At 71.8% G+C, this 54,180-nt stretch carries 65 protein-coding genes and 1 tRNA gene (1 of these 66 only partly in view); 37 read left to right on the top strand and 29 right to left on the bottom strand.

Going from position 1 to position 54,180, the window contains the following annotated elements:
- The 11 genes from era to QQ657_RS10985 form a co-directional block, all read left to right on the top strand.
- A protein-coding gene (era, locus tag QQ657_RS11035) for a GTPase Era (RefSeq protein ID WP_284741974.1) crosses the window boundary here: on the top strand, positions 1-524 show its 3' portion. It extends 373 nt beyond the left edge of the window; the window shows 524 of its 897 coding nt (coding positions 374-897); its start codon lies off the left edge, out of view; its stop codon occupies positions 522-524.
- A gap of 1 nt (position 525) precedes the next feature.
- Positions 526-831 (top strand): CD225/dispanin family protein, encoded by a 306-nt coding sequence (locus QQ657_RS11030; protein ID WP_284741973.1) that lies wholly within the window; start codon positions 526-528, stop codon positions 829-831.
- A gap of 28 nt (positions 832-859) precedes the next feature.
- Entirely contained in the window at positions 860-1,186 is a 327-nt protein-coding gene (locus tag QQ657_RS11025; protein ID WP_284741972.1) for a CD225/dispanin family protein, read from the top strand.
- Positions 1,183-1,632 carry a DUF2752 domain-containing protein gene (locus QQ657_RS11020; protein ID WP_284741971.1) on the top strand — a complete coding sequence of 150 codons (450 nt, stop codon included), beginning with the start codon at positions 1,183-1,185 and terminating at the stop codon, positions 1,630-1,632. Before QQ657_RS11025 ends, QQ657_RS11020 begins: the two co-directional genes overlap by 4 nt.
- 186 nt (positions 1,633-1,818) lie before the next feature.
- Positions 1,819-2,844: an RDD family protein gene (locus QQ657_RS11015; RefSeq protein WP_284741970.1), complete on the top strand. Its 1,026-nt coding sequence runs from the start codon at positions 1,819-1,821 to the stop codon at positions 2,842-2,844.
- A 70-nt stretch (positions 2,845-2,914) separates the two neighbouring features.
- Positions 2,915-3,379 carry a CD225/dispanin family protein gene (locus tag QQ657_RS11010; protein ID WP_284741969.1) on the top strand — a complete coding sequence of 155 codons (465 nt, stop codon included), beginning with the start codon at positions 2,915-2,917 and terminating at the stop codon, positions 3,377-3,379.
- Between the two features lie 59 nt (positions 3,380-3,438).
- Complete coding sequence (gene recO, locus QQ657_RS11005) at positions 3,439-4,200, top strand: DNA repair protein RecO (RefSeq protein WP_284741968.1); 762 nt, start codon at positions 3,439-3,441, stop codon at positions 4,198-4,200.
- Between the two features lie 41 nt (positions 4,201-4,241).
- Positions 4,242-5,057, top strand: coding sequence for an isoprenyl transferase (locus QQ657_RS11000; RefSeq protein ID WP_284741967.1), 816 nt, complete (start codon positions 4,242-4,244; stop codon positions 5,055-5,057).
- Positions 5,054-5,479, top strand: a complete 426-nt coding sequence (locus QQ657_RS10995) for a YbjN domain-containing protein (RefSeq protein WP_284741966.1) — start codon at positions 5,054-5,056, stop codon at positions 5,477-5,479. The genes QQ657_RS11000 and QQ657_RS10995 overlap by 4 nt, the downstream gene beginning before the upstream one ends.
- A gap of 119 nt (positions 5,480-5,598) precedes the next feature.
- Positions 5,599-6,600: a permease gene (locus QQ657_RS10990; RefSeq protein WP_284741965.1), complete on the top strand. Its 1,002-nt coding sequence runs from the start codon at positions 5,599-5,601 to the stop codon at positions 6,598-6,600.
- A 190-nt stretch (positions 6,601-6,790) separates the two neighbouring features.
- Positions 6,791-7,519: a TIGR03943 family putative permease subunit gene (locus QQ657_RS10985; protein WP_284741964.1), complete on the top strand. Its 729-nt coding sequence runs from the start codon at positions 6,791-6,793 to the stop codon at positions 7,517-7,519.
- 302 nt (positions 7,520-7,821) lie between these two features.
- On the opposite strand, the gene QQ657_RS10980 is transcribed toward QQ657_RS10985, so the two are convergent.
- Positions 7,822-8,235 (bottom strand): Fur family transcriptional regulator, encoded by a 414-nt coding sequence (locus tag QQ657_RS10980; protein WP_284741963.1) that lies wholly within the window; start codon positions 8,233-8,235, stop codon positions 7,822-7,824.
- The gene (locus QQ657_RS10975; RefSeq protein WP_284741962.1) at positions 8,235-8,600 is read right to left on the bottom strand and encodes an ArsR/SmtB family transcription factor; all 366 of its coding nucleotides are present in this window, start codon (positions 8,598-8,600) and stop codon (positions 8,235-8,237) included. Before QQ657_RS10975 ends, QQ657_RS10980 begins: the two co-directional genes overlap by 1 nt.
- A gap of 277 nt (positions 8,601-8,877) precedes the next feature.
- On the opposite strand from QQ657_RS10975, the gene QQ657_RS10970 reads away from it, so the two are divergent.
- The 12 genes from QQ657_RS10970 (at position 8,878) to QQ657_RS10915 (ending at position 21,725) form a co-directional block, all read left to right on the top strand.
- Positions 8,878-9,963: an LPXTG cell wall anchor domain-containing protein gene (locus tag QQ657_RS10970; RefSeq protein WP_284741961.1), complete on the top strand. Its 1,086-nt coding sequence runs from the start codon at positions 8,878-8,880 to the stop codon at positions 9,961-9,963.
- Positions 9,964-10,602, top strand: coding sequence for a class F sortase (locus QQ657_RS10965; protein WP_284741960.1), 639 nt, complete (start codon positions 9,964-9,966; stop codon positions 10,600-10,602).
- A 79-nt stretch (positions 10,603-10,681) separates the two neighbouring features.
- Entirely contained in the window at positions 10,682-11,323 is a 642-nt protein-coding gene (locus QQ657_RS10960; protein ID WP_284741959.1) for a class F sortase, read from the top strand.
- Between the two features lie 83 nt (positions 11,324-11,406).
- A complete protein-coding gene (locus tag QQ657_RS10955; protein WP_284741958.1) occupies positions 11,407-12,795 on the top strand; it encodes a glycine--tRNA ligase in 1,389 nt (462 codons plus the stop codon).
- A gap of 151 nt (positions 12,796-12,946) precedes the next feature.
- Positions 12,947-13,879 carry an ABC transporter ATP-binding protein gene (locus QQ657_RS10950; protein ID WP_284741957.1) on the top strand — a complete coding sequence of 311 codons (933 nt, stop codon included), beginning with the start codon at positions 12,947-12,949 and terminating at the stop codon, positions 13,877-13,879.
- On the top strand, positions 13,876-14,616 hold the full coding sequence (locus tag QQ657_RS10945) for an ABC transporter permease (RefSeq protein WP_284741956.1): 741 nt from the start codon (positions 13,876-13,878) through the stop codon (positions 14,614-14,616). The genes QQ657_RS10950 and QQ657_RS10945 overlap by 4 nt, the downstream gene beginning before the upstream one ends.
- Before the next feature lie 28 nt (positions 14,617-14,644).
- A complete protein-coding gene (locus QQ657_RS10940) occupies positions 14,645-15,847 on the top strand; it encodes a sensor histidine kinase (protein ID WP_284741955.1) in 1,203 nt (400 codons plus the stop codon).
- A complete protein-coding gene (locus QQ657_RS10935; protein WP_284741954.1) occupies positions 15,844-16,449 on the top strand; it encodes a response regulator transcription factor in 606 nt (201 codons plus the stop codon). The genes QQ657_RS10940 and QQ657_RS10935 overlap by 4 nt, the downstream gene beginning before the upstream one ends.
- Before the next feature lie 32 nt (positions 16,450-16,481).
- The gene (locus tag QQ657_RS10930; RefSeq protein WP_284741953.1) at positions 16,482-17,135 is read left to right on the top strand and encodes a YdcF family protein; all 654 of its coding nucleotides are present in this window, start codon (positions 16,482-16,484) and stop codon (positions 17,133-17,135) included.
- 32 nt (positions 17,136-17,167) lie between these two features.
- Positions 17,168-18,442, top strand: a complete 1,275-nt coding sequence (locus QQ657_RS10925; RefSeq protein ID WP_284741952.1) for a deoxyguanosinetriphosphate triphosphohydrolase — start codon at positions 17,168-17,170, stop codon at positions 18,440-18,442.
- Between the two features lie 383 nt (positions 18,443-18,825).
- A complete protein-coding gene (locus tag QQ657_RS10920) occupies positions 18,826-19,917 on the top strand; it encodes a serpin family protein (RefSeq protein WP_284741951.1) in 1,092 nt (363 codons plus the stop codon).
- Positions 19,914-21,725, top strand: a complete 1,812-nt coding sequence (locus QQ657_RS10915; RefSeq protein ID WP_284741950.1) for a glycosyl transferase — start codon at positions 19,914-19,916, stop codon at positions 21,723-21,725. Before QQ657_RS10920 ends, QQ657_RS10915 begins: the two co-directional genes overlap by 4 nt.
- Before the next feature lie 10 nt (positions 21,726-21,735).
- Here QQ657_RS10915 and QQ657_RS10910 read toward each other — a convergent pair whose 3' ends face one another.
- Positions 21,736-22,422 carry an alpha/beta fold hydrolase gene (locus QQ657_RS10910; RefSeq protein WP_284741949.1) on the bottom strand — a complete coding sequence of 229 codons (687 nt, stop codon included), beginning with the start codon at positions 22,420-22,422 and terminating at the stop codon, positions 21,736-21,738.
- Positions 22,423-22,471: 49 nt separating this feature from the next.
- Between QQ657_RS10910 and QQ657_RS10905 the strand changes: the two genes are divergently transcribed.
- Together QQ657_RS10905 and QQ657_RS10900 are read left to right on the top strand one after the other, a co-directional pair.
- Entirely contained in the window at positions 22,472-23,011 is a 540-nt protein-coding gene (locus QQ657_RS10905) for a DinB family protein (protein WP_284741948.1), read from the top strand.
- Positions 23,008-23,601: a DUF6193 family natural product biosynthesis protein gene (locus QQ657_RS10900; RefSeq protein WP_284741947.1), complete on the top strand. Its 594-nt coding sequence runs from the start codon at positions 23,008-23,010 to the stop codon at positions 23,599-23,601. The genes QQ657_RS10905 and QQ657_RS10900 overlap by 4 nt, the downstream gene beginning before the upstream one ends.
- Before the next feature lie 6 nt (positions 23,602-23,607).
- Here the strand turns inward: QQ657_RS10900 and QQ657_RS10895 are convergent, their stop codons facing one another.
- Together QQ657_RS10895 and QQ657_RS10890 are read right to left on the bottom strand one after the other, a co-directional pair.
- On the bottom strand, positions 23,608-23,952 hold the full coding sequence (locus QQ657_RS10895) for a VOC family protein (RefSeq protein WP_284741946.1): 345 nt from the start codon (positions 23,950-23,952) through the stop codon (positions 23,608-23,610).
- 38 nt (positions 23,953-23,990) lie between these two features.
- Positions 23,991-24,590, bottom strand: coding sequence for a TetR/AcrR family transcriptional regulator (locus tag QQ657_RS10890; protein ID WP_284741945.1), 600 nt, complete (start codon positions 24,588-24,590; stop codon positions 23,991-23,993).
- Positions 24,591-24,693: 103 nt separating this feature from the next.
- On the opposite strand from QQ657_RS10890, the gene QQ657_RS10885 reads away from it, so the two are divergent.
- Positions 24,694-25,398 (top strand): carboxymuconolactone decarboxylase family protein, encoded by a 705-nt coding sequence (locus QQ657_RS10885; protein ID WP_284741944.1) that lies wholly within the window; start codon positions 24,694-24,696, stop codon positions 25,396-25,398.
- Here QQ657_RS10885 and QQ657_RS10880 read toward each other — a convergent pair.
- The gene (locus QQ657_RS10880; protein ID WP_284741943.1) at positions 25,395-25,847 is read right to left on the bottom strand and encodes a MarR family winged helix-turn-helix transcriptional regulator; all 453 of its coding nucleotides are present in this window, start codon (positions 25,845-25,847) and stop codon (positions 25,395-25,397) included. The two genes, QQ657_RS10885 and QQ657_RS10880, sit on opposite strands and share 4 nt — an antisense overlap.
- 24 nt (positions 25,848-25,871) lie before the next feature.
- On the opposite strand from QQ657_RS10880, the gene QQ657_RS10875 reads away from it, so the two are divergent.
- The 3 genes from QQ657_RS10875 (at position 25,872) to QQ657_RS10865 (ending at position 28,656) form a co-directional block, all read left to right on the top strand.
- Positions 25,872-27,230: an MFS transporter gene (locus QQ657_RS10875; protein ID WP_284741942.1), complete on the top strand. Its 1,359-nt coding sequence runs from the start codon at positions 25,872-25,874 to the stop codon at positions 27,228-27,230.
- Between the two features lie 22 nt (positions 27,231-27,252).
- Positions 27,253-27,819: a carboxymuconolactone decarboxylase family protein gene (locus tag QQ657_RS10870; protein WP_284741941.1), complete on the top strand. Its 567-nt coding sequence runs from the start codon at positions 27,253-27,255 to the stop codon at positions 27,817-27,819.
- A gap of 66 nt (positions 27,820-27,885) precedes the next feature.
- Entirely contained in the window at positions 27,886-28,656 is a 771-nt protein-coding gene (locus tag QQ657_RS10865; protein WP_284741940.1) for a hypothetical protein, read from the top strand.
- Here the strand turns inward: QQ657_RS10865 and QQ657_RS10860 are convergent.
- Positions 28,628-29,581, bottom strand: a complete 954-nt coding sequence (locus QQ657_RS10860) for a sigma-70 family RNA polymerase sigma factor (RefSeq protein ID WP_284741939.1) — start codon at positions 29,579-29,581, stop codon at positions 28,628-28,630. The two genes, QQ657_RS10865 and QQ657_RS10860, sit on opposite strands and share 29 nt — an antisense overlap.
- Before the next feature lie 32 nt (positions 29,582-29,613).
- Between QQ657_RS10860 and dnaG the strand changes: the two genes are divergently transcribed.
- The 3 genes from dnaG to QQ657_RS10845 are packed head-to-tail and all read left to right on the top strand — an operon-like array spanning position 29,614 to position 32,859.
- The gene (gene dnaG / locus QQ657_RS10855; RefSeq protein WP_284741938.1) at positions 29,614-31,530 is read left to right on the top strand and encodes a DNA primase; all 1,917 of its coding nucleotides are present in this window, start codon (positions 29,614-29,616) and stop codon (positions 31,528-31,530) included.
- A 1-nt stretch (position 31,531) separates the two neighbouring features.
- Positions 31,532-32,053 carry a hypothetical protein gene (locus QQ657_RS10850; RefSeq protein WP_284741937.1) on the top strand — a complete coding sequence of 174 codons (522 nt, stop codon included), beginning with the start codon at positions 31,532-31,534 and terminating at the stop codon, positions 32,051-32,053.
- A 44-nt stretch (positions 32,054-32,097) separates the two neighbouring features.
- Positions 32,098-32,859 (top strand): trans-aconitate 2-methyltransferase, encoded by a 762-nt coding sequence (locus QQ657_RS10845; RefSeq protein WP_284741936.1) that lies wholly within the window; start codon positions 32,098-32,100, stop codon positions 32,857-32,859.
- Here QQ657_RS10845 and QQ657_RS10840 read toward each other — a convergent pair.
- Entirely contained in the window at positions 32,856-33,068 is a 213-nt protein-coding gene (locus QQ657_RS10840; RefSeq protein WP_284741935.1) for a hypothetical protein, read from the bottom strand. The two genes, QQ657_RS10845 and QQ657_RS10840, sit on opposite strands and share 4 nt — an antisense overlap.
- Before the next feature lie 124 nt (positions 33,069-33,192).
- Between QQ657_RS10840 and QQ657_RS10835 the strand changes: the two genes are divergently transcribed.
- Positions 33,193-33,265 (top strand) — tRNA-Asn (locus QQ657_RS10835).
- Positions 33,266-33,456: 191 nt separating this feature from the next.
- Here the strand turns inward: QQ657_RS10835 and QQ657_RS10830 are convergent.
- From QQ657_RS10830 to QQ657_RS10735, 20 genes are all read right to left on the bottom strand, one after another.
- Positions 33,457-34,440: a Gfo/Idh/MocA family protein gene (locus QQ657_RS10830; protein WP_284741934.1), complete on the bottom strand. Its 984-nt coding sequence runs from the start codon at positions 34,438-34,440 to the stop codon at positions 33,457-33,459.
- 80 nt (positions 34,441-34,520) lie between these two features.
- Entirely contained in the window at positions 34,521-34,937 is a 417-nt protein-coding gene (locus QQ657_RS10825; RefSeq protein ID WP_284741933.1) for an enediyne antibiotic chromoprotein, read from the bottom strand.
- A 208-nt stretch (positions 34,938-35,145) separates the two neighbouring features.
- Positions 35,146-36,033 carry an NmrA/HSCARG family protein gene (locus tag QQ657_RS10820; RefSeq protein ID WP_284741932.1) on the bottom strand — a complete coding sequence of 296 codons (888 nt, stop codon included), beginning with the start codon at positions 36,031-36,033 and terminating at the stop codon, positions 35,146-35,148.
- The gene (locus QQ657_RS10815) at positions 36,030-37,196 is read right to left on the bottom strand and encodes an LLM class flavin-dependent oxidoreductase (RefSeq protein ID WP_284741931.1); all 1,167 of its coding nucleotides are present in this window, start codon (positions 37,194-37,196) and stop codon (positions 36,030-36,032) included. Before QQ657_RS10815 ends, QQ657_RS10820 begins: the two co-directional genes overlap by 4 nt.
- A complete protein-coding gene (locus QQ657_RS10810; RefSeq protein WP_284741930.1) occupies positions 37,193-38,257 on the bottom strand; it encodes a methyltransferase in 1,065 nt (354 codons plus the stop codon). The genes QQ657_RS10815 and QQ657_RS10810 overlap by 4 nt, the downstream gene beginning before the upstream one ends.
- 33 nt (positions 38,258-38,290) lie before the next feature.
- Positions 38,291-39,565, bottom strand: coding sequence for a beta-ketoacyl-[acyl-carrier-protein] synthase family protein (locus tag QQ657_RS10805; protein WP_284741929.1), 1,275 nt, complete (start codon positions 39,563-39,565; stop codon positions 38,291-38,293).
- Between the two features lie 26 nt (positions 39,566-39,591).
- On the bottom strand, positions 39,592-39,915 hold the full coding sequence (locus tag QQ657_RS10800; protein ID WP_284741928.1) for an antibiotic biosynthesis monooxygenase family protein: 324 nt from the start codon (positions 39,913-39,915) through the stop codon (positions 39,592-39,594).
- Entirely contained in the window at positions 39,912-40,241 is a 330-nt protein-coding gene (locus QQ657_RS10795; protein ID WP_284741927.1) for an antibiotic biosynthesis monooxygenase family protein, read from the bottom strand. The genes QQ657_RS10800 and QQ657_RS10795 overlap by 4 nt, the downstream gene beginning before the upstream one ends.
- Positions 40,241-40,999: an SDR family NAD(P)-dependent oxidoreductase gene (locus QQ657_RS10790; protein ID WP_284741926.1), complete on the bottom strand. Its 759-nt coding sequence runs from the start codon at positions 40,997-40,999 to the stop codon at positions 40,241-40,243. The genes QQ657_RS10795 and QQ657_RS10790 overlap by 1 nt, the downstream gene beginning before the upstream one ends.
- Positions 41,000-41,028: 29 nt before the next feature.
- Positions 41,029-41,478 (bottom strand): SRPBCC family protein, encoded by a 450-nt coding sequence (locus tag QQ657_RS10785; protein ID WP_284741925.1) that lies wholly within the window; start codon positions 41,476-41,478, stop codon positions 41,029-41,031.
- 2 nt (positions 41,479-41,480) lie between these two features.
- Complete coding sequence (locus tag QQ657_RS10780) at positions 41,481-41,702, bottom strand: acyl carrier protein (protein WP_284741924.1); 222 nt, start codon at positions 41,700-41,702, stop codon at positions 41,481-41,483.
- Between the two features lie 49 nt (positions 41,703-41,751).
- Positions 41,752-42,975 carry a ketosynthase chain-length factor gene (locus QQ657_RS10775; protein WP_284741923.1) on the bottom strand — a complete coding sequence of 408 codons (1,224 nt, stop codon included), beginning with the start codon at positions 42,973-42,975 and terminating at the stop codon, positions 41,752-41,754.
- Entirely contained in the window at positions 42,972-43,412 is a 441-nt protein-coding gene (locus tag QQ657_RS10770; RefSeq protein ID WP_284741922.1) for a cupin domain-containing protein, read from the bottom strand. Before QQ657_RS10770 ends, QQ657_RS10775 begins: the two co-directional genes overlap by 4 nt.
- Positions 43,409-43,729: a TcmI family type II polyketide cyclase gene (locus QQ657_RS10765; protein ID WP_284741921.1), complete on the bottom strand. Its 321-nt coding sequence runs from the start codon at positions 43,727-43,729 to the stop codon at positions 43,409-43,411. Before QQ657_RS10765 ends, QQ657_RS10770 begins: the two co-directional genes overlap by 4 nt.
- A 39-nt stretch (positions 43,730-43,768) precedes the next feature.
- The gene (locus QQ657_RS10760) at positions 43,769-44,524 is read right to left on the bottom strand and encodes a SchA/CurD-like domain-containing protein (RefSeq protein ID WP_284741920.1); all 756 of its coding nucleotides are present in this window, start codon (positions 44,522-44,524) and stop codon (positions 43,769-43,771) included.
- Positions 44,525-44,554: 30 nt separating this feature from the next.
- Positions 44,555-44,785, bottom strand: a complete 231-nt coding sequence (locus tag QQ657_RS10755; protein WP_284741919.1) for a hypothetical protein — start codon at positions 44,783-44,785, stop codon at positions 44,555-44,557.
- A 102-nt stretch (positions 44,786-44,887) separates the two neighbouring features.
- Positions 44,888-45,763, bottom strand: coding sequence for an NAD(P)-dependent oxidoreductase (locus QQ657_RS10750; protein WP_284741918.1), 876 nt, complete (start codon positions 45,761-45,763; stop codon positions 44,888-44,890).
- Positions 45,760-46,623, bottom strand: coding sequence for a diaminopimelate epimerase (locus QQ657_RS10745; protein ID WP_284741917.1), 864 nt, complete (start codon positions 46,621-46,623; stop codon positions 45,760-45,762). Before QQ657_RS10745 ends, QQ657_RS10750 begins: the two co-directional genes overlap by 4 nt.
- A complete protein-coding gene (locus QQ657_RS10740; protein ID WP_284741916.1) occupies positions 46,604-47,662 on the bottom strand; it encodes an amidohydrolase family protein in 1,059 nt (352 codons plus the stop codon). Before QQ657_RS10740 ends, QQ657_RS10745 begins: the two co-directional genes overlap by 20 nt.
- On the bottom strand, positions 47,659-48,051 hold the full coding sequence (locus QQ657_RS10735; RefSeq protein WP_284741915.1) for a SchA/CurD-like domain-containing protein: 393 nt from the start codon (positions 48,049-48,051) through the stop codon (positions 47,659-47,661). Before QQ657_RS10735 ends, QQ657_RS10740 begins: the two co-directional genes overlap by 4 nt.
- A gap of 254 nt (positions 48,052-48,305) precedes the next feature.
- On the opposite strand from QQ657_RS10735, the gene QQ657_RS10730 reads away from it, so the two are divergent.
- The 3 genes from QQ657_RS10730 to QQ657_RS10720 all read left to right on the top strand — a co-directional run bounded on the left by QQ657_RS10730 (position 48,306) and on the right by QQ657_RS10720 (position 52,124).
- Complete coding sequence (locus tag QQ657_RS10730; protein WP_284741914.1) at positions 48,306-50,066, top strand: non-ribosomal peptide synthetase; 1,761 nt, start codon at positions 48,306-48,308, stop codon at positions 50,064-50,066.
- Positions 50,063-51,286, top strand: a complete 1,224-nt coding sequence (locus QQ657_RS10725; protein ID WP_284741913.1) for a cytochrome P450 — start codon at positions 50,063-50,065, stop codon at positions 51,284-51,286. Before QQ657_RS10730 ends, QQ657_RS10725 begins: the two co-directional genes overlap by 4 nt.
- 73 nt (positions 51,287-51,359) lie before the next feature.
- Positions 51,360-52,124: an SDR family oxidoreductase gene (locus tag QQ657_RS10720; RefSeq protein ID WP_284741912.1), complete on the top strand. Its 765-nt coding sequence runs from the start codon at positions 51,360-51,362 to the stop codon at positions 52,122-52,124.
- Here the strand turns inward: QQ657_RS10720 and QQ657_RS10715 are convergent.
- Positions 52,100-52,606, bottom strand: coding sequence for a MarR family winged helix-turn-helix transcriptional regulator (locus QQ657_RS10715; RefSeq protein ID WP_284741911.1), 507 nt, complete (start codon positions 52,604-52,606; stop codon positions 52,100-52,102). The genes QQ657_RS10720 and QQ657_RS10715 overlap by 25 nt on opposite strands.
- A gap of 75 nt (positions 52,607-52,681) precedes the next feature.
- On the opposite strand from QQ657_RS10715, the gene QQ657_RS10710 reads away from it, so the two are divergent.
- A complete protein-coding gene (locus tag QQ657_RS10710; protein WP_284741910.1) occupies positions 52,682-54,064 on the top strand; it encodes an MFS transporter in 1,383 nt (460 codons plus the stop codon).
- Positions 54,065-54,180 lie beyond the last annotated feature (116 nt).

Genomic DNA, 54,180 nt, shown 5'->3' with positions numbered 1-54,180 from the left:
AGACCGACCTGGTCCAGCCCCAGCAGGTCGCCGAGCAGCTGCTCGCGCTGCAGGACGTCATGGACTTCGCCGAGCTGATCCCGGTGTCCGCCGTGGACGGCTTCCAGGTCGGTGCTCTCGCGGACCTGCTCGTCAAGAAGCTCCCCGAGGGCCCGCAGCTCTACCCGGGCGGCGAGCTCACCGACGAACCCGAGCAGACACTGGTCGCCGAGCTCATCCGCGAGGCGGCGCTGGAAGGCGTCCGCGACGAGCTGCCGCACTCGATCGCCGTCACCGTCGAAGAGATGCTGCCCCGCGAAGGCCGTGACGACCTCATCGACGTGCACGCGTTCCTCTACGTCGAGCGCCCCAGCCAGAAGGGCATCATCCTGGGGCACAAGGGCGAGCGGCTGCGCGAGGTCGGCGCCACCGCCCGCAAGAACATCGAGGCGCTGCTCGGCTCGAAGGTCTACCTCGACCTGCACATCAAGGTGGCCAAAGAGTGGCAGCGCGACCCCCGGCAGCTGCGCCGGCTCGGGTTCTGACGTGACCGAGCGCCCGCGCCCGCCCGCCGACTACAACCCCGGGCCGCCACCCGCGAGCAACCTGGTCTGGGGGATCGTCAGCGCGATCCTGTGCTGCCTCCCGTTCGGCGCCCTGTCGATCTACCAGGCCGCCAAGGTCGAAAAGCTCTGGGCCCAGGGCGATCAGGACGCCGCCCTCGCGTCGGCCCGCGACGCCCGGCGGTGGGCGGTCGTCGCCGCCGTCGCCGGCGCCGTGCTGTGGGTCGCGGCGATCGTGACGATCGTCCTGCTCTTCGGAACGCTCACCGACGACGCCGCGTCGAACTGACGACGACGGCAGCAGGAGGCGATCCCCGGTGACCCAGCCCTACCCGCAGTACCCGCCACCCCACGGCTGGGTGCCGAACTACGGGCCGCCGCCGGACAACAACCTGGTCTGGGCGATCCTGTCGACGGTGATGTGCTGCCTGCCGTTGGGTATCGTCGCCATCGTGAAGGCGAGCCAGGTCAACTCACTGTGGTTCCAGGGCTTCCACGCCGAAGCGCACCGGGCCGCCGACGAAGCCCGCAAGTGGGCGATGTGGTCGGCGATTTCCTCCGGCATCCTGGTCGCGCTCTACCTGGTGTTCATCCTGGTCATGTTCGCCTTCGTCGGCGTCTCGTTCTGGTCGTTGATGCCATGACGACCGTCTACACGGGATACCCCGCCCGCGGCGCCAAGGCCACCCTGCGCGCGCTCGGCGCCCCGATGGCCATCGTCGGCGGGCTCGGCGTGTGCTGCGCGGCGGTCCTGATCGGCGACCCCACCACCCCCGGCGGCTGGCTCCCGGTCTGCCCGACCAAGGCGCTGCTCGGCATCGACTGCCCCGGCTGCGGCGGCATGCGGATGGCGTACAGCCTGATGCACGGCGACCTTCCCGCGGCCCTGCACTACAACGCCGTGTCGCTCGTGTTCATCCTGCTCTTCGTCTGGAGCACGGTCGCCTGGACGGTCGGGCGGCTGCGTGGCCGCTGGGTGAACAGCTGGCTGCACTGGCGCTGGACCCCGCTGACCGTCGGCGTCGTGTTCGTCGTCTGGTTCGTCATTCGCAACCTCCCGTTCGCCCCGTTCACCGGCCTGCGCGTCTGAATTCGACGCACGGGAACCGCTTCGCCACGCACCGCGTCGGAGGCTCGTCCGGTTCACCCGGACAGTGGATGCCTGGGCAGCGCGGCCGCAGGTGAACCGAGTACGCTCCCGCGGACCGGTGCCGTACATTCGCACCGGATTCCGCGCGAAGCGTGCGGTGGAGTGATCAGCGAGGGGGATACCCAGATGACCGATCCCTACGGTCAGCAGCCGTTCGGGCAGCCGCCCGGCGGCCAGCAGCCGTTCGGACAGCCGCCGCCCGGTCAGGCGCCGCCGCCGTACGGGCAGCCCGCGCCCTTCGGGCAGCCGGCGCCGTTCGGCCAGCCGGGAAATCCCTTCGGTGCACCGCAGAACTACGCGAACTGGGGCCAGCGCGCGCTGGGCTGGCTCATCGACATGGGGCCGCTGGCCCTGCTGTACCTGATCTTCATCATCGTGGCGGTGATGGGGAAGATCGGCATCCTGCAGATCGTCGCCATCCTCGGCACGCTCGCCTGGATCGGCTGGGCGGTCTTCAACCGCTGGATCCAGCAGGGCAACACCGGCCAGTCACTCGGCAAGCGCGTCGCGAAGATCAAGCTCGTCAGCGAGGCCACCGGGCAGCCGATCGGCGCCGGCACGGCGTTCCTCCGCGACCTCTGCCACGCCGCCGACAGCGTGGCTTGCTCCATCGGCTACCTGTGGCCGCTCTGGGACGACAAGGGCCAGACCTTCGCGGACAAGATCGTCGGCTCCGTCGTGGTGCAGGCCGACGCCACGCCCGGCCAGGCCCCGTTCGCTCAGCAGCAGCCTTTTGCCGGTGGCTACCCGCCGCCGGGGCAGCAGCCCGGCCAGTTCGGCCAGCAGCCCGGCGGGTTCCCGCAGCAGCCCCCGTCCGGCGGCTTCGACCAGCCTCAGCCGGGTGGGTTCCCGCAGCAGCCCGCGCCGGGTGGCTTCGGGCAGCAGCCGCAGCCGGGCGGGTTCGACCAGCCGCAGTCCGGTGGCTTCGGGCAGCCGCTGGCGCCGCCGCCCGGCCGGCAGCAGCCGTCGTCCGCGTTCGACGAGCAGGCCGAACGGACCCAGATGCTCCGCCCCGGTGGCGCGTCTCCGTTCGACGAGCAGGCCGAGCGCACCCAGATGCTTCGCCCCGAAGGCCAGGGCGAACCCGAAGCGACCCAGAAGCTCCAACCGGGTCAGTTCGGCCAGCCGCCGAACGACCAGCCGCACCACTGAGGCAAGCCGTTTTCCGCACCACCGCCGGAGTGACCCGGCGGACGTTCACGAGTAATTGGGGTAGACGTTCATGACCAATCCCTACGGCCAGCAGCAGCCGCCCTACGGTCAGCAGCCGCAGTCCGGCGGTTTCCAGCAGCCGCAACAGCCCGGCTACGGGCCGCCGTCGGGCGGGATGCCCGCCTACGGCCAGCCCGCGCCGTACGGCCAGCCCCCGTCCGGTGGCTTCGGCACGCCCGGCTACGGCATGCCCGGCGGTGGCGACATCAACGCCATCAAGGACTACAAGGGCTGGGCGATCGCTTCGCTCTTCCTGGGCGGCCTCATCCTCGGCATCTTCGCGATCATGAAGTCAAACGAGGTCGGCACGTACAAGATGCAGGGCAACTACGCGATGGCGGAGCAGGCGTCGCGCACCACCAAGACGCTCTGCCTGATCTCCACCATCCTGGGCAGCATCGGCTGTGTCGTGGCGATCATCGTGATCATCGCCTCGGCGGTGGCCGTCAGCACCTGCTACGGCTACTACTGCTGATCCTGTGATTCCGCGGGGCGCACCACCCCGGCATCGCCTGCGAGTGGGACGATGTCGGGGTGGTGAACCTCTACCGCGACACCGGGGTGGTGTTGCGCACGCACAAGCTGGGTGAGGCCGACCGGATCGTCACCCTGCTCACGCGCCGGCACGGCAAGGTCCGCGCCGTCGCGAAGGGCGTGCGGCGGACGTCTTCGCGGTTCGGGGCCCGGCTGGAGCCGTTCGGCCACGTCGACGTGCAGTTCTACACCGGCCGCACGCTCGACGTCATCACCCAGGTCGAGACCGTGGACGCGTTCGCGCTGCCGCTGGTCGCCGACTACCAGCGCTACACCGCGGCCAGCGCGATCGCCGAAACCGCGGACCGGCTCTCGGCCGAAGAGGGCGAACCGGTGCTCAAGCTCTACCTCCTCGTCTGCGGCGCACTGCGGTCCCTCGCCGCCGGGGAGCGTGACGCGTCCCTCGTGCTCGACGCGTTCTTCCTCCGCGCGATGTCCTACGCCGGCTGGGCGCCCGCGCTCACCGAATGCGCTCGCTGCGGCCTGCCCGGGCCGCACGTCGCGTTCAGCGTCACGGCCGGCGGCTCGATGTGCCAGGACTGCCGCGTACCCGGCTGCGTGCACCCCGCGCCCGAGGTCCTGGACCTGCTCACGGCCCTGCTCCACGGCGAGTGGCCGATGGCCGAGTCGACGTTGCCGGGCACCCGCCGCGACGCGAGTGGCCTGGTCGCGGCCCACCTGCAATGGCATCTGGAGCGTCAGCTCCGGTCCCTTCCCCTGGTCGAGCGACGTGCCCGGGAGCCCGTGGTGCGCGGGCAGTAGGGTCGGCCCTGATCGGTTTCACCCATCCAGGGAGGCTCGCAGTGCTGCGCAGGGGACGCGAGAACAAGGCGTCGCGGTACGAGCTGCGGGCCCCGGATCCGCACTCGTCCGGCGCGAAGCCGCCGGAAATCCCGCGCGAGCTGGTCCCGAAGCACGTCGCGCTGGTCATGGACGGCAACGGCCGCTGGGCCAACCAGCGCGGCCTGCCGCGGATCGAAGGCCACAAGCGCGGCGAAGCGGTGATGATCGACGTCGCCGCCGGTGCCGTCGAGATCGGCGTCAAGTGGCTCTCGGTGTACGCGTTCTCGACGGAGAACTGGAAGCGCAGCCCCGAAGAGGTGCGGTTCCTGATGGGCTTCAACCGCGACACGATCCGCCGCCAGGTCGACTACCTGGGCTCGATCGGCGTGCGCATCCGCTGGGCCGGGCGGCGGCCGAAGCTGTGGGCGTCGGTGATCAAGGAGCTGCAGGCGGCCGAGGAGAAGACCAAGCACAACACGGCGCTGAACATGACGATGTGCGTCAACTACGGCGGCCGCGCCGAGCTGGGCGACGCGATGCAGCGGATCGCCCGCGACGTCGCCGACGGCAAGCTGAGCCCGGACAAGGTCAACGAGAAGACCATCGGCAAGTACCTGTACCAGCCGGACATGCCGGACGTGGACCTGTTCCTGCGGCCCTCGGGTGAGCAGCGGACGTCTAACTTCCTGCTGTGGCAGTCGGCCTACGCCGAGATGGTCTACCAGGACACGCTGTTCCCGGACTTCGACCGGACGCACCTGTGGCGCGCGTGCCTGGAGTTCGCGAAGCGGGATCGCCGCTTCGGTGCCGCTGTCGACCAGGCGTCGTCGTCATGAGCGCGACCGAAGCGGCCGAGACCGCGGAGCTGCTGACGCAGGCGAAGGAGTCCCTCGAGCGCTACCTCGAGGTGCACGTCGACGACGACGGCGCGCTGACGTTCTCCCACGGCGACGTCCCGTGCGTGATCCAGGCGACCCGGCTCGGCGAGGGGCTCACCGTGCTGACGCTGACCTGCGTGGTCGGCTGGGACCTCGCGGACGGGCCGGAGCTGTCGATCGCCGTCGCCGAGCGGGCGGGGCAGGGGCTGTTCGGGACGCTGGGTGTCGGGCACTCGGACAACGGCGTGGACGTGACCCTGCGGTACGCGTTCCCGGCGGCGGGCCTGGACGCGGCGGCGCTCGGGACGTTGCTGATGCTGGTCGTGTCGACGGCGTCGCAGCTGCGGACCGATTTGCCGGGAATCGTGCCCGGCGAGTAACCCACTCGGGGCGGTGTTTTCGCCGCGAACGGCGAATTCCGGCCGGAATCCGGCACTTCTCGACCGTTCGCGGCTGTGCGGCGCTCTCGCTGTCGGACCGTGCTGGCATCATCGCCGTCGTGAACATCGTTTCCGACTCGGCCCGGCGCACCCGCCGGTTCCGCATCAGCTCCGTCGAGGTGCTGTGCGCGATCCTGCTGGTCGCGATCCTGGCCCAGGGCTGGCTGCAGCGGGCGTTCGACGTGCCCGCGCTGCGCACCGGCTCGACCGTGTTCGTCGCGGTCTGCGTGCAGGCCCTGCCGTTCCTCGTGCTGGGCGTGCTGATCAGCGGGGCGATCGCGGCGTTCGTGCCGGCCCGGGTCCTGGAGAAGGTGCTGCCCCGTCGAGCCGGCGCGGCGGTCGGGGTCGCGGGGCTGGCCGGGGTCGCGCTGCCGGGCTGCGAGTGCGCTTCGGTGCCGGTGGCGCGCCGGCTGATGGGGCAGGGCGTGGCACCGGCGGCGGCGCTGACGTTCCTGCTGGCGGCGCCGGCGGTGAACCCGGTGGTGCTGGTGGCGACGGCCGTGGCGTTCCCGGGCCGGCCGGAGATGGTGCTGGCGCGCTTCGCGGGTTCACTGGCGACGGCGATGGTGATGGGCTGGCTGTGGGCCCGCTGGGGCAAGCTGGAGTGGATCACCGCCCGGGCGTTGCGGCGCTTGCCGGACGTGGCGGGTGGGCAGCGGTGGCGGGTGTTCGCCGAGACGGCCCGCACGGACCTGGTCGAGGCGGGCGGTTTCCTGGTGCTGGGAGCGCTGATCTCGTCGGCGCTGAACGTGCTCGTGCCGGCGCGCTGGTTCGGGGTGCTGGGCGAGCAGCTGGTGCTGGGCATCGTGGTGATGGCGGTGCTGGCGGTGGTACTGGCGCTGTGCAGCGAGGCGGACGCGTTCGTGGCGGCTTCGCTGACGGCGTTGCCGATGCTGCCGAAGCTGGTGTTCCTGGTGGTGGGGCCGGCGGTGGACGTGAAGCTGTTCGCCCTGCAGGCAGGCACGTTCGGCAAGTCATTCGCGGCGCGCTTCGCCCCGGCGACGTTCGTGGTGGCGGTGGTGTGCGCCGTGGTGGCGGGCTTGGTGGTGGGGGTGGCATGACGATGCCGGCTGATTCGATGGATGGTTCGCGAGCGCCGGCGCGCCGCTCTCGAGGTGCGGGCGTGGGCCGGAAGTCCTTGGCAGACAACGAGTCGCCGCCTGCTGCGCGGGTTGGCGGCCGGGCGCCGTTCACCTCGCGGATCGCCGGGTTCGGTCCCTCGCGCCATCACTCGTCGACCCTGGAGGCCGCGTGAAACGCGAAACCCAGAACATCCTGCTGATCCTGCTCGGCGGCGCGCTGGTCAAGATCGCGGTCAACGGCGACTACCTGCGGTACGTCAAGCCGGCGCAGCAGCCGTGGATCATCGCCGGCGGGGCGGTCATGGTGCTGCTCGGGGCCGTCGCCATCGTGCGCGATCTCCTGGCCGCGCGAGCCAAAGCCGCCGAGCCGGATCACGACGACCACGACCACTCCCACTCGGCGCGGCCCGCGTGGCTGCTGCTGGTGCCGGTACTGGCCGTCTTCCTCGTCGCACCGCCCGCACTGGGCGCGGACTCCGTGCTCCGCACCGAGGCGCGGGTCCCGGCGAGCGCGGCCGCCGCCAACGCCGCCGCCTTCCCGCCGTTGCCCACCGGGAACGTCGTGCCGCTGACGGTGAACGAGTTCGTCAGCCGGGCGGGCTGGGACGCGGCCGGCACCCTCGACAACCGCACCGTCTCCCTGACCGGATTCATCGTGCACACCGGCGGCCGCACACTGCTGGCCCGCCTGGTGATCAGCTGCTGCGCGGCGGACGCGTTCCCGGTGACGGTCCACCTCCGCGGCGGCGAAGCCGACCACCTGGCGAGCGACGCGTGGATCCAGGTGACGGGCCAGGTCGTCCCCGGCACGGCCACGAAGGACAACAGCTACACGCCCGACTTCACGTTGGCCTCGATGGCGACGGTCCCGGCCCCGAAGGACCCGTACGAGTACTGAGCCCGGCCCCGGGCGCCGATCGATGCGGCAGGCGCGCCCGGCTCGAACGAGTCGTTCATGACGTTAGGCCGGCCGGCGACCGGCGGCGACCCAGCCCACCGCAATCGCGGGCGGCGACCCGGCGTCGGCGAAGTCGCGTGGCCAGGGGCGGCGTGCCGGTCTGGCCCCGGAGGCCCGGGCTTGGCGCCCATCGGCAGCCGTGCTGCGTGGCGGCGGTGTCTTGAATGAGTCATTCAGGGCGTGGGAGGTCCTGAATGACTCATTCAAGACCTTTCCCCAGGGCGCGAGCGCCGGAAGCCGGCTCAGTGCTCCGCGCAGGTCCCGGTGATCTCCACCGTGTGCGAGATCTCCGAAAAGCCGTGCTCGGCCGCGATCTTCTCCGCCCAGCGCTCCACCGCCGGCCCCTCGACCTCCACCGTCCGCCCGCACAGGCGGCACACCAGGTGATGGTGGTGGTGCGCCGAGCAGCGCCGGTAGATCGCCTCGCCCGAATCCGTGCGGAGCACGTCGATCTCGCCGGCCTCCGACAGGGACTGTAGCGTGCGGTACACCGTCGTCAGGCCGATGCCGTCGCCGCGTTTGCGCAGCTCGTCGTGCAGTTCCTGGGCCGACCGGAAGTCGTCGACGGTGCTCAGCAGCTCGACGACCGCGGCCCGCTGGCGGGTCGATCGGCGCCCGGGCACCGGGGCTTGGCCGCGCGGGGCGACGGTGTTCATCACTTTCCTTCCTGCACGTGGGCGACGGCGTCGACGACGATGTGCGCCAGGTGATCGTCGGCGAGCCGGTAGACGACCTCGCGGCCGCGGCGCTCGCCCTGGACCACCCCGGCGGTCTTCAGCACCCGCAGGTGCTGGCTGATCAGCGGCTGGGCGACGTCGAGGGCGTCCACCAGCTCGTGCACGCACCGGTCAGCCGCGCGCAGCTGCAGCACGATCGCGATCCGGACCGGTGCCGCCAGCGCACGCAGCAGGTCGCCCGCGTCGGTCAGGACCGACGACGGCGGGTGTGCCGGTGCCTCGGCCGCCGCGGGTGCGCACTCCGCGAGGCCCGGCTGGGCGCCACCTCCGGTGACTGTCGCCATTCCCGCCTCCCCGCTGCTCGTCATCGCCGCCGGCGACCATGAATTCCGTAGTCATTGCCGATAACGGCACGGCCCATCCTAGTGTTCCCCGCGGTAGCACCCACTCCGTCATCTCGCCTTGCGAACTACGGCCGGTCGTATTGCTCCATTCGGGTGAGTTCGTGGGATAATTCCTCTTCGGCTTCGCATGTCGTGGCCGACGGTGCAAGGTTGTCGCGGAGCGTTTGGTCGCTTCTCGTACGCTGGCGACCCGCCCGAACGACCGCAGTGGGGAGACATGACCCGTTTCGCAAGCAAGGCAGCCGCGCTGACGGCCGTCCTCTTCCCGCTGGTCGGCGCCGGGGTCGCCGGGGCGCAGAGCCAGGCCGTCGACGAGAAGACCGGGCCGGTCTCGTTCGCGAACATCGCGTCGGTCCGGATCGGCGGCGAAGGCCAGCACGGCGGCGCCCTGATCACCGAGACCCAGCGCTCCCCGCTGCTGCCCGGCCAGTCGAAGCTCGGCACGGACCGCGTCACGGTCCCCAAGGACGACGGCGAGCGCGCCACCTTCGGCGGGCACTACCAGATCGACCTCGGCCGCTACACCAACGGCAACCCCTACCCGGCGGGCGTCGCGAGCCGCGACCACAACGTCGTCGCCGCGCTGCAGGCGACCACCGTGCCCACCGCCGTCGCCGAGACCAGCTACGCGCTGCGCGACACCTGGCAGGGCGGCGCGAAGGCGGCCGACAACACCGTGCTCGTGCTCGAAGGCGCCAAGACGGCGGTGGACTGCACCGCGCCGTCGAAGCTGACCGGCACGTCGTCGGTGACCCGGCTGTGGGTGCGCCAGGACGGCGGGCTCGGCATCGTCCCGATGCCCGGCGGCACCGCCGGCCTCGAGCTGAAGAACCTGCGGCTCGGCCCGCCCGGCGACATCGCGAACGCGAGCAAGGACACCACCCTCTCCGACCTCAAGCTGACCCGCGTCGGCGCGTTCGACCAGCTGATCCGCCAGGACGGCTGGCGAGGTGGCGACTACACCGCCGTCGCCGGCTGGCGCGTCGAGATCACCACCCACGTCAAGGACGCGGCCGGCGCCGCGGTGCAGGACGTCCAGACGAACATCGTGCTCGGCGGGGTCAGCTGCTCGGTGCCGAAGGGCTTCGTCGCGAAGGCCGCGGGCAGCACCGGCGGCGGCACGAGCGCGACGCAGGCCGCGGTGCCGACGCAGGTCCCGGCCGGGTACCTCGGCGCGGCCGCGCCCGATACGGGCGGGGACGGCTCGCGCGTCCCGCTCGGCATCGGGCTGCTCTTCGGCGGGGTGTTCTTCGGGGCCGTCGCGCTGCTGCTCGGCAGGCGGCGCAAGTCCGGGACGGACTAGGTGCTGCGCACCGGGCTGGCCGCCGTCTCGGCGGCGCTGGCCGTGGCCGCCTTCGCGGCCGGCGTCATCGTGCTGACCTGGCTGCCGCCGACGGCGACGCAGGCCGCCGCGCCACCGCCCGGCTCGCTGCCGGGGGAGAACGCGGCCCCGGCCGTGCTGCCCGCGGACAGCGAGTCCGCCGCGCAGCAGCGCCCGGGCACGGTCCGGCTGCCCGACGGCGCCACCGCCCGCCTGGTCCGGACGGAGCTCACCGACCGCGGCGTGCTCCCGATCCCGCGCGGCCTGGGTGACGCGGCCTGGTGGGGCGCGAAGCTGGGCGCGGCCCAGGGGGCGGCGCTGCTGTCCGGGCACGTGAACTGGGAAGGGCAGCGGGGGCCGTTCGACGAGCTCTGGCGCATGCGCGACGGCGACGAGGTGAGCGTGGTCGACGCGCGGGGCGGCCGCTGGGTCTACCGCGTCGACACCGTGACGACGCTGCCGAAGGAGACGCTGCCGGAGCAGGCCGCGAAGTGGTTCGGCCAGGACGGCCCGCACCGCCTGGTCCTGGTGACCTGCGGCGGCGACTACGTCGGCGGCACCGAGGGCTACGACGAGAACCGCCTGGTCACGGCCCAGCTGGTGACCCGCCCCACGGGCTGACCGAGTTCGGTGCAACCTCCCGCGCCCGCCGGCGCATGTGTGTCTTCGCAACGGCACGACAGCGAAGGAGCACAAGCGCATGCAGGAGCAGAACCCGGCGGAGCGGCGGAAGGGCCCCGGCCGCTGGTGGATCGTCGGCGTCGCCGGCGCTTTCTTGGTCGCGGCGCTCGTCGCCACGCTGCTCATCTTCACTGGAAAGGATGAACCCGCCGGCGCGAACGGCACGACCACGCCGGTGGCGGCCGCCGACCAGCCCGCGAAGCAGGACACCGGCCAGGCTCCCGCGCAGCTGTCCCTGCCCGGTGGCGGTGCCGCGAAGCTCGTCCAGGAGGACCTCGACGACGCGGGCGCCCTCAAGATCCCCGAAGGCCTCGACGAAGCCGCTTGGTGGGGCGCGAAGCTGGGCGCCGACCACGGCGTCGCCCTGCTGTCCGGGCACGTTAACTGGAAGGGCAAGAAGGGCCCGTTCACCGAGCTGTGGCAGGTCAAGCAGGGTCAGGAGGTCAAGCTGACCGACGCCGCGGGCGGTGCCTGGGTCTACCGGGTCGACGCGGCCGAGACCATCCACAAGTCCGAGCTGGCCGGCCGCTCGGAGCAGCTGTTCGACCCGGACGGCCCGCACAAGCTGCTCCTGGTCACCTGCGGTGGCGAGTACGTCGGCGGGAGCGAGGGGTACGAGGACAACCGGGTCGTCACGGCATCGCTGGTGACCCGGCCGTAGCCTGCGCGAAAAGCCCTGGGCCCAGGCGGATACCCTGGACGTTCAAGTCCGATAACCGTCCCCGCATGCTTCCGGAGCGTGGAGTGCCCACGAACACCATCGATACCGTAGTCAGCCTGTGCAAGCGCCGTGGTTTCGTCTTCCCCAGCGGAGAGATCTACGGCGGTACCCGCTCGGCGTGGGACTACGGGCCGCTCGGGGTCGAGCTCAAGGACAACATCAAGCGCCAGTGGTGGAAGACCGTGGTCCAGGGCCGCGACGACGTCGTCGGCCTCGACTCCTCGGTGATCCTGCCGCGCCAGGTGTGGGTGGCTTCGGGGCACGTCAACGTGTTCACCGACCCGCTGATCGAGTGCCTCTCGTGCCACAAGCGGTTCCGCGCCGACCAGCTCGCCGAAGAGTACTCGGCGCGCAGCGGCAAGGAGACGACCGAGGACGACCTGTCCGACGTGCCGTGCCCGAACTGCGGCACCCGTGGCAAGTACACGGCGCCGCGGGACTTCAACATGATGCTGAAGACCTACCTCGGCCCGGTGGAGTCCGAAGAAGGCCTGCACTACCTCCGCCCGGAGACGGCGCAGGGCATCTTCGTGAACTTCTCCAACGTCCAGACGACGACGCGGAAGAAGCCGCCGTTCGGCATCGGCCAGATCGGCAAGTCGTTCCGCAACGAGATCACGCCGGGCAACTTCATCTTCCGGACGCGTGAGTTCGAGCAGATGGAGATGGAGTTCTTCGTCGAGCCGGGCGAGGACGAGACCTGGCACCAGTACTGGATCGACGAGCGCACGAAGTGGTACACCGACCTCGGCATCAAGGCCGAGAACCTGCGCCACTTCGAGCACCCGAAGGAAAAGCTCTCGCACTACGCGAAGCGCACCGTCGACATCGAGTACCGGTTCGCGTTCAACGCCGGGCAGGAGTGGGGTGAGCTCGAGGGCATCGCCAACCGCACCGACTTCGACCTGACCACGCACTCGAACCACTCGGGCCAGGACCTGTCGTTCTTCGACCAGGCCTCGGGCCAGCGGTACCGGCCGTTCGTCATCGAGCCGGCGGCGGGTGTCGGCCGGTCGATGATGGCCTTCATGGTCGACGCCTACCACGAGGAAGAGGTGCCGAACGCCAAGGGCGGCACCGACACCCGCGTGGTGCTGAAGCTCGACCCGCGGCTCTCGCCGTTCAAGGCCGCGGTGCTGCCGCTCTCGCGCAACGCCGACCTGACCCCGAAGGCGAAGGCCGTCGCCGACCTGCTGCGCAAGCACTGGAACATCGACTTCGACGACGCCGGGTCGATCGGCAAGCGCTACCGCCGCCAGGAGGAGATCGGCACCCCGTACTGTGTGACGGTCGACTTCGACAGCCTCGAGGACAACGCCGTCACGGTCCGCGACCGCGACAGCATGGCGCAGGAACGCGTCGCGATCGACAAGCTGGAGTCCTACCTGGCCGGCCGCCTGATCGGCTGCTGACTCCGTAGGACATGAGGGGCACCTTCATGGCTCTAATAGCCATGAAGGTGCCCCTCATGGCATTCCGGGAGCCGTACCCCTGACACCTGTCACGGTCAGGTCGTGACGCACGATCCGGGAACGGCGGCCGCCGGCGCGGCAGCCTGGGCTCATGCGAGAAAACGACATCCAGGCGGTGGCGGCGGGGGCCGCGGTCCACCTCACCGGCCTGCGCAAGCACTACGGCGACGTGCACGCGGTCGACGGCGTCGACCTGACGATCGCCCCGGGCGAGGTGGTCGCCCTGCTCGGCCCCAACGGCGCCGGCAAGTCCACCACCGTCGACATGATCCTCGGCCTCAGCACACCGGACAGCGGCGAAGTGCGGGTCTTCGGCCGGAAGCCGATCGACGCGGTCCGCGCCGGCCTGATCGGCGCGATGCTGCAGGGCGGCGCCCTGATGGACGACCTGACCGTCGCCGAGACCGTCGGCATGGTCGCGGCCCTGCACCGCAAGCCGATGCCGGTGGCCGAGGCCCTGCGCGCCGCCGGCGTCGACGAGCTGGCCGGCCGCCGCGCGAACAAGCTCTCCGGTGGGCAGAAGCAGCGCGTGCGCTTCGCCGTCGCCCTGGTCAGCAACCCCGACCTGCTGATCCTCGACGAGCCGACGGCCGCGATGGACGTCGGGACCCGCCGCGAGTTCTGGCAGTCGATGTACGCGTTCACCGAGTCCGGCCGCACGGTCCTGTTCGCCACGCACTACCTCGAAGAAGCCGAGGAGTTCGCCGACCGCGTCGTGCTGATGCGGCGTGGCCGCGTCGTCGCCGACGGATCGGTCGCCGAGGTCCGCGCGCTGGCCGGTGGCCGCACGCTGCGGGCCGCCGTCCCGGGCGCCGCCGAAGCCGTGATCGCGGCGCTGCCCGGCGTCAAGGAGTTCGAGCTGCGCGGCGACCGCGTCGCGATCTCCACCGGCGACTCCGACGCGACGCTGTGGGCGCTCAAAGCCGCGGTGCCCACCGTGCACGACGTCGAGATCAGCGCCGTCGGCCTCGAAGGCGCCTTCCTCTCCCTGACCGCCGACGAGACCCCGGAGTCCGTCCGATGAACGCCACCTACCTGGTCACCGAGATCCGCCGGAACTTCCGGGCACCGCGGTTCCTGATCTTCGTCGTCGCCTTCCCGGTGCTGATGTTCCTGTTGCAGGCCAACGTCTTCACCAAGTCCTCCGATCCGGAGCACGCGCAGATCGTGGCCGTGATCATGATCAACATGATGACGTTCGGCGCGTTCGCCGCCGCGACCAACAGCGGAGCCCGGCTCGCGCTGGAGCGGGCGGCCGGCTGGCAGCGGCAGCTGCGCCTGACCCCGCTGACCGGCACCGGCTACCTCGCCGGCAAGGGCATCTCCGGCCTGCTCGTCGGACTGCCCGCGCTGATCCTCGTGCCGGTACTCGCCGTGGTGGCCGAGGGCGTGCACCTCGACGCGGCGGGCTGGGTGCGGATCTTCGCCGGCGTCTGGCTCGGCACGATCCCGCTGGTCCTGCTCGGGCTGCTGCTCGGCCAGTTCGGCACGCCCGACTCGATGCAGCCGGTCAACATGATCGTCACCCTCGGCATGGGCTTCCTCGGTGGGCTGTGGATCCCGATCGAGACCATGCCGTCCTGGATGCACGACGTCGCCCAGATCATGCCGACGTACTGGGTGCTGCAGCTGGCGCGGCCCGCGGTGACCACCGACATGGTGGTGTCGCTGCCGACCGCGGTGGCGGTGCTCGCGGGGTGGACGGTCGTGCTGGGGGCGCTGGTGATCAGGCGTTACCGTAAGGACAGCGCCCGGGTCTGAGGGCCGGGGACGGGGATGGGGAACGGCGATGGCCAAGGACGAAGCGCAGCAGTACGGGCTGGGCAACCACGAAACGTGGTGGGAGGACCCGCCGCCCAACCGCGGCCGCAGCGGGCCGGACAAGCTCCGGTGGCCGCTCCTGTCGGTCGTGTTCACCCTGCCGTACCTCATCCCGGTGACGAAGTCGCTGCTGGCCAGGGACCCGGTGACGCCCGGCGTGGTGGCGCTGTGGGCGCTCGTCTACGGCGTCGCGGTCTCGTACGCGCTCTTCCCGCTGGCGTTCGACCGCACCCGCCCGTTCCGGTTCGCCTACAGCGTGTGGATGCTCGTCCTGGGCCTAGCCGTGATCGCCGCGACGGGCGCCAGCCCCTTCGTCATGCTCTACGGCACCGCCGCGCTGGTGTTCCTGCTGCCGCTGGCCTGGGTGGTGATCCTCGACGGCGTCGCGCTGCTGCTGGCGGCCGGGATCCTGCTGCTGGACGGCCGGTTCGGCGACAACTGGGGCGACCTGGTCACCGTCGGGTCGGTGACGATGGCGATGTTCTTCATGTCCAGCCTGGTCCGGGCGGTCCGGCGGCTGCAGCAGGCCAACGAGGAGATCGCCACGCTCGCGGTGGCGAACGAACGCGAGCGCGTCGCCCGTGACCTGCACGACCTGCTCGGGCACAGCCTCACCACGATCACCGTCAAGGCGGGGCTGGCCCGGCGGGTGCTGGAGAGCGCCGGCGACATCCCGCGCGCGGTCGAGGAGATCCGCGAGGTCGAGGGCCTCACCCGCAGCGCGCTGTCCGACGTCCGCGCCACCGTGTCGGAGTACCGCGAGGTGTCGTTGTCGGCCGAGATCGTCGGCGCCCGGGCCGCGTTGCGGGCCGCGGAGATCGACGCCGACCTGCCGCACGCGGTCGACAACGTGCGGCCCGAGTTCCAGAGCGTCTTCGGGTACGTGCTGCGCGAGGCCGTGACGAACGTGCTGCGGCACTCCGGCGCGAAGCTGGTCAAGGTGAAGCTGGGGGACACCTGGCTGGAGGTCGAGGACGACGGGCGGGCCACCGAGGTCGTGCCGGGCAACGGCCTGCGCGGGCTGACCGAGCGGCTGGCCGCGGCCGGGGGCACCCTGCGGGCGTCGGCCCGGCCCGGGGGAGGATTGCTGGTGCGGGCGGAGATCCCGCTGCCGGAACCCCGCGCGGCCGCCCCGGCCGTGCGCGCCGAACCCGCGGGAGGACTCGCTTGATCCGGGTGTTGCTGGCCGACGACCAGGCCATGGTGCGCGGGGCGCTGGCCACCGTGCTGGGCCTGGAATCGGACATCGAGGTGGTCGGACAGGTCGGCTCCGGTGACGAGGTGGTGGCCGCCGCACGCGAGGCCAAGCCCGACGTCGCCCTGCTCGACGTGCAGATGCCCGGCAAGGACGGGCTGGAGGCGGCGGCCGACCTGCGGGCCGCGCTCCCGTCGTGCCGGGTCATCATCTGCACGACGTTCGGCCGGCCCGGCTACCTGGCGCGCGCGATGGCGGCGGGCGCCGCCGGGTTCGTCGTCAAGGACGCCCCGCCCGAGCAGCTCGTCGAGGCCGTCCGGCGAGTCCACAGTGGACTCCGGGTGGTGGACCCGGCACTGGCCGCCGAGTCACTGGCCACCGGGGCCAGCCCGCTCACCGGCCGGGAGCGGGATGTGCTGCGGGAAGCCAAGGACGGCAGCACGGTCGCCGACGTGGCGCGGGCCCTGCACCTGTCGGAAGGGACCGTCCGCAACCACCTGTCCGCCGCGATCGGCAAGACCGGCGCGCGGACGCGGGCCGAAGCGGTGCGGGTTTCGGAGGAGCGCGGCTGGCTCTGAGCGGCCGGTGGCCTTCTGACAAGATGGGCCGGGTGGGTACCGCTGAACGCACCAAACCGACGCTCGCGAGCTGGGCGCGCCGGATCGCCTTCGGCACGGTCCTCATGCTGCTCGCGCTCGTCGGCGGCACGGCGTTCCGCGTCTGGCAGGTCGCGCGCGTGAACGACCGGACGCCCGCCGACGTCATCGTGGTGCTGGGCGCGGCGCAGTACAACGGCAAGCCGTCGGACATCTACGCGGCGCGGCTGGTCAAGGCGAAGCAGCTCTACGACTCGGGCGTCGCGAAGACGATCGTCACCGCGGGCGGCAAGAAGGCCGAGGACAACTTCACCGAGGCCCGGGCCGGCCAGCTGTGGCTGACCCGGCACGGCGTGCCGCCGGACGCGACGCTGGCGGTCGGGGAGGGCAGCGACACGCTGCGCAGCCTCCGGGCGGTCGCGGACGAGGTCCAGGGGCGCGGCTGGCACACGGCGGTGCTCGTCAGCGACCCGTGGCACTCGTTCCGGGCCCGGACCATGGCCGACGACCTGGGGCTGGACGCCTGGACCGCGCCGACGCACAGCGGGCCGATCGTGCAGGAGCGCGTCACCCAGGTGCGCTACATCATCCGCGAGACCGGCGCGCTGCTGTACTACCGGCTGACGAAGACCCCGGCCGACGACCTGTTCGCCACGTTCCTGGGCTGAGAACTGTCGGTGGCCGCGTTTAGGCTGGTCGGGTGGACTACACCGAGCACGACACCGCCCGCCTGCTGCCGGAACCGGCCAAGGGCGCGGCGCTGCCCGGCACGCGCGCGGACGGGCGCAGCGCGTTCTCCCGCGACCGGGCCCGCGTGCTGCACTCGGCGGCGCTGCGGCGGCTCGCCGGCAAGACCCAGGTGGTCGGGCCGGGGGAGGGCGCCGAGGTCACCGGCGTCCCGCGCACCCGGCTGACGCACTCCCTGGAAGTCGCGCAGATCGGCCGGGGCATCGCCGAGGAGCTGGGTGCCGACCCGGACCTCGTCGACACCGCGGGGCTGGCGCACGACATCGGGCACCCGCCGTTCGGGCACAACGGCGAGCGCGCGCTCGACGAGGTCGCCACCGCGTGCGGCGGCTTCGAAGGCAACGCGCAAACTTTGCGCATCCTCACCCGGCTGGAGCCGAAGCTGCTCTCCGCCGACGGCGACCCGGTGGGGCTCAACCTGACCCGCGCGTGTCTCGACGCGACCACGAAGTACCCGTGGCCGCGCAAGCCGGGGCAGGTGAAGTACGGCGTGTACGCCGACGACGTCCCGGTGTTCTCCTGGGTCCGCGAAGGGGCGCCGGAAGAGCGGACGTGCCTGGAAGCGCAGATCATGGACTGGGCGGACGACGTCGCGTACTCGGTGCACGACGTCGAGGACGGAGTGCTGGCCGGCCGGATCAAGCTGCGCGTGCTCGCCCACCCGGACGAACGCGCGGCCGTCGCCGAGGCCGCGGCCAAGCACTTCTCGGCGCAGTCGGTGTCCACTTTGGAGGATGCGGCGGCGGAGCTGCTGGCGCTGCCGGTGGTGGCGGCGCTGACGTCGGCCGAGCCGGACGGCTCACCGGGCGCGCAGGTGGCGTTGAAGCGGTTGACGAGCGAGCTGGTCGGCCGCTTCACGACGGCGGCGGTCACGGGCACCCGAGCGGAGTTCGGCGAGGGGCCGCTGGGGCGTTACCGGGCGCGGCTGTGCGTCCCGGAGCAGGTGGCGGCGGAGGTGGCGCTGCTGAAGGCGCTGGCGCTGCGGTACGTGATGAGCGACCGTCGCCGGCTGGCGATGCAGGAGGGGCAGCGCGAGCTGCTGGTGGAGCTGGTCCACGCGCTGGCCCGGCGGGCGCCGGAGTCCCTGGACCCGCTGTTCGCCCCGGCCTGGAAGGCGGCCCGCGACGACGCGGGGTTGCTGCGGGTGGTGATCGACCAGGTCGCTTCCCTCACCGACGCGCAGGCCCACACGTGGTACTCGTGGCACGTAACCCGCCACCACCGCTGACCCGTGCTCGAACGGGCATCACCCGTGATTGGAGGGGCATCACGTGTGATTGGAAAGGCATCACGTGTGATTGCCGAGCCGACACGGCGCCGGGCCCGGGTTAGCACCGTGTCGACCTCCCAATCACGCGAGTCGACCTCCCAATCACGAGTGATGCCCTCCTGATCACGGGTGATTCCCGTCCGATCACGTGAGCCGACGCTCGAGGTACGTGAGTCGACCGTTCGGGTGCGCGAGTCGACCGTCCGGGTACGGGGGGCGGGCTTGGGCGGACGGTGGTTCTGGCATTCGGCGGTGCCTCGCCGCGTGGGGGATTTGTCACCCGTGGGCGGAGTTCCGCGTGGCCGCCCGGCAGGGTGAACCGTTCCGGTAGTCTCGCCCGCATGGCCACGGACAGCCACCTCCGGTTCGCCCTCGCCGTCCACGCGGCCCTCGGTGCCGAGGGCGGGAACTCCTGTTTCTCGCCGTATTCGGTGGCCAGCGCCCTGACCCTGGCCGCTCTGGCCGCCCGGGGGGAGACCCGCGAGGAACTTGTCGCCCTGCTCGGTGATCCCGGGGAGCAGACCGCCCTGCTGCGGGACGCCGCGCAGCTCGTCGAAGAAGCCCGGGGCGAGCAAGCCGAGCTGGCCGTCTCGAACACGCTGTGGGCCGACGACCGGCTGCCGCTCGAAGACTCCTTCAAGGCCGAGCTGGCCGGGTGGCCCGGTGCCGCCGTCGCGAGCGCGCCCTTCGAGAAGGAGCCCGAAGCCGCGCGCGCCCTGATCAACGAGGATGTCGGGCGCACCACGCGCGGCCTCATCCCGCAGCTGCTGCCGCCCGGCTCGATCGACTCGGACGTCGCCGCCGTGCTGGTCAACGCCCTCTACCTCAAAGCCGCGTGGAAGCTGCCCTTCCGCGAGGCGAACACCAGTGACGCGCCGTTCCACGCGCCCTCCGGCACCCGGGACGTTCCGACCATGTGGCTCAGCGAACGCGTCGGCTACGCGCACGCCGCCGGCTGGCAGGCCGTGCAGCTGGTCGCGGCAGGCGGCCTGCAGGCCGTGGTGCTGCTGCCCGACGGTGACCTCGCCGACGCCGAAGCGGCCCTCGACCAGCCGACCCTCACAAGCCTGCTCGACGGCATCGCCTTCAAACCCGTCGAGCTCGCGCTGCCGAAGATCTCGCTGGACGTCCCCAGCACGCTCACCGGCGTGCTGCGCGGCCTCGGCGTCCGCACGATGTTCACCGGCCGGGCCGACCTGAGCGGGCTCTCCCCGGACTCGCGGCTGACCGTGTCCGAGGTACTGCACCAGGCCGTGCTGCGAGTGGACGAACAGGGCTTCGAGGGGGCCGCGGCGACCGCGCTGATCATGCGCCTCACCTCGATGATCATCGACGACCCGGTCACCGTCACGGTCGACCGGCCGTTCCTGCTGCTGGTCCGGCACGCCGGCACCGGAGCCCTCCACTTCCTCGCCAGGGTGGTCGAACCGTGAGCTTGAAGTCCGAAGCCGTCCCCGATCTCGTCCCGCCCGCCCCCGAACCACCCGAAGGCCCGAAGCGCTGGGCGTGGCAGGACTCCGCGATCACCGGCGGGTTCCTGCTCTTCACGATCCTGCTCTACAACGGGCTCTGGTTCGACCTCAAGCGCGGCTACCTCTGGAACGGCGCCGCCGACCAGAGCCAGTGGGAGTGGTATTCGACGGTCGTCGCGAAGGCCGTCCTGCACTTCCAGAACCCGTTCACCACGGACCTCCAGAACTACCCGCACGGCGTCAACATGGCAGCCAACGCGGCGATGTTCGGCCTCAACATCCCGCTCGCGCCGATCACACTGACCTTCGGCGCGACGCTGACGTGGGCGATCGTGCTCACCGCCGGGCTCGCAGGCACCGCAACCGGCTGGTACTGGGTGTTCTCCCGCCACCTGGTGCCGAACCGCACCGCGGCCGCGATCGGCGGCGCCTTCTGCGGCTTCGCCCCGCCGATGATCTCGCACGGCAACGCGCACCCGAACTTCGTCGTGCTGTTCGTGTTGCCGTTCATCGCGCTCAAGACGATCCAGCTCGCCCACGGCGAACGCCCGGTGCGCAACGGGATCGTGCTCGGGCTGCTCGTCGCGTGGCAGATCCTGCTGGGTGAAGAGCCGCTGGCGATCTTCGCGCTGACCTTCCTCGTGTTCGCGATCGCTTACCTGATCCCGCACCGCGCGGAGATCCGCGGCATGCTGGCGCCGCTGGCCAAGGGGATCGGCATCGGCGCGGTCGTCGCGCTGCTGATCGCCGGGTTCCCGCTGTACTGGCAGTTCTTCGGCCCGCAGAGCTTCCACTCGCTGCTGCACGGTTCGGCGGGCAACGACACGGCGGCGTTCACGCGCTTCGCGACGCAGTCGATCGCCGGCGCTCCCGAGGCGGCGGCGGACGTGTCGATGAACCGCACCGAGGAGAACGCGTTCTTCGGCTGGCCGCTGATCGTGCTCATGGTCGTGCTCACGATCTGGCTGTGGCGTGACGTCGTTTCGCGCGCGCTCGCGATCACGATGTACGTGATGGCCGTGCTTTCCCTCGGCATCGAGATCACCGTGGCGCACGACGACACCGGCATCCCCGGCCCGTGGAAGTGGCTGGGCCAGCTGCCGCTGCTGGACTCGCTGCTCGAATCCCGGCTCGCGATGGGCTGCATCCCCGTGGTCGGCGGGCTCCTGGCGATCGCGACGCACCGCGTCTGGACGGCGGCCGCCGAGCAGCCGGAGCCCCTGGACGGCAAGCCACGGTTCCCCCTGCGCATGATCTGGATCGGCGCGGTGGTGGCAGTGCTGCTGCCGATCGCGCCGACGGAGCTGGTGACGCACGAACGCCCGCTCTCACCTCCTTTCTTCGCCGACGGGATCTGGCGCCAGTACATCGCCCCCGGCGGCTCGCTCGTGCCGGTGCCGCTGCCCAGCACCGGCGAGGCCGAGCCGCTGCACTGGCAGGTCGACGCGGGCCTCGGCTACCCGATGCCCGAGGGCTACTTCGTCGGCCCGACCTCACCGGACGACCGCCGCGGCCGCTACGGCGCCGTGCCCCTGCCGACCTCGGACCTGTTCGCCGAGGTGGAGAAGACGGGGCAGGCCGCGGACGTCACCGAAGCCGACCGCACCCAGGCGCTGACCGACCTGCGCGCCTGGAACGCGGACGTGCTGGTGGTCGGCCCCCGCCAGAACCAGGAAGCGCTGAAGTCCACTGTGGAGCTCCTGCTGCGCAAGCCGGCGGAGTTCGTCGGCGGGGTGTGGGTCTGGGACGTGCGCGCCCTGACGCCGTGACCGGCCGCGGTCAGGCCTTGGCCGCGTCCAGCAGGATCGTGGTCAGCTCCTTCGGTCGCGAGAACATCGGCCAGTGCCCGGTGTCCAGCTCCACCAGCTGCCAGCGGTCGCTTTCCAGCAGCTTCGCGACGTCCGGGCTGGGCGTGTCACCGTCGAGCAGGCACTTGAGGTAGGTCGCCGGGATGTCGCCCAGCGGGCGTGAGAGCACCGCGGGTTCGGTGAGCGACGCGGCCGGGTGTGGGGTCGAGCCCTCGACGATCCGGGCGATCTCGGCGTCGGAAAGTCCTTGGCCCGCAAAGTCTTCCGCGGTCAGTGGGGGCCAGAAGCCGCGCTCAGTGAGGGCCGCGACCTGTGCCTCGGACCAGACGGCGGCGAAGGACTCCCCGTCGGCAGGCACGTTCGAGTCGACGAACACCGCGCGTTTCAGCCGGTCGCCGATCCGCTCGGCCGCCTGGCCGACCGGGATGCCGGAGTAGCTGTGCCCGACCACCACGACGTCCCGCAGGTCGCCCTGCGAGACGACGTCGACGATGTCCTGCACGTGCCGCCGCTGCCCAGCCGGCACGTCGCGTTTTTCGGCGACGCCGGACAACGTCACCGCATGCGCGCCGTGGCCCGCTTCGCGCAACCCCGGGACCACGTCGTCCCACGCCCACGAACCGAGCCAAGCGCCTGCCACCAGTACGAATTCAGCCATGCCGGAAACCTAGTGGAGGGGTCCGACAATTTCGGTAGAGTCGGCGCCCGTGACCTCAGTGGACGACCAGGGGCGGACCGAGCCGCCCGTCGACGGCGACGAAGCCGCGATCCTGCTCGGCTTCCTCGACTTCCACCGCGACACCCTGGCTTGGAAGTGCGCCGGGCTGGCCGAGGCGGGCCTGCGCGCGACGCACCCGCCGTCCACCTTGACGCTGGGCGGGCTGCTCAAGCACCTCGCGTACGTGGAGGACTATTGGTTCTCCTGCGTCCTGTTCGACCGCGAGCCCGCCGAGCCGTGGAACACCGTCGACTGGCGCGAAAACCCGGACTGGGACTGGGATTCGGCGGCGGAGGACACTCCGGAGCAGCTCCGCGAGCTCTGGCAGGGGGCGGTGGCGCGCTCCCGGGAGCTGTACGCGGAGGCGTTGACGAACGGCGACCTTTCCCAGGCGTCCAAGCACACGCGGCGAGACGGCACTTCGCCGAGCCTGCGCTGGATCCTGGTGCACATGGTCGAGGAGTACTGCCGCCACAACGGCCACGCCGACCTCATCCGCGAGTCGATCGACGGCAGCACGGGCGAGTGAACCTGCTCGCCGAGCTCCGGGACCGGCTCGGCCCGGACGCCGACCTCGAGACGACGTCGTGGCCGGACGTCTCCGTGGTCGTGCGCGCCGGCGAGCGGTCCGTGGACGTCGTCCCCGCCGCCGGCACGCCGACGTTCTCCATGCAGTTCTGGCGCGAGCGCGCCGTCCACGCGATCGGCGGCGGCGCCGACCTCGACGCGGCGGCGGACGCGGCCCGCGCGTGGCTTGCGGGGGCCATGCCGGCCGTGTTGCGCGAGAGCCGGACCCTCGGCACATGGGTCGACCGCAGTGACGGCATCGAGTTCCGCTGGCAGGTCTCCCACGCCCTCCGGCACCGCGTGCCCCAGCTGGTGCGCGTCAGCCGGGTCATCGAGCTGGCCATGGCGGAACCGCGGCTGCGGGCGCTGTACCCGTTCACCAGCCACGACATGCTCGGATTTCGCCGTGGCCCCTATCCGTCGCGGGCGCTCGGCGTCTGGGTGTCCCCGGAGCGCGACGGGAGTTTCACGGTGCGGTACCCGGAGCGTCAGGATGTCAAGGTCCCCGACGCCGAGGCCGCCGTCGCGGAGGTGCTGAACCGGCTGCCGTGACCGCGGTCAGCCGCGGCGGTGCGCGATCTGGAAGACGTTGCCGAACGGGTCGCGGACCATCGCGCGGCGGTCGCCGTAGGGCATGTTCGCCGGTAGCTCGAGGCTGGTCGCGCCGCAGTCCAGCGCCCTGCGGTACGTCGCGTCCGCGTCGGCCACGTACACGTACAGGAACGCGGGGAACAGCTCGCGCTCGCCTTCGGCCGACACCATGACGAGCGAGCCGCCGATGCGGATCTCCGCCGGCCGGCCGCCTTCGACTTCGCCGGTGGCGCCGAACACCGAACGCAGGAACGCGACGGCGGCGACGAGATCGCTCACCACCATCCGCGGGATCACCGTCTGGGGGCTCATGGCCGCTCACCCAAGCCTGTTCCGGGCGTGATCACAAGTCAGCGCCGCAAGCCGACCAGCTTCACGAGGAACCGGTCGACCTGCTCGACGGCCGGCGGCCACGGCAGGTCGGGTTCGTTGATCCGCTGCGCCAGCATGCCGTTGACGGCGGTCCGCAGGTCGATCGCGACGGTCGTGGCGTCGTCGGCGGGCGCCAGGCCCGCGTCCATGCAGGCCTGGACCGCGGCGATCGTGCGCGCGACCATGACCTCCTTGAACGGCATGCCGAGCCGCCGGTGGACCTTGCTCTCGTGCAGCACCTTGTAGAGCCCGGGGTGCTCGCGCGCCCACGCCGCCTGCGTCAGGATCCGGGCGCGCAACGCGGTCGCCGGGTCCGGGGCTTCGGCGGCCGCGGCGTCCCCGGCGCCGACGAGCTCCTCGTGGCAGCGCTGCATCGCGGCCAGCACGAGCGCGTCGCGGTCCGGGAAGTGCAGGTAGACCGACGTCGCCGCGATCGACACCTCGCGCGCGACGGCCCGCAGCGACAGCGCTTCGTCGTCGGCCAGCTCGTCGAGCATCCGGACGGCGGCCGTGACGATCTCTTCGCGCAGCAGCTCGCCCTGGCCGCGGGCGTTGGGGCGGCGGCGGTTCTCGGTCATGGTCGGCCCAGTGTAGCTGGACACCCATTGCGCTACAGGTGTAGCGTCACTCGCACTACAGCTGTAGCGCTACGAATGTTCACCACACTGAGGGAGCACGATCTTGACCACCACCGAAACGCCGACGAACCTCGACCGGCTGGCCGCGCTCGACCCGGTGTTCGCCCAGATGGTCGGCGCCACCGCGAGGTACGTCCGGGCGATCCCGGAGCTGACCGACCGGGAGAAGACGTTCCTGTGCGTCACGGCCGACGTCTGCCAGGCGAGCCTGGGCATGGCGTTCGTCGCCCACGTCCGGACCGGACTGGCCGCCGGAGTGTCCACTTCGGACATCCGAGAGCTGCTGCGGTTCGTCTCGTACGACTGCGGTTACCACGTTGCGACGGCGGGCATCGAGCGGATCGCCGAGCTGGAAGCGGAACTCGGCATCGTCCCGGCGCGGGCCGAACCACTGGCACCCGAACTGCTGTCGACCGGGCCCGACGCCGCGCCCAGTCCGCTCCCGGAACCGGTGCGCGACCGGCTGAACGAGCTGGACCCGCACTTCGCCGGATACTTCGACCTGCAGTCGCGGATGCGCACCGGCCACGGGCCCGGCACGCTCAGCGAACGCGAGCGCGGCCTCGTCAGCCTCAGCGTCGACGTCCACTACCAAACGCTCGCCGACACGTTCCGCACGCACGTCGGGCGCGCGCGGCGGGGCGGCGCGTCGCCGGAGGATGTGCGGGCCGCGCTGCGGTTCATCGCCCAGTTCGGCGTCACCCGGGCCTGGCACGCCTGGGAAGCCCTGAACGAAATCCTGGGCTAACCGAGGACTTCGCCCGCGAGCCGGCTCAGGTAGCCCGCGAATTGTTCACGGTCTTCGCGGGGCCAGTGACCCACCAGTGCCTCGAACGCCTGACGCTGGTGGGCCTGCGAAGCGGCGAGGAACTCCTTCGCCGCCTCGGTGAGCGTCAGCACCGCGCGGCGCGCGTCCCGGGCCGACGTCGAACGCACCACGAAGCCGTCTCGCCCGGCTTCGGCGACCATCCGGCTGGCCACCGAGCGGTCGATGCCCAGCTGGTGGGCCACGTCGGCGACCGTCACCTCGGCGCTCGCCGAGCTGTCGATCGCCTGGATCACGAACAGGTTCGGCACCGTCCACGCCGGTGGGGCGTCCGCGGCGAAGCGCTCGACGACGTCCGGGGCCCACTGGCGCGCCCAGTGCCGGACCAGCCGGAAGAGGGCCGGTCCGCCGTCCGCGCTTGATGTGTGCATAAGGCACGTTATAACGTGTGCTTTATGCACGCATCTCGGAACCTCGCCTTTGCGGGCCTCCTGCTCGGCATGGCCATGGCCCAGCTCGACGGCCTGATCGTCACCGCGGCCCTGCCCTCGATCGGCGAAGACCTGCACGCCCGCACCGGGCTCGTCGCGGTGACCGCCGCCGGCCTGCTCACCCTCACCGTCGCGACGCCGCTGCACGGCCGGTTCGGCGACCTCCACGGCCGCCGGATCTCGTTCGCCGGCTCGGTTCTCGTGTTCGCCGCGGCCTCGGCGTGGTGCGCCGCCGCGCCCGACCTCGGCTCGCTGATCGTCGCCCGCGCGCTGCAGGGACTGGGCGGGAGCGGCCTGATCGTCACGGCGATGAGCGCGCTCGGCGAGCTGTTCGAGCGCGACGAGCTGCTGCGCCGCCAGGGCTGGCAGGCGGCGGTCTTCGCGGCCGCCACCCTCGGCGGGCCGCCGCTGGGCGGGCTGCTCGCCGCCGGCCCGGGCTGGCGCTGGATCTTCCTGGTCAACCTCCCGCTGTGCGTGCCCGCACTGGTGCTCGGCCTGCGCGGGCTGCCCGCGAAACCCCGTCGCACCCAGGAGAAGTTCGACGCCGGGAGCAGCGTGCTGCTCACCGTCGCGGGCTCCGCGGTCGTCGCGCTCGGCACCTTCGACGCGCTCGCGAAAAGTCCACTGTGGACGCCGATCCTCGTCGGGGCCACCGCCGCGGCGGGAATCCTCTTCGTGCGCCGGCAGCGCCGCACGCCGAACCCGCTGATCTCGCCGAAGGTCTTCGCGGACGCCGTCCTGGCGCGCGCGGTGCTGGTCAACGGACTGGCGGGCGCCGCGCTCTACGGCACCTTCACCTACGTCGCGCTCGTCGCCGCGCTGGCGGCCGGCGCGGCGGGGACCGGTCTGCTGCTCGTCGCGATGACCGCGGGGCAGCTCGCGCTGTCCGCGTCCTTCGCCGCGCTGGCCCGCCGGCACCCGGACATGACGGCGTGGGGCCGGTTCGGCTGCCTGCTCGGCACGGCCGGGCTCGCCGCGATCGCCGTCGCGGCCGCGCTCGGCGGCAGTCCCTGGCTCCTCGCGCCGGGGCTGTTCGCGATCGGCGCGGCCTTCGCGGTCTGCACGTCCGCGTACACCGTCCTGGGGCAGACCCGCGCCCGGCGCGAGCTGATGGGTGTCACGCTGGGCTCGCTGACCTTCGCCCGGCAGGCCGGCGGGCTGGCCGGCGCGGCGGTGTTCGGCTGGTTCGCGCTGGCCACGACCGGCGGGCTCACCGCGGCCGGCCTCACCGTCGTGTTCGGCGCCGCGGCCGCGATCATGCTGGTGGCCTGGCTCACCGCGCCCGCTGTCACGTCTCCTGCCGCGGTCTCGTCCTCGTCGTGACCGCGAACGAAGGAGAACGCAGATGCCTCGCATCCCCGCGAAGAAGACGTCCGAAGCCGGCCCGTTCCTCAAGCTGGTCTACCGGATCGCCGGGCGGCGCTACGGCGCGGTGCCCGAGCCGATGGCCGTCGCCGCGCACCACCCCGGGCTGCTGCGGGCCAACGCCGTGCACGAGCTGATGGTGGAACGGGCCTCGAAGAAGGTGCCGGCGAACGTGCGCGAGCTCGCCGTCTACCGCGTCGCGACCCGGATCGGCTGCTCGTGGTGCGTCGACTTCGGCACGATGCTGCAGAAGCACGACGGCCTGGACATCGAGCGGCTGAAGAAGATCGACGACTACGCGACCTCGCCCGCGTTCAGTGACCGGGAACGGCTCGCGATCGCCTACGCCGACGCGATGTCCGGCGAGCAGGTCGCCGTGACCGACGAGCAGGTCGCCGAGCTCGAGCGCGAGTTCGGCCGCGAAGGCGTCGTCGAGCTGACGTACCAGATCGCGCTGGAGAACTCGCGCGCCCGGATGAACAGCGCGCTCGGCATCGTCGACCAGGGCTTCACTTCCGGCGACGCCTGCCGCGTCCCGCTCCCGTAGTAGGACCCCGGGAATCGGACCCCGGGCGGACGCGCGACGGGGGCCCGCCGCGGGACCGTTCCGGGCATGCACCTCGTCGCCAGTGAACGGATCAAGCTCTTCAGCATCGCCACGCCCTGGGCGTGCGGCGGCTTCGCGATGGTCGCGCTGGCCGCCCCGGCCGCGCTCACCGCCCTGACGGCGACCGAGTCGCGGCTGCCGCCGACCGTCGCGAGCACCCAGTTCGGCCACCAGCTCGGACTGGTCGCGGTCCTGTTGCTGGGGGCACTCGCGGTGACCAGCGAGTACCACACCGGCACGATCCACGGCACCTTCCAGGGCGTGCCCAGCCGGTGGCCCGCGCTGGTCGCGAAGGCCGTGGTCGCCGCCGGGTACGCCTTCGCCATCGGCGAGGCCGCCGCCTTCACGGCCTGGCTGGTCGCGCGGGTCCTCGCCCCGGACGCCGACCTGGCGCTGGACAGCGTCGCGGACTGGACGATCGTCGCCGGCACCGGTCCGGTGTCCGCCCTGGCCGCCGTCTGCGGGGTCGGCGTGGGCCTGCTCGTGCGATACACCGCCGGTGCGGTCGCGCTGCTCGTCGTCTACCCGCTGATGGCGGAGAACGTCGTCACGCTGATCCCCCGGGCAGGACAGGCGATCCACCGGTGGATGCCGCTGAACGCCGTCACGAAGTTTCTCAGCGGGAGCGGGGAAGCCAACGCCGGCCGGGACGGCGGCAACGCCACCGTCCTTTCGGACTCACCCCTGAGCCCGGGCTGGGCCCTGGCCTACTTCGGTGCCATCGCCGTGCTCCTGCTGGCGGCGGGGATCACTCAGGCGCGGCGCCGGGACGTGTGATCCGGGTCAGCTTGTCCGGGTTGACGACGTCGTAGATGGCCACGATCTTGCCGTCGCGGACGCTGACCGACTGCACGTGCTCGTCGAGCGCGAGGAAGCCCTCACGGCCCGGCATCGGCGGCAGGTACATCCCGAGATCGCCGTTGACCAGCACCGGCGAGCCGCGTTCGACCACGCCGGGCGCGTACTTGCGCATGAGGCCGATGAAGAACCGGGCGATCTTGTCCGGGCCCAGGATGAGCTGGCGGGTGGTGCGGCCCTTGCCGTTCGAGTCGCCGATGAGCACGACGTCCGGGGCCAGCAGCTCGGTCATCGCCTGGATGTCGCCCGCCAGGAGCGCGCCGACGAACTTCTCGAGGATCTGGGCCTGGTCGTCGAGCGGGGCGCGCGGCGGCGGGTCGGCGTCGGCGAGTGCCTTGCGGCCCCGGGACGCGTGCTGGCGCGCGGCGTCGACCGAGACGCCGAGCGCGTCGGCGATCTCCGAGAACGGCACCGAGAAGGCGTCGTGCAGCACGAACGCGACGCGCTGCTCCGGGGTCAGCTTGTCGAGCACGACCAGGGCGGCCATCCGCAGGCCGTCGTCGCGGACCGCGATGTCCAGCGGGTCCTCGCTCGCCGGCTGCCCGAACGGCGTGACGACCGGCTCCGGCAGCCACTGGCCGACGTACCGTTCGCGCTGCGCGGCGGCCGACTTGAGCCGGTCGAGACAGATCCGGCCGACGACCGTGGTGAGCCAGCCCCGCAGGTCGCGGATCGCCGCGCGGCCGGCGTCGTCGAGCCCGGCCAGGCGCAGCCAGGACTCCTGGACCGCGTCCTCGGCGTCGGCGCGCGTGCCGGTCAGCCGGTAGGCGACCCCGATCAGGTGACCGCGGTGGGCGGCGAACTCCGCGGCGAGCGTGTCCTGGGCGGTGGGCGTGGAGGCCATGCCCCGAGTGTGCCGCAAACGGCGAGGCTAGAGTGGATGACGTGGCAGGACGGATTCGGGAGAGCGACATCGCGGAGGTGCGCGAGCGGAACCGGATCGACGAGGTCGTCGGGGAGTACGTGGCGCTGCGCCGCGCCGGTGGGGGCAGCCTGAAGGGCCTCTGCCCGTTCCACAACGAGAAGACCCCGTCGTTCAACGTCCGCCCGACGCACGGCACCTTCCACTGCTTCGGCTGTGGCGAGGGCGGCGACGTGATCAAGTTCATCCAGAAGATCGACCTGATCACCTTCGTGGAGGCCGTCGAGCGGCTGGCCGACCGGGTCGGCATCCGGCTCACCTACGAAGGTGGCGGCGCGACGATCCAGCGCGACCGCGGCAGCCGCAGCCGGCTGATCGAGGCGCACCGCGCGGCCCAGGAGTTCTACGCCGAGCAGCTGTCCACTGACGAGGCGCGCGCCGCGCGAGACTTCCTGTCCGAGCGCGGGTTCGATGCCTCCGCGGCGAAGACGTTCGGCTGCGGCTACGCCCCCGGCGGCTGGGACAAGCTGACGAAACACCTGCTCACGCGCGGCTTCGAGGTCAAGGAGCTGCTGACGGCGGGGCTGTCCAAGGAGGGCCAGCGCGGCCCGATGGACCGCTTCCACCGGCGCCTGGTCTGGCCGATCCGCGACGTCGGCAACGAGGTCGTCGGCTTCGGCGCGCGGAGGCTGTTCGACGACGACCGCATCTCGGCGAAGTACCTCAACACCGCCGAGTCGCCGATCTACAAGAAGTCCCAGGTCATGTTCGGCTTGGACCTGGCCAAGCGCGAGATCGCGAAGAAGCACCAGGTCGTCGTGGTCGAGGGCTACACCGACGTGATGGCGATGCACGCGGCGGGCGTCCCGACGGCGGTCGCGTCGTCGGGCACGGCGTTCGGCGAGGACCACATGAAGGTGCTACGCCGGCTGATGATGGACGACGACGCCTTCCGCGGCGAAGTGATCTTCACCTTCGACGGCGACGAAGCGGGCCAGAAGGCCGCTTTGAAAGCCTTCGAAGGCGACCAGACGTTCGCCGGTCAGACCTACATCGCGGTCGCGCCGGACGGCATGGACCCCTGCGAGCTGCGCCTGGCCAAGGGCGACAGCGCGGTGAAGGACCTGGTCGCGCGCCGGACCCCGCTGTTCGAGTTCGTCATCCGGAGCACGCTCAAGAACTACGACCTCGACTCGGTCGACGGCCAGGTCTCGGCGCTGCAGAAGACCGTGCCGATGGTCGCGTCGATCAAGGACCGCGCGGCCCGCGACGGCTACGCGTCGAAGCTCGCCTGGTGGGTCGGCTGGCAGGACGTCGCCCAGGTGGTCAACCGGGTCCGCGGCAGCGCGGGCGCGACCGACCGGCGCGGGGGCGCACCCCTCAAGCAGCCGGCGCGCGTGGGTGCCCCGGCGGAGGCTCCGCCGGCCCAGGACGTCGCCCGGCCGGCGCCGAAGGACCCGCGGTTCGCCGTCCAGCGCGAGGCGCTGAAGGCCGCACTGCAGCAGCCGGCGATCGCCGGGCCCGAGTACGACGCGCTGCCGCTGGAGGCGTTCACGCACCCGGTGTACGTCGCGGTGCACGACGCCGTGCTCAAGGCGGGCGGCGCGGGTTCGGGCCTGACCGGCCCGGCGCTGCTGGACGCGGCGGCCCCGCACTGTCCGGAAGGGACGGTCCGGCGCGTGCTGTCCGAGCTGGCCGTGGAACCGTTGCAGGCCAAGGACGAAGTCGACTCGCGGTACATCTCGTCGATCCTCGCCCGGCTGCAGGAGGGGCTCGTCGGCCGGCAGATCGCGGAGATCAAGGGCAAGCTGCAACGGCTCTCGCCGGTCGAAGCGCCGGACGACTACCGCGCGCTGTTCGGCGACCTCGTCGCGCTGGAGCAGTACAAGAAGTCGCTCGGCGAGCAGGCGGCCGCCGGCGCGTGGGGCTGACGTGTCCTTCCTGCGCCGGTTGCTCGGCGACCGCACACCTGCGGACTTCGCGGGCTCTTTGGACCCGGGTGAGGACGTCGTCGACAGCGCGCCCGTCGAGGGCGGCGGATACCTGGTCGTGACGCAGCTCGGGCTGTGGGTCCCCGCCGAGGGTGGCGCGCGGCGCGTCGGCTGGCACCTCGTCGCCAAGGCGACCTGGGCGGACGGCGTGTTCACGCTGACCGAGTCGGCCGAAGTGGGTGAGGCGGGCGCGGCGGTCGTGCTGGCCGACCTGCCGCCGGAGCGCTTCCGGCTGGCCGCGCCGGGCAAGGTGCCGCGCGAGGCCTACCAACGCGTCGAGGGCTCGATCCGGTCGCGGCACCGCCAGGAGATCGGGACCGGCGGCGCGTGGTTCGTGCAGCGCAAGGTCCCCGGCCGCAACGGCAGCGTCCTGCAGGTCCGGCCCGACCCGGGCACCGACGCCGAGCTGGTGGCGGCCATCGCCGAGCAGGCCGCCGCGAAGCTGGTCAACCCGGCCGAATAGCAGTACGCTCGTACTCAGTACAAGCGTACTGTTTGGAGGCGGCCGTGTGGGATCCGGAGAAGTACCTCGACTACGCCGACCTGCGGGCCCGGCCGTTCTACGACCTGGTCTCGCGCATCGGCGCTGCCGCTCCGCGCCGGGTGGTCGACCTCGGGTGCGGCCCGGGGAACCTGACTGTTTCCCTCCGGGATCGCTGGCCCGGCGCGACCCTGGAGTGCGGCGACAGTTCACCCGAAATGGTGACGGCCGCGCGCGCCCGCGGTCTCGACGCGTCGCTGCTCGACGTCCGCGACTGGACGCCGGCGCCGGACACCGACGTCGTGGTGTCGAACGCCGTCCTGCAGTGGGTGCCGGACCACTCCTCTTTGCTCCGCCGATGGGTTTCAGGGCTGCCGTCCGGGGCTTGGCTGGCGGTCCAGGTGCCGGGCAACTTCAACGCGCCTTCGCATGCGCTGACGAGGGAACTGGCGGCGTCCCCGGCGTGGTCGTCCCGGCTGGCCGAGGTGGTCCTGCGCGAGGACGACGCGGTCTCGAGCCCGCTGGAGTACGCGAACCTCCTGGCCGACGCGGGCTGCGGCGTCGACGCCTGGGAGACGACGTACGTGCAGCCGCTGCGGGGGGCGTCGCCGGTGCTGGAGTGGATCACGGGGACGGCGTTGCGCCCGATCCGCGCGGCCCTGCCCGACGCCGAGTGGGAGCAGTTCCGCACCGAGCTGGCCCCGCGGCTGGCCGCGGCATACCCGGCCCGCACCGACGGCACGACGTGGTTCGAGTTCCGCCGCGTGTTCTTCGTGGCCCAGATCTAGCGGCGAACCTTCTCACTGATCTTGGCCCGCGCGACCCCGGCGGCGCCTTGGACCATCGGATGGTCGACGACCCGGCGGTAGGTGCGCACGAGCTGCTCGTACCGCCCCCGGCCTGCCTTGGCGCCCAGCACGTACCCCAGGGCTGCCCCCAGCAGGAACTTCTTCATCCGCGTCCACGCCTTCCGTCGATAGGTCGTCCGACTGTCCATTGTCCAGGAAAACGGCCGTGAGGGGGCGGTTGCGCCAAGTGGGGGGTGGGTGCGGAGGGTGTGCGGGCATGGGCTAAAGTTCTTCTCGTCGGTCGGAGAGACCGGCACCGGAAGTGAGCAACATTCCCCTGTAGCTCAACTGGCAGAGCATTCGGCTGTTAACCGGAGGGTTCTTGGTTCGAGTCCAAGCGGGGGAGCAGAGGCCCAGGTCAACGCCTGGGCCTTCTTTGCGTCTGCGGTCGGGGGCGATTCAGTGTCGATTTTGGCAGTCGTCCAAACGGCGGACTGCCCGGCTGCCGCCGCTGTCCCGGTGACGCTGTAGTGCCCCGGTGCGCGCTATGTGCTTCTCGAGATGAGGCACCGTCTGCCCCAGCGCTGTCCAGGGAAATCAGTGAGAGCGCGGCCAAGAGCCGCGAAGCATCGGCGCTGCCGACCGCGGACTGACTTCCGGTTCCGGTTCCGGCAGCAGTACCGCCCGCTCACGGATCCGATCCACCAGAGCCGCCTGCGCGACGATCGCCTGGCCTTCCAGGTCCGACGGCACGCCGTCCCGTGCGCGGGACACGAAATGTCTTACCACTGCCGCGAACTGGTCGTCGGGTGGCAGTGTCCGCTCTTCGACCCCTTTCCCGCTCTCGATCCGGATCACCGGGGCGTGGCCGGCCGGTGGCGTGTACGCCCACAACGCCGTGATTCGGCCCTGGTCGCCCGTCAGCTCGTAGCGGGAGCGGTACCCGTGGCGCATGCCGAACGTCACGTGCGCCGTTCGGCCCGACAGCCCGGCGAGCAACGCGGACCCGCCGACGTCGACGCGCAGACGGGCGTCGACGTTCAGCGTCGCTCCGGCGACTTTGCTGCCCTCGCCGAGGAAGTCCAGTGCCGTGCGGACCGGGTACACGCCGATGTCCAGCAGCGCGCCTGCGCCGACCTCCGGGTCGTAGCGCATGTCGCCCGGTGCGGGCGCGGGGATCGTGAACTCCGCCGTCAGTGAGCGGACCGTGCCGATGGTCCCCGCGGCCACTGCTTCGCTCACCGCCGTGTGCTGGGAGTGGCAGCGGAACATAAAGTTCTCGAACAGCGTCAGACCCTCGGCGAGTACGTGCAGGCCTGCCTCGAGCGCGCGCTCGACCCATTCCGCGTGCAGGGCCGCGGGGAGCGGGATGTACACCGCGTCGAGGTCGTCTCTGGCCAGCAGGCGGTCGTAGCCGGTCACGGCCTCGCCTCCGAACCGGGCGGCGAACCGGGCGGACTTCGCCGGATCACGGCCGGCCAGGGCGACCACCGCCACGTCGGGGTCGCCGGCCAAGGCCGGGAGCATCTTGCGCCAGGCGATGCTCGCGCAGCCCAGGACAGCGAAGCGGAGCCGGCTCATGCTCGATCCGTTTCGACGAAGGAAGCGGCCGGTCGGCCGCTGGGGGTGGTACCGACCGGCCGCGAGACGGGTTGCCCGGCTCAGCCGAAGGAGATCACTGCCGAGGCGACTTCGCTGTAGGACTCGTTCGCCGCGCCCACGAAGCAGCCGTTGGCGACCGTTGTGCAGTCCACCGGGCCCGACGCTGTCGTCAGGACCTTGTGCACCACGAACGACGTCGACACCGCTCCCGTGGCGTCGGTGGTCGTCGTCTGGCTGCCGGTGTCGCACACCGGGCCCGTGGTGCCGCCGGCGCACTCCCAGATCGTCACCGCCTCGTTCGCCGTGTAGCCGGTGGCCGACACCGCCACCGACGCTCCGTCGGCCAGGCCCTCGGCCGGTGACACCGTCACGCCGGGTGCCGCCGGTGCCGCGTTGGCCGCCGTGCCGCCCGCGATGACGACGGCGAACGCTGCCGCAGTTGCCGCGAAGAACCGCACCTTGGTGGTTTTGGACATGCAGGAACACTCCGAATCATCAAGGGGAAAGTGCAGGTCAGGAACCACGCGGCCGGGGTGGCCGTGATCGTTTGACCGTGATCCCGATACTAGGAGAGAAGTTCACAACATGGCAAGCAAGAAGTATCAACTGCTTGTTTTCTGCCGGTGCCGAGCACGGACCAGGCCGGGAGCGGAAGCGTCCCGGCCTGGTCCGTGGTCCTGGCGATCACGCCGTCGGCACGGCCTTGATCGGCTTGGCGCCGATGTGCTGCCAGTCCTGCGGCCCCGCCCACTCCTCGAACGTGTGCCAGCCGACGTCGGGGAAGTCGGCGCGGAGGGCGGCGATGTCGGCGGCGAACCCGACGCGGCCGATGTACCGGAACATCGCACTGAGGTCCGGACCGAGGAACGGCGCGTCCGGCGAAATCGCCGCGTAGCGAACGGGTTCGCCGATGACCTGTTCCAGGATCGCGGCGGCGGACGCGCCGGTCAGGTCGTCACCGGCGATGTCGAACCGCTCGCCGAGCACGTCGTCCCGGTGTTCCACCGCGTGGCGCACGAAGCCCGCGATGTCGGCCACGGCGATCTGCTGCAGCGCCCGCGCCGCGGGCATCGGCGTCGGCAGGAGCCAGCCGTCGTCGGTCCGCCGCAGGCCGAAGAACCGGTTCTCCATGAAGAACGCCGGCGCGACGACCGTGTGCGGCACGCGGTTCTCCCGCAGGTGCCGCTCGATCGCCGCCTTGCTGTCGAAGTGCGGGACTCCGGTATCCCGGTCGGCGCTCGCCGCCGAGGTGTAGACGATGTGCCCCACCCCCGCGCGCCGCAGCCCGTCGATCGCGCCGACCCCCGCGGTGACCTCGAAGTCCGTGCCGGCGTCGAAAGAGTCCGAGAGCAGGAACGCCGCGTCGGCGCCGTGCGCGGCCTCTTCGATCGACGCGGCGGCGGCGAGGTCGCCGCGCACCACCTCGGCTCCGAGACCGGCCAGTTCGACCGCGGCCGGCGAGTCCGGTCTGCGCGTGAGCGCCCGGACGACGTGCCCGCGCCCGAGCAGTTCCCGGGCGACCGCGCCACCCTGCTGACCGGTCGCGCCCACCACGAGGACGTCGAGACTCATACCGGAACCTCCTGGGCCACGGGCGACACCCGGCCGGCTCGCCGGGTGCGCAGGCTTCGGCTGAGCCACACCAGGCCCGCCATGCTGTAGACCGCGTCGGCGGGCGCCACCAGCGCCGACGCCGCGACCAGCACCGGGTGCCGCAGGCCGGCGTCCACCAGTGCGCCGATGCGGTCCCGGACCTGCTTCGGCGTACCCGCGACCACCCGGCTCGCGACGAGCTCGTCGGGAGCCGCGCGGATGGCGTCCTCGACCTGGGCCCGGCTGTACCGGTGCGGCAGCAGGTCCATCGCCCCGCGGAAGTCCGGGCCGAGAGGATGCTCGGCACCGAACGCGCGCCACGCGCCCGCGTCGGCGAGCAGCGCGAGGTACCGCACGGACTTGGCGCGCAGCAGCCGCCGCACGTGCTGCTCGTCCCGGCCGAGCACCACGGTCAGCACCTGCGCCGCGTGGATCGCTTCGGGGTCGCGCCCGGCCCGCTTCGCCGCGCCCTGGACCTCGCGCAGCCGCCGCCCGTATTCGTCCGGGTCGACCGGCTCCCACGGGTACCAGCCGTCGGCGTACCGGCCGGTCAGCGCGAGCATCCGCGGGCCGTGCGCGGCCAGCCAGATTTCGGGCCGGCGGCCTTTCGGCGCCCGCAGGTCCAGCACCGCCTGGTCCAGCTGGAAGAACTCGCCCGCGAAGTCGAACGGCTCCGTGGCGTCGAAGCACTTCCGGATGATCTGCACCGCCTCGGCCAGCCGGGCCACCGGCCGGTCGCAGGAGACGCCGTAGGGGTCGAGGTTTTCCCGTTCGCCGGCGCCGAGGCCCAGGATCGGCGGCTTGCGCGTCAGGTGCGACAAGGTCAGGAACGTCTGCGCGAGGCTCACCGGGTGGCGGCGGTGCGGATCGGTCACGCCGACGGCGAGCTGGACGTTGCCCGCCTTGGCCGCCAGGTGCCCGAGGGCCGTGGCGAAGTCGAACGCCTCGTCCGGGGTGGGCGAACCCTTGGCCAGGAACGTGAAGTCGGTGTCCCAGACGGCGCGGGGGAACGGGCTGACCAGGTGGTCGACCGTCCACAGTGAACCCATGCCCGCCAGCTTCGCCAGGTTGAGGTGGCCGGTACCCGCCGCGGCCGGCGCGCTGGTGGCCCAGACGATCCCGGGCGACACGGAGCGGCTCATCGCGGCTTCGCCTCCAGGACCCAGTTGGGCGGCGTCGCGCGGGTCGTGGTGGCCAGCTCGAACCCGCTGGTGGCGAACAACGCCCGCCACTCGGCCTCGGTCCGCTCCCGGCCACCGAGGTTGACGAGCATCTCGATGTCCATCAGCTTGCTGAAGTCGAACGTGTTGAGCTCGGGCACGGTGGCCTCGAACAGGATCACGCGCGCGTCCGCGTTGTCGCCGATGCGCCGCCGGATGTTGCCGAGGATCGTGACGCACTCGTCGTCGGTCCAGTCGTGCAGGACGCTCTTCAGGACGTAGGCGTCCGCCACCGGCACGTCGGCGAAGAAGTCACCGGGGGAGCGCGTGACCCGGTCCTGCACGCCGTTGCGCTCGAGCACCGGGTCCGCACCGGCGAGCACCTCGGGCCGGTCGAACAGGATGCCCTCGACCGCCTGATTGGCGCGCAGTACCGCGGACAGCATGTGACCGTGCCCGCCGCCGATGTCGGCGACGACGCCGAACCGGCCGAAGTCGCCGATCCCGCTCAGCTCGTCGGCGGCCGCTTCGCTGAAGGCCGTCATCGCGCCGTTGAAGACCTCCGCCAGGTGCGGGTGCGCCGCGTAGAAGTCGAACGACTGCATGCCGTGCACCTGCTGGAACGCCTGCTCGCCGGTGCGCACCGTGTCCACCATCGAGGCGTAGGACTGCAGGCGGCAGGCGTGGCCGACGTGCCGCGCGAAGTTGCGCAGGCTGCCGGGCGTGTCGCTGCGCAGGCAGTCCGCGTCCGGGGTCAGCTCGAACCGGCCGTCGGGTCGCTCGGCGAACACCCCGAGCGAGGCCGCCGCGCGCAGCACGCGGTACAGCGAGTCCGGGTCGGTCTCGGTGGCCGTGGCGATCTCGGCCACCGTGCGAGGGCCGTCGACCAGGTGGTCGGCGACCCCGATCTCGGCCAGCACGTTGATCGAGTGCGAAAGCCATTGCGCGGTGACGAGCATGATCACGCGTACACGGGGCGGCAGCACCGCCAGGTTCGGGAAGCCCGCCCCGGCGGTCGGCGGGGCGATCACTTCACTGGTCACGAGGTGTCCTCTCATCGGATGGGCTGGGGCTGGTCAGGACGTCGGCCGGGTCAGCACCGCGGCGGACTGGAAGCCGCCGAAGCCGCTGCCGACGCTGAGCACGACGTCCATGGGGTGTTCGCGGGCGTGCACCGGGACGTAGTCGAGGTCGCACTCGGGGTCCGGGGTGCTCAGGTTGGCGGTCGGCGGGACCACCTGGTGCTCCAGCGCCAGCGCGCAGGCGGCGAGCTCGATCGAGCCGATGGCGCCGAGGGAGTGGCCGACCATGGACTTGATGGAGCTCACCGGCACCGTGCGGGCGTGCTCGCCCAGGCTTTGCTTGAACGCCGCGGTTTCGTGCCGGTCGTTCTGCTTGGTGCCCGACCCGTGCGCGTTGATGTAGTCCACTTCGGACGGATCCAGGCGGGCCTGCTCGAGCGCCCGGTCGATCGCTTCCCCCATCTCCCGGCCGTCCGGCCGGAGCCCGGTCATGTGGAAGGCGTTGCTGCGCGCCGCGTACCCGGCGAACTCGGCGTAGATGTGCGCGCCGCGGGCCCGCGCGGCGGACAGCTCTTCGAGGAGCAGGACGGCCGCGCCCTCACCGATGACGAACCCGTCCCGCTCGCGGTCGAACGGCCGGGACGCGTGCCGGGGGTCGGCGTTGTTCGCCGACGTCGCCCGGATCGCGTCGAAGCACGCGACGGTGATCGGCGAGATCGGCGCGTCGGTCGCGCCGGCCAGGACCACGTCGGCCGAGCCCTCCCGGATCAGCGTCGCGCCGTGGGCGACGGCGTCGATGCCGGACGTGCAGCCGGTGGAGATGACCGCCGCGGGCCCTTCGGCGTTCGCCGCCCAGGCGACTTCGGTGGCCAGCGTGCTGGGCACCATGAAGCTGTACAGGTGCGGCACGACGTAGTCCTCGTCGACCTCCCAGTGCTTGCCGTGGTCGCTGAGCACCACGTACTCCCGCTCCAGCGCGGTCGTCGCGCCGACGGCACTGCCGACGCTGACGCCGATGCGCTCGGGCGGGATCGCCCCGAAGTCGAGACCGCTGTCGGCCATCGCCTCCCGGGTGCTCGTGACGACGAACTGGGCGGCCCGGTCCATCCGGCGGACCTCGCGTTCGCTCAGCCCGTTCGCCACGGGGCAGAAGTCGACCTGCGCCGAGATCTGCGACCGGAAGCCGCTGGGGTCGAACAGGGTGATGCGGTCGGTGGCGGTTCGCCCGTTCGAAAGCAGGTCCCAGAACTCCTTCTTCCGGATCCCGCCCGGGGCGACGACGCCGATGCCGGTGACGGCGACCCGGCGGCCCTGTGCTGGCGGTGCCATGAGCTTCCTCTCCGAGAACGGTGGTCCTAGGACTCGCCGAACTCGTCGGCGCGGTATTCGGACACGACCTGGTAGATCGCGAACGGCTTGGCGCGCGTGCCGTCCTGGTGGTCCCGCAGCGGGGCGGTCGACGCGCGGTGTTCCGGGCCGCGTTCCCAGGCGTCGAACTCCTCGAGGCTGGCCCACTCGCTGAGCACCGCCAGCTCCGCCGGATCGTGCGGTGAACGCAGCAGCTCGTTGCCGAGCAGGCCCGGCGTCCCGGCCAGGCTCTCGCTGATCCGGTGGTACGCCCGCTCGATCGGCACGCTGTCGGCACCGCGCAGGTAGAGCAGCACGCGCACCCGGCTCATCGGGACGCGCCGGCGGCCTGCAGCGCGTGGACCACCGTCGTCGTCTCCATCGACCCGCCCGTGCGGAACGGGTGCAGCTTCACCCGGTGCTCCAGGTGGTCGGCGCTGCGTTCGAACTCGCGGAACTCCGGCTCGCTCGTCCAGTCGCTGATGACGAAGTACACCGGTGTGCCGTCCTGCGTGCTGCGCAGCAGCCACTGCCCGAGGTTGGCGGGGTGCCCGGTGATCACGTCGGCGATGTCGAGCCAGGTCTTCTCGAACTCCGGCTCGACCCCGTCCTTGATCTCGAACCGGAGGATCACCCGGAAGGTCTCCCGCGCACCCATCACATGCCCCCGTCGACGGTGATGACCGCGCCGTTGACGAACCCGGCGGCGTCGCTCGCCAGGAAGGCGACGACCGCGCCGACATCGGCCGGGTCGCCGAGCCTGCCCAGCGGGATCCGCTTGCGGTAGCCCTCCAAGCGCTCTTCGACGGCCGCGCGTTCGTGGTCGGTGGCCCGCTCGGCCATTTCGGTCGCGATGATCCCCGGTGCGACCAGGTTGACGCGCACGCCCTGTGCGCCCAGTTCCTTCGCCAGCGACCGGGTGAGGCCGGTGAGCCCGGCCTTCGCCGCCGTGTAGTGGGCGCGCAGCGGAACGCCGATCTCGGCGACCTTCGAGCCGATGTTGATGATGGTGGAGCCCGGCCGCAGGTGTGTCATCGCACGCTGCGCCAGCAGGTACGCGGCGGTCAGGTTGGTGTCGAGCACCCGGTTCCAGTCCGCCAGCTCGAGCTTGACGAACGGGATGTGGCTGATCGCGCCCGCGTTGTGCACGAGGACGTCGAGCCCGCCGAGGCGCTCGCCGCACACCTCGATCAGCCGGTCGATCTCGGTTTCCTGGGCGATGTCGGCCTGCACCACGTAATGGTGGCCGTCCCGTTCGGACAGTTCGGCTTCGAGGGCCTTCGCCGCTTCGGTGTCGCCGCGGTAGCAGGTGACGACGTCGGCGCCGCCGTCCGCCATGGCGAGCACCACGCCGCGGCCGATGCCGCGGGTCCCGCCGGTGACGAGAACGCGTTTCCTGGCAACGGAAAGTGCCATGGTCTTCCTCCCTGGGTGAGTCGGGTGGGTCAGTCGGTGGCCGCTTCGACCTTGTCCTTGATCAGCTTCAGCTGGCCGGCGGAGTTGGTGTTCAGCCGGTCGGTCATGCCCGCGTCGTCCAGCGGCGCGCCCGGCTTCATCTCGAAGTCCTGGACCCAGCGCATGCGGACGCCGCCGCCGAGCTCTTCGTACTCCCAGAACAGGGACATGTACTTGAAGACACCGGTGTCGACCCGGTGCGCGCGCACGGTCCGGGTGGCCGGGTCGGGCGTCCGCTCGGACACCCAGCTCCAGGTCTTGCCGTTGTCGTCCGGGTGCAGCGAAAGCCGGAACCGCACGGTGTCGCCGCGCTGCTCCAGGATGACGGCTTCGGCGTACTCGCTGAACAGCCGCGGCCAGCCGGCGACGTCGTTGGTCATCCGCCACACCCGGTCGAACGGGGCGTCGATCACGATCTCGTTGTCGGTGTGCCCGGCCACGGCTAGACCACCTCCACGAGGCTGCTGTTGACGTAGGCGACCAGGTCGTCGGGACGCAGGAGCAGGGTCGCGGAGTCCTCGGGGAAGGAGATCCCCAGTTCCTGCTTGACGCGCGCCTGGATCTCCAGCATCGCCAGCGAGTCGAAGCCGAGGTCGGTGAACTCGGTGGCGCCGATGTCCCCGCCGAGGTCGACCCCGTCGTCGGCGCCGCCCGTGGCGTCCATGATCTGTCTCAGACTGTCCAAAGTGAACACTGCCTGTCTCCCTTCTCGGTCAATCGGTTCCGCACTGGCGCACGACCATCGCGGAGTTGAAGCCGCCGTGGCCGCGGGCGAGCACCAGCGCGATCCGCACCCGTGCTTCCCGCGGTTCGTCCAGCACCAGGTCGAGGTGGTACTCGGCGCCCGGCCGGCGGACGCCGACGGTCGGCGGGATCACGGAGTCCCGCATCGACAGCAACGCGAACGCGACGTCGAGCGCCGCACCGCCCGCGAGGAGCCGGCCGGTCATCGTCTTGGGCGCGGTCACCGGAACCCCCTCCGGCCCGAAGATCCCGGCGATCGCGGCGGCCTCGTCGCGGTCGAGCGCCGGTGTCCCCGCGGCGTCCGCGAAGACGACGTCGACCTCGCCGGGCGCCACCCCCGCGTCTTCCAGCGCCGCCAGCGCCGCGCGGCGGAGACCGGGCGGCCGCGGCGAACCCGGTGGGGGATCGAACGTCGCGGCATACCCGGCGATCTCGCCGTAGCGGTGCGGCGCGCCCCGGTCCACCGCGGCCGCGTGGTCCTCCACGACGGCGATGGCCCCGCCTTCGCCGACGACGTGCCCGCACGCGTCGGCGTCGAACGGCAGGTACGCGCGGTCGGGGTCGGCGCGCGTCGACATCCGCCCGGTGGCGGTCTGCGCGACCAGCCCGTACGGGCACAGCGAGGCGTCGGTGCCGCCGGTGACGATCACCGGGGTGCCCGCCCGGAGCAGGCGCCGGGCCTGGCCGATGGCGTCGAGCCCGCCGGCCTGTTCGGTGGCGACCACCCCGCACGGACCGCGCATCCCGTGCCGGATCGAGACCTGGCCGGTGGTGGCGGCGTAGAACCACGCGATGGACTGGTACGCCCCGACGAACTCGGGGCCCTTCTCCCACAGGCGCTGGATCTCCCGCTGGCCGAACTCGTTCCCGCCGGACGAGCTCGCGGTGACCACCGCCATCTCGTACTCGCCGAGCGCCGCGGTGTCGACGGCCGCGTCGGCGAGTGCGTTCCCGGCGCACACCAGGCCGTGCTGGGTCCACTTGTCGGTCTGCACGATCAGCCCGCGCGGAACGCGGTCGACGGCGTGGAAGCCGGCCAGCTCCCCGGCGACCGTGACCGAGTACCGGGACGCGTCGAACCCGGAGATCGGCCGGATGCCGGTCTTCCCGGCCAGGGTGGCGGCCCAGCACTCCTCGACGCCCATCCCGTTGGGCGCGAGGACGCCGAGGCCGGTCACCACGGCGGTGGTCACCGGCGCTCCGCGGCGACCGGCGCGACCGGGCCGCCGACGTCCATGCCGGCTTCGGAGGGGTCGGCCGGCGCTTCGGTGTCCACGTGCCCGAGTTCGGGCCGCGGGGCGAGCGGGCACAGGTGGAACACCGCGAACGCGGCTTCGGTGCCGCGGTTCTCCAGCCGGTGGCGCACGTCCTTGGGCACCAGGACGGCCTCGTCCGCGCCCAGTTCGACCGGCTCGTCGTCCACCGTCAGCACGAGCGTGCCGCGGACGACGTAGAGGTACTCCTCGGAGTACGGGTGGTAGTGCTCGGTCACGGACTCGCCCGGCAGCAGCGTCACCCCGCCCATGAACCCGGTGGTCGACCGCACCGTCTTCGGGCTGAGCAGGACCCGCAGGTCACCGCCCCGCCGCCGGTTGGCCGGCACGTCGCCGAGAGCGATCTTCTGCGTCACGTGGCACTCCAGCTGTAGAAGGTCTCGGCCATCGCGTCCTTCGGTTCGCGCCAGCCGGGGTCGTACGGGCTGATGAACTCCCCGAGCCGCTCGTTGATGTCCTTGTAGAGCGGGTGGGACCGGGCCTTGTACAGGTCCCCGGTGATGTCCTCGTCGGCTTCGACGAGGTGGAAGTAGAGCCCGTGGAAGCGGAAGAGGGTCCGGCGGCTCACGCCGATCAGGTGCGGCAGCTCGGACGCGTCCGAATCGGCGAAGATCCGGGCGACGTCCGCGCTGTCCTCCGCTCCCATGCGGGCCACGATCAGTGTTCTCTGCACGCGCACCTCCGAAGGTGGTCTCGTTGTCGGACAGGGGTTTCAGACGCGCGCGGGCAGGATTTCGCCCGCGGGGGAGTCGTGCATCGCCAGCTGGGACAGGCAGCGCATCGCGAGCCGGCCGACGATGTCCGGGTAGGACTCTTCGGTCGGCCGCAGCGTCCCGCCGGACAGCGCGGACAGCAGCCGGGTTTCGTGCGCGAAGGCCGTCGCGTCGCGGGCCACCACGCGGGCGACGTCCCGCAGTTCGCCGGTGTGCTGCCACAGCCGCACGACGGACTCTCCGTTGCGGTACCAGCGTTCGGCGAGCAGTGCGGGACCGTCCGGGTGCCCGGGCTCCGCCCAGATCGGCACCAGGCTCTCCAGCGCGAAGTCCGCGTGGGCGGGACCCGGGTGCCGGAACCGCATCACCGTGATGCGCGCGAGCCGGTCCGGCGTCGTCGACCCACCGCAGTCAGCCATCAGGCTGTTTTCGAAGTACCGGAGGAAACCCTGCTCGGTCTGGGTGTCCCGTGGCTCGGCGAGGAACGGGCTCAGCCGCTGCTCGGCGAACTTCACCGTGGTCTGCCGGGACATGTGCCGGGCGACGTCGTCGAGCTCGCCCTGGTACTGGATGATCCGGACCATGCTGTCGTCCCCGATGAACAACCCGGTGGCGGGGATCAGGCCGACCTCGTTCCCGTCCGCGTCGTAGACGACCGGCGAGCCGGTCCGCTTGAACCCCGTGGCCGAGAAGATCTCGGCGATCTCGGCCTCGGTGTCCGGGCGGATGCTGTAACTGATGGCGGCAAACGACACTTTCCTACCTTTCTCACTCGGTGCACCCGGTCAGGTCAGATTCCGTGTGATGCCGGCCCACGCGCTCAGCTCGACGTCGGTCAGCGGCGCGGGCTCCGGCGGGGAACCGGGTGCCGGTTCGCCCGGTTCGGCCGGGACGGGCAGGACGACGAACACGGTGAAGGCGGCGCCCACCGAGCCCAGCGCCGCCAGGGCGTACCGGCCGAGCGCGCGCAGGCGGCGGCGCGACTGTCCACTCTGGACGAAACGGCGGTCCGGCATCCGGCCCTCACCTTCCTTTCCGTCCGGCTCGTGCGGCACCCTCAGCCAACCTCGGGCGGCCGCGCTCGACCACGTGCTTGTGCCTGCAGGAATGCCGGAACTTCACCGGCTCGGGGTCAGGACGACGGCCGCGTCCTTCTCGCCGTCGCCCCGTCCGGTCGCCGCGGCGAACCGCCGCGCGGCGTGCGTCAGCAGGTCGGCGTCGAGGCCGTGGTCCCGCGCGGTCCGCTCGGCGAGCCGGAGGTCCTTGGCCATCAGGTCGGTCCGGAACGCCGCCGGCACCAGCCGGTCGTCGCGCACCAGCGCGGCTCGGAAGCTCAGCACCGGCGAGCTGAAACCGCTGCCCGCGATCGCCTCGAGGAGCCGATCGCGGTCGACCCCGCCCGCGGCACCGATGTCGAGCGCTTCGGCCAGGCCGGCCAGCTGCACGCCGAGCAAGGCGTTGAACGCCAGCTTCGCGCTCGCGCCCGACCCGGTGGCGCCGATGTGCCAGGTGTGCTTGCCGATCGCGCCGAGCAGGTCCGCCACCTTGGCGACGTCGGATTCGTCGCCCGCGGCGAGCACGCGCACCTCGCCGGATCTCGCCTGGAGCGGGTTGCCGATCAGGCAGGCCTCCACCCGGGACACCCCGGCTCCGGCGAGCCGCGCCGTGCATTCGCGGGAGAAGTCCGGTGAGACGGTGGAGGCGTCGACGACCACCGTGCCCGGCTTGAGGCCGTGCACGGCGCCGTCGTCGCCGAACAGCACCTCGGCCACGGCTTCCGGCCCGCTGAGGCTGACCAGGACCGTGCCGGCGTCGCCGACGGCGGCCGCGGGCGTCGCCGCGAACCGCGCACCGCGGTCGGTCAGCGGGCGCGCCTTCGCCTCGGTCCGGTTGAACACCGAGACCGGCCGGCCCGCGTCGAGCAGCCGGTGGGCGAGCCCCGACCCCATCGCGCCGAGGCCCAGGCACGCGATCGTGGTGTCCGGTCCGGTCATGACGGCTCCTTGTCGAGAGAGGTGATCCAGGTGGCGTTGAGGGTCCCCGACGCGGCGACGCTGGCCGCGCCGGTGAACACGGTCTTGCCGTGCCCGCGGAGGGTGACCGACAGGGGCCCGGCGTCGGTGTCGACGATCGTCGTGCCCCAGGCGCCCTCCGACCGCTGGCGGGCGGCCGCGGCGGCGCACACGGCCGTGCCGCACGAGCGCATCTCGCCCGTGCCCGGTTCGTACACGCGGGTGCGCAGCCGGCCGTCGGCCAGCACGTTGGCCCAGGTGATGTCGAGGTCGGCGCCGGCGAAACCGGGGTCGGCCAGCACGGGCTCGGCCGACAGGTCGAGCGTCTCGACCGGCGTCGTCACGAAGCACACGAGGTGCAGGTTGCCGAGCGAGATGACGCTGCCCGGGTACTCGCGGCCGCCCAGCCGGACCGACGACGAGCCGAGGAACTCCGGCGGCAGCAGCTCGATCGACGTCGTGCCGCTGTCGTCGATGACGGTCCGCTTCGCGCCGACCTTGGTCCCGATCCACACCTCGCCCGGCGCGATCAGGCCGGCGTCGAGCAGGTAGCGCGCGATCAGCCCGAGCCCCGGCCCGCACATGGGCGCGACCGTGCCGTCCGGGTTGCGGCAGTCCATGAACCACTCGGCGTCGCCGGCCAGTCCCGGATCGGCGAACTCGGTGCGCACCAGGCGGAGCACGCCGTCGCCGCCGAGGCCGCGGTACCGGTCGCACAGGCCGCGCACGGCGTTCCCGGTCAGCCGGACGTCGTCGTCGGGATCGATCAGCAGCACGAAGTCGTTGCCACCGCAGAAGCCCTTCGCGTACCGCGGCCCCTGGTCAACCGCCTGCGGGGACACGGCGCTCCTCGGCGGACGCACGGGCCTCGAGGAAGTCCGTGAGGTCGAACAGCCGCAGCGCGTTCCCGGCGAGGATGTCCTCGGCCTCGGCTTCGCCGATCGGGAGGTCGCGCACGGCCTGGACCTTGTCCTCGAACTTGACCGGGATCGGGGGCGCGTCGGTGCCGAAGACGATGTGCCGGGCGCCGAGCAGGCGCAGGTTCGCCTCGTGCAGGCTGGGGTGGTCGAAGGTGGTGTCGACGTACAGGCGGCCCGCCAGCTCGCTGGGGCGCAGCGACGACGCGGTCCGGTGCAGCTCCGGCACCGGCGCGCCCGCGGCGTCGTCCTCGCCGCGGTTCTGGGTCGTCCGGTCGTCCCAGTGCCGCGGCCGGACCGCCCAGTCGATGCGGTCGGCGAACAGGCTGAAGGCGCCGCCGGAGTTCGCCGAGATGAAGTTGAGCGACGGGTGGCGTTCCAGCCGGCCGGACAGCACGAGGGCGGCGAGCCCGAGGGTCGCGTCGCACGGCCGGCCGAAGATCTCCAGCAGGCCGTAGTTCGCGATGTCCCGGCAGCTCGCGGGCATCGGGCCGGCGTGCAGCAGGATCGGCACGCCGGCCTCTTCGGCCATGGCGAAGAAGTCGTCGGCCCGCGGGGAGTCGAGGTACTCGGCGTCCGCGCTGAAGTTCGCGATGAGCCCGACGAAACCGGGTTCGCGCAGGGTTTCCGCCGCGGCGGCGACACTCTTCTCGTCGCCGAACACGTCGCAGTAGACGTAGGCGCGCAGGTTCCGCCACCACGTCTGCACGGTCTCGCCGAGCCAGTCGTGCAGCGCGCGCAGCTGGTCGAACGGCTGCTGGTAGCCGAACGGCTGCCGGTACCCGGTGAACCGATCCGCGGGCGCCATGGTCCGCGCGCCGCTCGGGCTGCCGACGATGGTCAGCTCGATGCCGGCGGCCGCCTTGGCCTCGATCATGCCTTCCACGTCGACCAGGCTGCGGGGCATCGGGGCGCGCTCGGCCGCTTCCGCCGAGATGATGTGCCCGTGGACGTCGATGATCATCGCGCGATCGCTCCCGTCGGGTCCTGGGCGGGCTTGCGGAAGTACAGGCAGCGCATCGCGGAGTCCGCGAAGAACGTCCGGAACCCGTCGGGGGTGCTGAGGTCGGCGGGCTTCTCGAGGTACTGCTGCAGCGCGCGGTCGATCTCCGCGTGCGTCGACTCCATGGACTTCTGACGCAGCAGTTCGGGCAGCGGGCCTTCGAATTCCATCACGCGCACGACGAGGTTGTCGCGCACGAAAACGGCGGTCGCCAGCATGCGGCCGACCACGTTTCCGGTTTCGTCGGTTATTTCGAGCGAGTCCGGCGGGGGATAGCGGAGGAGCAAGTTCTCGACTTCGTTCCTGCATTCCCGGCGAAACGTCCAGGCTATCGCCGCAACCTGCGTCATCTGATCACCTCTTGGAGTTCCCGCGAGTTCTCGCAGCGGATCGGATCCGTGCCCCACTCAGGCAAGGATGGGCACGGCGCAGGCGGCTGGCCAGGCAATCGGGGCAACTGCCGCCGAAACTGCCGATCGGCGCCACTACTTCCGCCAGAACCACATGGCCGGGCTCTCCACCTGGTGTTTAGCTTTGGCGCGTGACGGTATCGAAAGACGAGGCGAGCACTGCCCACGACTTTCGTCGAGCGGCAGTCGGGCAAATGGCGAACGACGGCGTGCACCGCACCTTGCACGAATTGTGGGAGCACGCGGTGCGGCGGCACCGGCACCGCACCGCGCTGATCGCCGGCGGTGAAGTCCTTTCCTACGACGAGGTGAACACCCGGGCGAACCGGCTGGCGCGGCTGCTGGCCGACCACGGTGCCGGACCCGAACGCGTGGTGGCGCTGGCGATGCCGCGGTCCGCGGCGATGGTGACGAGCGTGCTGGCCGTGGCGAAAGCCGGGGCGGCGTTCCTGCCCGCCGACCTCGCGTACCCGGCCGAGCGGGTCGCGCACATGCTGGCCGACGCCGCACCGGTGGTGGTGTGCACGACGCGCGCCGGAGCCGGGGCGCTGCCCGAGACCGGTGTCCCGGTGGTGGTCCTCGACGACGAGGGCCCATCCGAAGCGCTGGAGAAGCGCGCCGGCACGGACCTGACCGACGGCGAGCGCACCGGCGGGGTCTCCGCGGCGAACCTGGCCTACGTCATCTACACCTCCGGCTCGACGGGCCGGCCCAAGGGTGTCGCGGTGACCCACGCCGGGTTGGCCGGGCTGGCGAGCGCGAAGGTCGCGGCGATGCGGGTCACCGAGGACAGCCGGGTCCTGCAGTTCGCGTCCCCGAGCTTCGACGCGTTCCTGACCGAGCTGCTGGCGGCGCTCACGGCCGGGGCCGCGCTGGTCGTGCCGTCGGCGCCGACGCTGGCCGGCGAGGTGCTCAAGGCGGCGCTGCTGGACGGGCGCGTCACGCACGCGGTCCTGCCGCCGACCGCGGTCGCGACGCTGGCGCCGGAGGACTTCCCCGAGCTGCGGACGCTCGTCGTCGCCGGGGAGGCGTGCCCACCGGACCTCGTCGCGCGGTGGGCGCCGCACCTCCGGCTGCTCAACGCCTACGGGCCGACCGAGGGCACGGTGTGCGCCACCATGACCGGGCCGCTCTCGCCGGGCGAGCCGGTGACCATCGGCACCCCGATCGCCGGGGTCTCGGTGTACGTCCTCGACGGCGAGCTGCGGCCGGTGCCGGTCGGCGAGATCGGCGAGCTGTACCTCGGCGGCGCCGGGCTGGCGCGGGGCTACCTCGGCAGGCCGGCGCTGACCGCCGAGCGGTTCGTCGCCGACCCGTTTTCGACGGCGGGCGCTCGCATGTACCGCACCGGCGACCTCGGCTCGTGCCGCGCGGACGGCGCCATCGTGTTCCACGGCCGCGTCGACGACCAGGTCAAGCTCCGCGGGTTCCGCATCGAGCTCGGCGAGGTCGAAGCGGTGCTCACCCGGCACCCCGCGGTCGCCCAGGCCGCCGCGGTGGTCCAGGACGACGAGGCCGGTGGCCGGCAGCTGCTCGTGCACGTGGTCCCGGCGAACGGGAGCGCGCCCTCGCCGGACGAGCTGCGCGCGCACGCGAGGAAGTACCTGCCCGACCACATGGTCCCGGCCGCCTACCCGGCGCTGGCGGCGATGCCGCTGTCGCCGAACGGGAAGGTCGACCGGACCGCGCTCCTCGAACGGGAAGTCCGGCCGCGCTCGAATGGCCGGCCGCCGGAGACCTCCGCCGAGAAGGCGATCTACTCGATCTTCCGCGAACTGTTCGAGGGCGCGCCGATCGACGTCGGCAGCAACTTCTTCGAACTCGGCGGGACCAGCATCCTCGCCATCGACGTGATCCTGCGTGCGCAAGAGGCCGGCCTGGAGCTCTCGCCGCGCAGCGTCATCGACAACCCGACCATCGAAGCGCTGGCCGCCGCCGCCCGGAGCGAAGCATGACGACCCGACCGATCGCCGACCCCGGCGCGCTCGAAGACCTCGACCTGGCCTCGCCGACGTTGCACGCCGAGTACGAACTGGGCGAGGTGTGGCGGCACCTGCGCGCCCACCACCCGGTCCACTGGCAGCCGCCGCGCGGGTCGCAACGCGGGTTCTGGGTGATCACCCGGTACGCCGACGTCAACCAGGTGTACCAGGACAAAGCGCACTTCGGGACCGAGAACGGCAACGCGCTGGCCACGCTGCTGCACGGCGGGGACTCGGCGTCGGGGTCGATGCTGGCGGTGACCGACGGCGAGCGCCACGACAAGGTCCGCGGCGTGCTGAAGAGGGGCTTCTCCAGGCGGATGCTCGACCTCATCGGGCATTCGCTGCAGGAGACCGTGGACGGACTGCTGCGCAGCGCCCTCGAAAAGGGGGAGTGCGACGCGGCCCGGGACGTGTCGTCCAACGTCCCGCTCGGGGCGATCTGCGACTTGCTGGAGATCCCCGGAGACGACCGCAAGTACCTGCTCGACCTGACCGCGCACGCGTGGAGCTCGGACTACGCCGACGAGCCGCCCGAGGAGAGCTGGGTCGCCAAGAACGAGATCCTGCTGTACTTCAGCCGGCTGGCCAAGGCCCGCCGGGGCGCGACCGGCGACGACATGGTCACGCTGCTCGCCAACTGCCACATCGACGGGATGCCGCTCAACCAGGCCGAACTCATGGCGAACTGCTACGGCCTGATGATCGGCGGCGACGAGACCGGCCGGCACGCGATCACCGGCACGATCCTGGCCCTGATCGAAAACCCCGGCCAGTGGCGGGCGCTCAAGAACGGCGACGTCGACCTGGCCACCGCGACCGAGGAAGCCCTGCGCTGGACGGTGCCGTCCCTGCACGGCGGCCGGACGGCGACCGCGGACGTCGTGGTCGGCGGCCGGCAGATCGAAGCCGGGGACGTGGTCAGCGTGTGGATCTCGTCGGCCAACCGGGACGAAACCGTGTTCGCCGACCCGGACCGGTTCGACCTCGCCCGGACCCCGAACCAGCACTTCACCTTCGCGTACGGGTCGCACTACTGCCTCGGGCACTACCTGGGACGGATGGAGGTCCGCGCGGTGCTCGACGGCCTGCGCCGGCTGGTGTCCGAAGTGGAGCAGACCGGCGAAGAGAAGTGGATCTACTCCAGCATCCTGCACGGGATGAGCTCCCTGCCGGTCAAGTTCACGGCATGAGCGAGCTTGCGAGCGAATCATTCAACACTGCGCCGGCCGCTCAGGCCGCGCCGAGCGTCAGCGAGGTGTGCGCATGAGCGCGCCGGAGTGCGCCGGGGCCGCCGCGGCGGTGGCCATCGTCACCGGCGCGGCGCGCGGCATCGGTGCGGTCACCGCGAAACTGCTCGCGGCCCGGGGTGTTTCGGTCGTCGCCGTCGACCGCGACGAGGGCGAGCTCGCCGGCACGGTGGCCGCGCTCGGCAGCACCGGCACGGGCATCGGCTGCGACGTCACCTCGGCCGATCAGGTGACGAGCATGGCGCGCCGGGCGGTGGGGGAGTTCGGGTACGTCGACGTCCTGGTGAACTGCGCCGGCGTCACCCGCGACCGGCTGCTGCTCACGATGACCGACGACGAGTGGGACGCCGCGGTCGACGTCAACCTCGGCGGCACGATCCGCTGCTCGCGCATCGTCGGCGAGCACATGAAGCGGCGGCGCTCCGGGCACATCGTCAACTTCAGCTCCGTCGCCGCCGACGGCAACGCGGGCCAGGCGAACTACGCGACCGCGAAGGCCGCCATCACCGGCTTCACCCGGGCGCTCGCCGCGGAGTTCGGCCCGTTCGGCGTCACCGTCAACGCCGTCGCGCCGGGCTTCGTCGCGACGGCGATGGTGGACGACCTGGCCGACCGCCTCAACGTCGACCGGCAGGCGTTCCTCGACCGGGCCGGGGCGGCGACCGCGCTGGGCCGCGTCGCCTCGGCCACGGACATCGCGGGCGTCGTGGCGTTCCTCGCCGGCCCGCGGTCGGGCTACGTCACCGGGCAGACCGTCTACGCGACCGGTGGTGACCGGTGATCGCCGGGTTCGGGTAGCCGGCCGGCGACGTGGTCGCGCAGCCGCCCGAGCACGTCGACCAGGGTGGTGCGTTCGGCGTCGCTGAGGATGCCGAAGGTCAGCTCGGCGTGTGCTTCGTGCAGGGCTTGGATCTCGCCGAGGTGTTCGTGGCCCTTGGCGGTGATCTCGAGCCGCGTCGAGCGGCGGTCACCGGGATCGTGGCACCGCTTGAGCAGCCCTTCGTCCTCCAGGCCGTCGACGAGGGACGTGATCGACCTGCCGGTGACGCCGAGCCGGTCCTTGAGGTCACCCATCCGCGGGGTGCCGGCCTCGTCGACGGCCAGCATCAGCAGAACGCGGGAGGTGGACCAGCCCCGCTGCTGGTAGGGCTGCCCGGCGAACCGCCGCAGCGCGTGCGTGGTGCGCATGAGCGCGTCACCCAGCTGCGCCCCGGTCGGCGGGCCCTCCGGCCGGGACGACGCCGGCGGTTTGTCGCTTGACACCCCCCGAGCATACCGGTAATCCTGACAAGCACAAATAACTCAGTCCGGATTGACACTAATTTCAGGAGAGCGTGCATGGAAGCAACGGGGACGAGCACGGGCCCGCCGGGGACCGTCTCTCCGGTGAAGAAGAAGACGTGGTTCAGCCGCAACTACAAGTTGCAGATGGCCGGCGCGATCATCTCGGCACTGGGCACGTCCGCCGCGCCGGTCGCGATGGCGTTCGCGATCCTCGACACGGGCGGCTCGGGCACCGCGGTCGGCCTGGTGTCCGCGGCGGGCACGGTGCCCGCGGTGCTGTTCTTCGTGATCGGCGGGGTGGTGGCCGACCGGCTGCCGCGCCACTTGGTCATCGTCGCCACGAACCTGGTCAGCACGGTCGCCCAGGGGCTGTTCGCCCTGGTGGTGTTCCTGGATTCGATCAAGCTCTGGGAGCTGATCGCGTTCTCCGCTGCCAACGGGCTCGCGATGGCCTTCCGCATGCCGGCCACCGAAGGCCTGCTGATGCGCAGCGTCGGCCGGGAGAACGCCAGCAAGGCGTTCGCCATCTTCCGGACCGGCCTCAACGGCGCCCAGGTCGCCGGCGCCGCGCTCGGCGGCGTGCTGGTGTCCGCTTTCGGCCCGGGCTGGGTGCTCGCGATCGACTCGGCCACGTTCGCCTTGACGTCGTTGCTCGCCTTCGCGATGGTGGCCGAGGGGACGCTGCGCAAGCGGGAAGGCATGATCACCGAGCTGCGCGAAGGCTGGACCGAGTTCTCCAGCCGGAAGTGGCTGTGGACCGTGACCGTGCAGTTCGGCGTCGTCAACGCCCTCGGCGTCGGGGCGTTCACGGTGCTCGGCGCGGTGGCCTCCGACCGTCAGCTCAACGGGGCGAGTGACTGGGGTTTCATCCTTTCCGCCGACGCGGTCGGCATGATCCTCGGCGGGTTGCTGATGGTGAAGCTGCGGCCGCAGCGGCTGCTGGTTTCCGGCGTCTCCGGCGCCGTGATGCTCGCGTTGCCGCTGGCGGCGTTCGCGGCCGGCGCGCCGCTGCTGGTGATCTGCGCGGCCTCGCTGCTCGGTGGTGTCGGTGTGGAGATCTTCACCGTCAACTGGATGACCACGCTGCGGCAGGAGATCCCGCACGAGAAGTTCTCGCGCATCGCCGCGTACGAGGCGCTCTGCTCGTTCGGCCTCACCCCGCTGGGCGCGGCCGGCGCGGGCCCGGCCGCGGACCGGTTCGGTCTCGGCCGGACGCTGTGGTTCGCGAGCGGGGCCATCGTCGTCACCACCGCCATGGTTCTCGCCTCGTCCGAGGTGCGGAAGGTCAAGCGTGCACCGGACGACGGCACCCGCGGGCCCGGTGGGCCGTTCGGTGGTCCTGGCGGTCCTGGCGGTCCTGGCGGTCCCGGTGGACCGGGTGGGCCTGGCGGTCCGGGTGGGCCCGGCGGTCCTGGTGGGCCGCCCGGGCCCCGCTGACCGCCGCGGGGGGCCGGGGCGGCCCCCACCCCCCCCGCCCCCGCGGCGGGGCGCACGGCCGGGGCCGGGGGGGCAGGCGGGCCCACCACACACCCCCGCGACGTATAATTGTGAGT

The sequence above is a fragment of the Amycolatopsis ponsaeliensis genome (assembly GCF_030182635.1).
In the GTDB taxonomy this organism is placed as follows: Bacteria; Actinomycetota; Actinomycetes; order Mycobacteriales; family Pseudonocardiaceae; genus Amycolatopsis; species Amycolatopsis ponsaeliensis.
The sequence above is the reverse complement of the archived record's forward strand: the minus strand, read 5'-3'. Positions and strand labels throughout refer to the sequence as shown.

Excerpts from the sequence above, each read along its gene's own strand:
- QQ657_RS11020 (WP_284741971.1), top strand. The coding sequence starts at position 1,183 with ATGACGACCGTCTACACGGGATACCCCGCCCGCGGCGCCAAGGCCACC.
- QQ657_RS11015 (WP_284741970.1), top strand. The coding sequence starts at position 1,819 with ATGACCGATCCCTACGGTCAGCAGCCGTTCGGGCAGCCGCCCGGCGGC.
- QQ657_RS11010 (WP_284741969.1), top strand. The coding sequence starts at position 2,915 with ATGACCAATCCCTACGGCCAGCAGCAGCCGCCCTACGGTCAGCAGCCG.
- QQ657_RS10995 (WP_284741966.1), top strand. The coding sequence starts at position 5,054 with ATGAGCGCGACCGAAGCGGCCGAGACCGCGGAGCTGCTGACGCAGGCG.
- QQ657_RS10980 (WP_284741963.1), bottom strand. The coding sequence starts at position 8,235 with ATGAACACCGTCGCCCCGCGCGGCCAAGCCCCGGTGCCCGGGCGCCGA.
- QQ657_RS10975 (WP_284741962.1), bottom strand. The coding sequence starts at position 8,600 with ATGGCGACAGTCACCGGAGGTGGCGCCCAGCCGGGCCTCGCGGAGTGC.
- QQ657_RS10970 (WP_284741961.1), top strand. The coding sequence starts at position 8,878 with ATGACCCGTTTCGCAAGCAAGGCAGCCGCGCTGACGGCCGTCCTCTTC.
- QQ657_RS10960 (WP_284741959.1), top strand. The coding sequence starts at position 10,682 with ATGCAGGAGCAGAACCCGGCGGAGCGGCGGAAGGGCCCCGGCCGCTGG.
- QQ657_RS10950 (WP_284741957.1), top strand. The coding sequence starts at position 12,947 with ATGCGAGAAAACGACATCCAGGCGGTGGCGGCGGGGGCCGCGGTCCAC.
- QQ657_RS10945 (WP_284741956.1), top strand. The coding sequence starts at position 13,876 with ATGAACGCCACCTACCTGGTCACCGAGATCCGCCGGAACTTCCGGGCA.
- QQ657_RS10940 (WP_284741955.1), top strand. The coding sequence starts at position 14,645 with ATGGCCAAGGACGAAGCGCAGCAGTACGGGCTGGGCAACCACGAAACG.
- QQ657_RS10920 (WP_284741951.1), top strand. The coding sequence starts at position 18,826 with ATGGCCACGGACAGCCACCTCCGGTTCGCCCTCGCCGTCCACGCGGCC.
- QQ657_RS10910 (WP_284741949.1), bottom strand. The coding sequence starts at position 22,422 with ATGGCTGAATTCGTACTGGTGGCAGGCGCTTGGCTCGGTTCGTGGGCG.
- QQ657_RS10895 (WP_284741946.1), bottom strand. The coding sequence starts at position 23,952 with ATGAGCCCCCAGACGGTGATCCCGCGGATGGTGGTGAGCGATCTCGTC.
- QQ657_RS10890 (WP_284741945.1), bottom strand. The coding sequence starts at position 24,590 with ATGACCGAGAACCGCCGCCGCCCCAACGCCCGCGGCCAGGGCGAGCTG.
- QQ657_RS10880 (WP_284741943.1), bottom strand. The coding sequence starts at position 25,847 with ATGCACACATCAAGCGCGGACGGCGGACCGGCCCTCTTCCGGCTGGTC.
- QQ657_RS10875 (WP_284741942.1), top strand. The coding sequence starts at position 25,872 with ATGCACGCATCTCGGAACCTCGCCTTTGCGGGCCTCCTGCTCGGCATG.
- QQ657_RS10870 (WP_284741941.1), top strand. The coding sequence starts at position 27,253 with ATGCCTCGCATCCCCGCGAAGAAGACGTCCGAAGCCGGCCCGTTCCTC.
- QQ657_RS10865 (WP_284741940.1), top strand. The coding sequence starts at position 27,886 with ATGCACCTCGTCGCCAGTGAACGGATCAAGCTCTTCAGCATCGCCACG.
- QQ657_RS10860 (WP_284741939.1), bottom strand. The coding sequence starts at position 29,581 with ATGGCCTCCACGCCCACCGCCCAGGACACGCTCGCCGCGGAGTTCGCC.
- QQ657_RS10840 (WP_284741935.1), bottom strand. The coding sequence starts at position 33,068 with ATGGACAGTCGGACGACCTATCGACGGAAGGCGTGGACGCGGATGAAG.
- QQ657_RS10830 (WP_284741934.1), bottom strand. The coding sequence starts at position 34,440 with ATGAGCCGGCTCCGCTTCGCTGTCCTGGGCTGCGCGAGCATCGCCTGG.
- QQ657_RS10825 (WP_284741933.1), bottom strand. The coding sequence starts at position 34,937 with ATGTCCAAAACCACCAAGGTGCGGTTCTTCGCGGCAACTGCGGCAGCG.
- QQ657_RS10820 (WP_284741932.1), bottom strand. The coding sequence starts at position 36,033 with ATGAGTCTCGACGTCCTCGTGGTGGGCGCGACCGGTCAGCAGGGTGGC.
- QQ657_RS10815 (WP_284741931.1), bottom strand. The coding sequence starts at position 37,196 with ATGAGCCGCTCCGTGTCGCCCGGGATCGTCTGGGCCACCAGCGCGCCG.
- QQ657_RS10805 (WP_284741929.1), bottom strand. The coding sequence starts at position 39,565 with ATGGCACCGCCAGCACAGGGCCGCCGGGTCGCCGTCACCGGCATCGGC.
- QQ657_RS10800 (WP_284741928.1), bottom strand. The coding sequence starts at position 39,915 with ATGAGCCGGGTGCGCGTGCTGCTCTACCTGCGCGGTGCCGACAGCGTG.
- QQ657_RS10795 (WP_284741927.1), bottom strand. The coding sequence starts at position 40,241 with ATGGGTGCGCGGGAGACCTTCCGGGTGATCCTCCGGTTCGAGATCAAG.
- QQ657_RS10790 (WP_284741926.1), bottom strand. The coding sequence starts at position 40,999 with ATGGCACTTTCCGTTGCCAGGAAACGCGTTCTCGTCACCGGCGGGACC.
- QQ657_RS10780 (WP_284741924.1), bottom strand. The coding sequence starts at position 41,702 with ATGGACGCCACGGGCGGCGCCGACGACGGGGTCGACCTCGGCGGGGAC.
- QQ657_RS10755 (WP_284741919.1), bottom strand. The coding sequence starts at position 44,785 with ATGCCGGACCGCCGTTTCGTCCAGAGTGGACAGTCGCGCCGCCGCCTG.
- QQ657_RS10750 (WP_284741918.1), bottom strand. The coding sequence starts at position 45,763 with ATGACCGGACCGGACACCACGATCGCGTGCCTGGGCCTCGGCGCGATG.
- QQ657_RS10740 (WP_284741916.1), bottom strand. The coding sequence starts at position 47,662 with ATGATCATCGACGTCCACGGGCACATCATCTCGGCGGAAGCGGCCGAG.
- QQ657_RS10735 (WP_284741915.1), bottom strand. The coding sequence starts at position 48,051 with ATGACGCAGGTTGCGGCGATAGCCTGGACGTTTCGCCGGGAATGCAGG.
- QQ657_RS10730 (WP_284741914.1), top strand. The coding sequence starts at position 48,306 with ATGGCGAACGACGGCGTGCACCGCACCTTGCACGAATTGTGGGAGCAC.
- QQ657_RS10725 (WP_284741913.1), top strand. The coding sequence starts at position 50,063 with ATGACGACCCGACCGATCGCCGACCCCGGCGCGCTCGAAGACCTCGAC.
- QQ657_RS10720 (WP_284741912.1), top strand. The coding sequence starts at position 51,360 with ATGAGCGCGCCGGAGTGCGCCGGGGCCGCCGCGGCGGTGGCCATCGTC.
- QQ657_RS10710 (WP_284741910.1), top strand. The coding sequence starts at position 52,682 with ATGGAAGCAACGGGGACGAGCACGGGCCCGCCGGGGACCGTCTCTCCG.